The organism is Micromonospora sp. CPCC 206061, assembly GCF_036906915.1.
Taxonomy (GTDB): Bacteria; Actinomycetota; Actinomycetes; order Mycobacteriales; family Micromonosporaceae; genus Phytohabitans.
The window spans coordinates 1-55,079 of record NZ_JBAKHX010000022.1 but is presented as its reverse complement, the minus strand read 5'-3'; the positions used below and the strand labels follow the sequence as shown (position 1 = coordinate 55,079).

Below are 55,079 nucleotides of genomic sequence, written 5' to 3'. Positions count from 1 at the left end.
TCGTCGGGCTGATCATGAAGGGCAGGTCCGGCGAGGTCCAGCCCGTCGTGGTGACCGAGGCGCGGCGCGGCCAGGGTATCGGCCGGGCCCTGCTCGACCACGTCGCCACCGAGGGGCGCAAGCGGGGCCTGACGTCTCTGACGATCTCGCCGGAGTCGCGCAACGTCGACGCGATCCGCAGCCTGCACGCGGCCGGGTTCGACGTGCTCACCGCCCTGGAGCTCACGCTCGACCTCGGCCGGCGCGACCAGGAACGCAAGGACGGATTGGACATCCACCATCTGCGATTCCGCTCCTAGCAGGGCCAATACGCAGCGTGCTTGTGGATAACCCGCGTGTCGTCCACAGGGCCTACCGATCACCGACAGGTGGCGGCCAGGCTGCCTCGCATGACGCCCACGATGTCGCTCCGTTCCCCCGCCGACATGATCGCCGCCATTCCCTACCTGCTGGGCTTCCATCCGACCGAAAGCATGGTCGTGGTGGGCATGCGCGACAAGCGGATCGAGTTCGCCGCCCGCGGTGACCTCGACGCGCCTCCCGGTTCCGTCGACTACTACACCTCGGTCGTCCTCCGGCAGGGCGTCGAGGCGGTCGCCGTGCTCGGGTACGGGTCGGCCGACCTGGTGGACGGGCCGGTCAAGGAGACCAGCGCGGCCCTCGAACGGCACGGCTTGACCCTGGTCGAGGCGCTGCGCGTGTCCCCCGATCGGTACTGGTCGTACCTGTGCGGCAATCCCGAGTGCTGCCCGCCCGACGGCGTGCCATATGACGCGACGAGCAGCGGCATCGCGGTCGCCGCCACGCTGGCCGGCCAGGTGGCGCTCCCAGACCGGCAGGCGCTGGTGCGGCGCGTCGAGCCAGTTGGTTTCCTCGCCCGCGAGTCGATGCGGCAAGCCACCAAGCGCGCGGACGCCAAGCTCGCCGAGCTGCTCGCCGCGGCTCCGCCCGGTGACGTGCTCGGCAGCCGCGCGATGCGAGACGCGGGCACGGCGGCGGTCCGCGCGGCGGTGGCCAGGCACCGAGAGGGCGGCCAGCTCACCGACGACGAGGTGGCCTGGTTGACGGTGCTGCTGGTGCATCTGCCGGTTCGCGACTACGCGTGGGAGCACACCGGGCACGAAGACTGGTACGTGGACCTCTGGGCCGACGTGGTGCGGCGGGCCGAGGAGGAGGTAGTGGCCGGGCCCGCGAGCCTGCTCGCCTACGCCGCGTGGCGCTCCGGCCAGGGCGCGCTCGCGCACGCCGGAATCGACCGGGCGCTCGCCGCCGACCCGGCGTACTCGATGGCGCTGCTCATGCGCGACGTCCTGCAGCGCGCCATCCCACCATCAACCCTCGACGAGTATCCGGTGCCGGAGCGTGCGCGGGCCGGCGGGCGACGGCCCAAGCGACCCAGCGCCGCGTGAGCGGGCGACCCCAGCGAGCACACCCCGGGCTACGACTTGACGCGCTCGGCGCCCGTGTACACGTTCATGGTCGCGCCGCGCAGAAAGCCGACGAGGGTCATGCCCGCCTCGGCGGCGAGGTCGGCGGCGAGCGTGCTGGGCGCCGACACGGCGGCGAGCATTGGCAGGCCGGCCATCCAGGCCTTCTGGGTCAGCTCGAAACTGGCCCGTCCGGAGACCAGCAGCAGGTGGCCGGCCAGCGGCAGCCGCCGCTCCCGCACCGCCCAGCCGATCACCTTGTCGACGGCGTTGTGGCGGCCCACGTCTTCGCGGATCCCGACCAGGTCGCCGCTGGCGGTGAAAAGGCCGGCGGCGTGCAGCCCGCCGGTGCGGTCGAAGACCCGCTGCGCGGCGCGGAGCCTGTCGGGCAGATCGGCGAGCACGCCGGCGGCCACCGTGACCGGGTCGCCCGCCACGTCGAAGCGCGACCGGGTGCGCACCGCGTCGATGCTCGCCTTGCCGCACACTCCGCAGGAGCTCGTGGTGTAGAAGTTTCGGGTCGGGTCTGTCTCGGGTGGCGGCACGTCGGCGGCCAGCACGACGTCGACCACGTTGTAGGTGTTCGGCGTCTCGGCGCCGGCGCACAGCTGGGCGGTCACCACGTCGTCGGCGCTACCGATGATGCCCTCGGTGAGCAGGAAGCCCAGCGCGAGATCGAGGTCGTCGCCCGGCGTCCGCATGGTCACCGCGAGCGGCTTGCGCCGGCCCGGGCCCGCCGGACCGACCCGCATCTCCAGCGGCTCCTCGGCCGCGAGCGTGTCGGTGCGGCGGGTCGACGCCGCCCCCTTGGCGTCGATCCGCACCACCGTGCGCCGGTCCGTGGCCCGTCCCATGCCTCCATCCTCTCTCCCCAGTTCGTGCCGCAGCGAAGCCGGCCACCCATCGCCCGGCCACCGGCCTTCGAAGCCCTGTCAGAGCCGGCCAACGGGCCGGAGAATCTGAGGGAGGAGCGCCACGGGTTCGAAGAAGATCCGCTCGCAGCGGCCGATCACCGGTCTGGCCGCGGGGGAGAAGGTGGTCGGCATCGACGTCAACCCGGCGGTCGACCGGCTGCACCGGCCTGGCGGTCGCGCCGCGCGGCGTCTGACCCCACGAACTACCGCCCCGGCTCTTGCTGTGCTCAATGCCGAGAGCCGGGGCGGCCCCACGTCCGCAGGTAGCGTGAGGGCGTGGCTAGCGGATTCGGGGCGGTCGTGCTGGCCGGTGGGCGGGCGCGTCGCATGGGTGGCGTCGACAAGCCGCTGCTGCCGGTCGGCGAGCGCTCGATGCTCGACCGCGTGCTGGACGCCTGCCGGCACAACGCTCCCCGGGTGGTGGTCGGTGCGGTGCCGGGTACCCCGCCGGACGTTCGGGTCACCCGCGAGGAACCACCCGGCGGCGGCCCGGTCGCCGCCCTCGCCGCAGGCCTCGCGCTGCTCGACGACGACACCACGACGGTCGCCGTACTGGCGGCGGACCTGCCCTTTCTCGACCCGGAAGCGGTGGCGGCCCTGCACGCGGCGCTCACCGAGGGCGGGCGGGACGGCGTGGTCTTCGTGGACGAGAACGGGCGGCGGCAGCTCCTGTGCGGTGCCTGGCGGGTCGCGCCGCTGCGCGCGGCCGTAGCGGCGCGGGCCGCGAGCGGCCTGGCCGGCGCGTCGATGCGCGGGCTGGTCGCTGGCCTCTCGGTCGCCGAGGAACGGTGGAGCCGATCGGGCCCGCCGCCGTGGTTCGACTGCGACACTCAGGAAGATCTGGAGCGGGCCGAGGAGTGGGCGAGGCGACGATGACGCTGGACGAGTGGACGGCCAGGGCGTGCGCGGAGCTCGGGCTCGACCCGGCAGAGGCGCACACGGCGGCGGTGCTGGACCTGGCCCGCGAGGTGGCGCACAACGTGCTGCGCCCCGGCGCTCCTGTCACCGCGTACCTGCTGGGGCTGGCGGTGGGGCGCGGCGCCAACCCGGTCGACGCCGCCGCGCGCCTCACGGAGCTGGCGCGGTCGTCGGCTCCAGACGGACGATGATCTGCTTGGACGTCGGCGTGTTGGAGCCCTCGGCGGTCGAGTCGAGCGGCACCAGCACGTTCGCCTCGGGGAAGTAGGCGGCGGCGCAGCCGCGCGCGGACGGATACGACACCACCCGGAAGGCCGGTGCCCGGCGCTCGACCTGGTCGTCCCATTCCGAGATCAGATCGACGAGGGCGCCGTTGGCGATGCCGAGCTGAGCCAGGTCGTCCGGGTTGACGAAGACCACCCGGCGGCCGGCGTGCACCCCTCGGTAACGGTCGTCCATCCCGTAGATCGTGGTGTTGTACTGGTCGTGGCTACGGACGGTCTGTAGGAGCAGCCGTCCCTCCGGCACCTTGATCGGAGCCAGCGGGCCGGCCGTGAAGAGCGCCCTGCCGGACGGCGTCGGAAACTCGCGCTTGTCGCGCGGCGGGTGCGGCAGCGTGAATCCGCCGGACCGGCTCACCCGCGCCTCGAAGTCGGCGAAACCGGGCACCACGGCGCCGATCAGCTCGCGGACCGCGCGGTAGTCGGCCTCGTACGCCGCCCACGGGATCTGCGACTCCGGAAGCACCGCCTGGGCCAGCCGCGAGACGATCGACACCTCGGAGAGCAGGTCGGGCGAGGCGGGCGCCAGTCGGCCCCGCGAAGAGTGCACGGCCGACATCGAGTCCTCGACCGTGACGAACTGGTCGCCCGCGAGTTGCCGGTCGCGTTCGGTGCGGCCCAGGCACGGCAGGATCAGCGCGGTCTCGCCCGGCACCACGTGCGACCGGTTGAGCTTGGTGGACACGTGGACGGTGAGCGCGCAGGTGCGCAGCGCGGCGTGCGCGACCGCGGTGTCGGGGGTGGCCGCCGCGAAGTTGCCGCCCAGCCCCACGAAGACGCGCACCCGCCCGTCGCGCATCGCGCGCAGGGCCTCGACCGTGTCGTACCCGCGCTCGGTGGGCATCGGCACGCCGAGCCGCTCGGACAGCGTGGGCAACCAGCTCGGCGGCTCGTGCCAGATGCCCATCGTGCGGTCACCCTGCACATTGGAGTGTCCGCGTACCGGGCACAGGCCCGCGCCGGGGCGACCGATCATGCCGCGCAGCAGCTGCACGTTGACGATCTCGCGGATGGTGGCCACCGAGTCGCGCTGTTGGGTCAGGCCCATCGCCCAGCACACGATGGTCGCGCTGGAGGCGGCGAACATCCGGGCCGCGGCCTCGATCTCCCCCCGCGGCAGGCCCGTCGCCGCGGCCACCGCGGGCCAGTCCAGGCAGTCCAGCGCCGCCCGGTACTCGTCGTAGCCGCTGGTGTGACCGTCCACAAACGACTCGTCGACCGTGCCCCAGGCCACGAGCAGCGCGCCGATCGCGCGGAAGAGCGCCTGGTCGCCGCCCACCCTCACCTGGAGGTACCGGTCGGCGAGCGGCGTGCCCCGCCCCACGAGCCCGCGCGTCTTCTGCGGGTTGCGGAAGCGGATCAGCCCCGCCTCGGGCAGCGGGTTGACGGCGAGGATATTCGCGCCGCGGCGCTTGGCCTCTTCGAGCGCGGAGAGCATGCGCGGGTGGTTGGTGCCCGGGTTCTGGCCCACGACCACGATCAGCGCGGCCCGGTGGATGTCGTCGAGCGTGACCGAGCCCTTGCCGACCCCGATGGTGCCGGAAAGCGCGACGCCGGACGACTCGTGGCACATGTTCGAGCAGTCGGGCAGGTTGTTCGTGCCGTACGCCCGCGCGAAGAGCTGGTACAGGAAGGCGGCCTCGTTGGAGGTGCGGCCGGAGGTGTAGAAGACGGCCTCGTCCGGCGCCGCCGCCCGCAGGTGCTCGGCGGTGAGGGCGAACGCCTCGTCCCACGAGATCGGTGTGTAGTGGTCGGCCCCGGGGCGGCGCACCATCGGCTCGGTCAGCCGACCCTGCTGCCCGAGCCAGTGGTCGGTCCGCTCGGCGAGCTCGGCGATCGTGTGTTGGGCGAAGAACTCGTGGGTCACCCGCCTCAGCGTCGCCTCTTCCGCGACCGCCTTGGCACCGTTTTCACAGAACTCCGTGTGCGACCGCTGGCCCGGCGGCGGCTCCGGCCACGCGCACCCGGGGCAGTCGAAGCCCTCCGGCTGGTTTATCCGCAGGAGGGTCAGCGCGGTCCGGCGTACACCCATCTCGTCGAGCCCCGCACGCAGCGCGTGGGTGACTCCGGGCAGGCCTGCCGCGGAGCGCTCGGGTCGGGTGATCCGTACGCCGCGCTCATCGATGTCGTCACGCGGCGCTTGCTTCGCCATTCCGACACAATAACTCCGGCGACCGCTGGGTAGGGTGATGCTGACGGACGGAGGCGATCATGACCGGCGACCACCCAGAGGGCGGCCACGACCACCCCCAGGACACGATACTGCTCGACGAACCGAGCACGTCCGACCTGCGGGCAAAGGTCACCGACGCGTGGCGCGAGTTCGGCGGCGCGCTCGCCGGCGTGGTGGCCTCGCTGGCCGCCGGTGCACAGCTCGAGCTGACGCTCGATCCCACCGCGACTGGCACCGGCGACGCTGTCTACTCCGTGAGCGTCGAAATCGACGAGGACGGCAAGCTCGACGCGCTTGCCGTCGGCAACGCCGGCCTTCCCGCGGGCTACCGGATGGACCGGTCAGCGGTGGCCGACATGGTGGCGCTCGGCTGGTCGCCGCCCGGTGTCATGGAAGGCTCGGGCGCGCACTTCGGCCTGCGCGCCACCGTCGGCGACGCGAAACGGCTCGCCGGCACGATCACCCGTACGCTGCGCGACGTGTACGGGGCACCACATCCGGCGTTCCTGGTCTACGCGGCGCACGACCCTGATGGCGAGCCCATCCCGGTGGTGCCGCTCGGCACCGCGCGGCTGGACCCCGCGCTCGGCCCCAACGGCATCGAGATACTCACGCCCGGCCTGGGTGGCGGCCCTGACGTCGGCGACGTGCTGGAGCTCGACGAGCAGGTTCGCATGGTCGTGGCCGCGATGATGAAGAGCACGCCCGAGCAGCTCCAGGTCGACTCCGACGGCGACATCGGCATCCGGGCCGGCTCGGCGATGGTGTTCGTGCGGGTGCGCGACAACCCGCCCCTGGTCGACGTGCTCTCGCCGGTGCTCACCGAGGTCGAGCCGACCGAGCAGCTCTACGTGAAGCTGTCCGAGCTGACCAACCGCATGCCTATCGGCCGGCTGTACTGCACCAACGACACGGTGTGGGCGTCGATCCCCGTCTTCGGGCGCAACTTCCAGTCCACGCACCTGATGCTGGCCGTACAGGTGATGACCGGGCTGGCTGACGAGCTCGACGACCGGCTGCACGGTGAGTTCGGCGGCAAGCGGTTCTTCGGCGAGGGCGACAAGCCGACCCGCGACGCCGACGACCACCGCACCGGCATGTACCTCTAGCGGGCGGCCTCTAGGCGCGCGAAGGCGAGGGCATCAAACTGTGAGCGCGGCCTCTAGGGCGCGTGAGCCCCCGAGCGAAGGCGAGGGCATCTAACTCAGTTCTCGTCGGTCTCGTCGGTCTCCTCGTCGGGGTGGCCGCGCTCCTCCGGCTCGTGCGGCGGCAGGTGCGCGATCGCCCAGCCGAGGCGCAGGCCGCCGTCGTCGGCCGGTGCGAACGGTGCCGCGCCCATCAGGCGTCCCACTTCAGCCAGGCGCGGGTGTCCATCGTGGACGTTCCCGTGGCCATGAGGCCGGCGTCGGAGACCGTCCAGAGGGTGTCGCCGACGACCAGCGAGCGGCGGATCATCCCGGTGTCCGGCGCGCCCCGGTGGGTGAGCCGGCTCAGCTCGGTGAAGCCCGACGCGTCGACGCGCAGCACGAGCGCGCTCATCCGTGAGGTCCCCTTGTTCTTGTCGTAGCTCATCAGCGGCACCACCAGCAGGCGGTCCTTTGCCCAGTAGAGGAAGGCGTGCGGGTCGTACTCGGCCTCCGAGCTGCTGTCGGCCACGTGGTGCTGGGACAGCCGGGCTGGCTGGTCCAGGTTGGACACGTCGAAGAGAGAGACCTGCGTACCCTGCACGCGGCCCTCGGTCGACGCCTCCTGGCCGATCCCGATCACACGTCCCGGCTCGGTCGGGTGCAGGTACGCCGAGTACCCGGTGATCTTCAGCTCGCCGGCGACCCGTGGCTTCGCTGGGTCGGTCAGGTCCACCGTGTACAGCGGATCGGTCTGCCGGAACGTCACCACGTACCCGGTGGTGCCGGCGAACCGGACAGCGTAGATGCGTTCACCCTTGCCGAGGCCGGCCACCCGGCCGGTCTCCTTGAGCTCGCCACCGGTCGCCTTGAGCACGTACACCGTCGAGGTGGACTTCGGGTTCTCGCCCCACGTGCGACCGCTGGTGGTGGCCACCCGCAGGTGACCGTCCCATTCGGACAACGCGTACTGGTTGATCAGCCAGCCGCGCACGGACGCTGAGGTGACGTACCGCGGCTTGCCGGGCTTCGAGGCGTCGAACTGGTAGATCTCGGTGATCTCGTCTTCGGGCTTTGGCGCGGCGTTGCGGGACTCGAGCCACGGCATGACCCGCCACCGCTGGTCATTGGCGACGTACAGGTTGCTGCCGTTGCTGTAGACGGTGTCGCCGTCGGCCACCACACCGACCGGGTCGCCGTTGCCCAGCCCGTCCGAAGCGCCGAGGTCGAAGCTCAGCACCGTCACCATGGACGTGCCCGAGTACGTCTCCGGCCGGGACATCCGCCCGCACTCCACGCGTCCCCTGGTGGTCTTGCCACCGGAGGTGACCGAGTAGTCCGGCAGCCAGGCGGCCTCGTCGGCGCGGTCGATGATGCCGCGGTTCGTGGCGATGCGCTGTGCTTCGCTGGTGCCCTCCCTGTAGGGGAAGGACAGGCGCGGAGCCGACCGGACGACCACCCGGGCGGTCGAGCCGGTCTGGCGGGCGTCGACCAAGCCGCCCTCGATCGTGTACCGGCTCATCACTCGCGGCTCGCCACCCAGCTCGACGAGGAGCATCTCGGGCCCGGTGGTCTCGGCCGGGCCGACCGGCTTCGCGACGTCGGAGCGCGCGACGTCGGAGGCGGCGTAGCTCCAGCCCTCGTGCACCAGCACCAGCGCGCGATCACCGTGCAGCAGCAGGCTCATGGTGGCCCAGCGCTTGGGGTCGTCGGCGCCCGACGCCAGGTCGAGCTCGCCGGTGACCTTGCGGCTCGCCGCGTCGACCACGTGCAGCACGCCCCGGCTGACCGTGACGATCCGCTGGCCGTCGGTCTTGACGATGTCGGGCTCGTCGACACCCGCCTCGTGCGTGTTGGTGCCCGAGTAATCGGGCACCGCCCCCTTGTTCGCGGAGGTTGCCCCGGCCGCGCTCTCGGCTCCCGCGCGCGCGGCGTCGGCGGCGCCCTGGAGCGGTATCGCGCCGTCCCGGCCGCCCATGCCGCCAAAGCCCCACGGACCCACGTACTCCTTCGCCGCGGACTTCATGTCCTTGAGCGCCTCTGCGCAGGTGTCGAACGCGACGAGCTTGAACGCGCCGGCCGGCAGCACCTGGTCGCGGCGCGGCGGCTCGGGATCTGGGTCCGAGGAGGTACACCCGGCGAAGGCGGCCAGCAGCGCCAGTGGCGCCGCCGCGGAGAGCACGAGTCGGGGTCTCATGCCGGCTTGGACGCGGCGCGGCCGGCGCCAGTTCCCATTTCTTTGTGCGAGTGCTTTCAGGCGCGCGAACCTCCCGAGCGGAGCGAGGGCATCAGCTTGGTGAGTGGGCCGCCGCCCGCAGACTGCATAAAGCGGCGGGAGCGAAGCGACCGGAGCGACTGCGGTCTACAGGGCGGCTTTCAGGCGCGCGAGCGTCCCGAGCGGAGCGAGGGCATCAGCTCAGTGGATCGGGTGCGGCCACCACCGTGGGGGAGTCGACCAGCCGGGAGAGCACGATCGTGCTGCGGGTCGACGTGACGAAAGGCTGGGCACGCAGCCGCTCCAGCGCGTCTTCGAGGTGCCCGATGTCGGCCGCCCGCAGGTGCACCAGCGCGTCGGCCTGGCCGGAGACCGTGTACGCCCCGATCACCTCGGGGAGCCGGCGCACCGCGACGGCGATCTGGGCGGGCGTGGTGCGACCGGCGCAGAACAGCTCGACGAACGCCTCGGTGGTCCAACCGACGGCGGCCGGGTCGATGATCGCGGTGAATCCCCGGATGACGCCGGCGGAACGCAGCCGGTCGACGCGCCGCTTCACCGCCGGGGCGGACAGCGACACGCGTTGGCCGATCTCGGCGTACGACGCCCGAGCATCGGCGACCAGGGATGCAATGATTCGCTGGTCTACGTCGTCGATCTGCAACGTTTCGCCTCTCCGACGCAGGATTTGCGGCTGTCAAGGCCACTGTAAGGTACCTAATCTTTTGACCGTGACCCATCACCGCATGCCGCAAAAGCGGACATACCTCATGTGCCCGCCCGAGTTCTACGCGGTCGACTACGCCATCAACCCGTGGATGGACACGTCGACCCCGGTCGACACCGAACTCGCGCTCAAGCAGTGGGAGCGGCTGCGGGAAACCCTCACCGGCCTCGGGCACACCGTGCACGTACTACCCGCCGAACCGGGGCTGCCCGACATGGTGTACGCCGCCAACGGCGCCTTCACCGTCGACGGCGTGGCGTACGGCGCCCGCTTCAAGTACGCCCAGCGGACCGCCGAGGCCGCCTCACACCGGGCGTACCTGGCAGCGCGCGGCTGGACCTGCGTGCAGCCCGTCGAGACCAACGAGGGCGAGGGCGACTTCGCGTACCTGCCGGACGCGTACGGCGGGCTGATCCTCGCCGGCTACGGCTTCCGCACCGAGCCGGCGGCGCACGTGGAGGCGCAGGACGTGCTGGGCCGGCCGGTGGTGTCGCTGCACCTGGTCGACCCGCGCTTCTACCACCTGGACACCGCGCTGGCCGCGCTCGACGACCGCACGGTCGCCTACTACCCGCACGCGTTCTCGGCGGCTTCGCAGCGGGTGCTGCGGCAGCTCTTCCCGGACGCGGTCCGGGCCGACGACGCCGACGCGTACGCGTTCGGGCTGAACCTGGTCAGCGACGGCCGGCACGTGGTGCTGAACAGCGAGGCGACAGGTATGGCGTACAAGGTCGAGGCGGCCGGGTACACGCCGGTGCTGGTCGAGCTGTCGGAGCTGAAGAAGGGCGGCGGCAGCGTCAAGTGCTGCGTCGCCGAACTGCGTTGATTGGCACGCGCTGCGCTAATCGGCCCTCGCTGCGCTCGGGCGGCTCGCGGGGTTAGCCCAGGGTCGCCAGCTCGTTGATCAGCACGTTTGACAGGACCTGGCCGTCGCGGCGCACCTCGCGCAGGTACCACTTCTGCTGCGGGGTGCGCGGCTGGTTGAACTGCCAGCCACCGCGCGGGCTGTCGATCTGCCCCACCCGGCCGAGCATCAGGTTGACCTGCGGCGAGGTGAGCCGGTCGCGGCTGAGCCGGATCGCCTTGTCGAGCACCTGCGCGGCGTCGTACGAGGCCATCGCAGCCGCCGACGGGGTCGCGTCGTGCGCCCGGCGGTACGAGGTGGCGAAGAGCCGGTTGGCCGCGTTGTTGATGTCGGCTGAGTAGTTCATCGCGGTGAAGATGCCGCGCGCCTCGTCGCCGGTATCGGCCAGCATGGTGCCGTCGGTGAAGAAGCCGGGCGCGTAGATGCGAGCCCGGATGCCCTTGGCCCTGTACTGCTTGACGAACTCGGTGGCCGCCTGCCCCGAGTAGAACGCGTAGACCACATCGGGGTTGATGCCGCGGACCTGGTTGAGCGCGGTGTCGAAGAACGACCGGTTGGCGCTCACGGTCGGCTCGGTGAGCACGGTCGAGGTGAGTCGCGCGTCGCCGGTGCCGAACTCCTGCCGGAAGGCGTCGACCGCGTCCTGCCCGTTGTCGTCGTCGGGCGCTACCACGGTGACACGCTCCAACGAGGACATCTCGCGCTTGAGGTAGGCGGCGAGCGCGTCGCTCGGCTCGCTGGCCACGTACGACGTGCACCAGATGTAGAGGACGCTCTGGAGGCTGCGCGGGATGCCGTTGGAGGCGATCAGCGGAACCTTGGCGCTTTCCACCGTGTCGCGGATGCCCGCCATCGTGCCGACGTTGGCGATGCCGGTGAGGGCGAGTGCCCCCTGCTTGAGCAGCGACTCGACGGCGGCCTTGGCGGACCTGGCATCGGCGCCCTCGTCGGCGATCACCAGCTCGACCGGGTGGCCACCCAGCAGGTTCTGGTTCAGCTCCAGGTAGAGCTGGAACCCGTTGGTGATCTCGTCGCCGATGGCCTTCAGCGTGCCGGTCTGCGGTGCGATCAAGCCGATCTTGACGGGTTTGTCGCTGGTCTGCGGCTCATCGGCGGGCTCCTCCGTGGCGCAGGCGGCGGCCAGCCCAGCCGCTCCGACGGCGGCGAGAAGCTTGAGCGCCTGCCGGCGATCTATCTGCGACACGGTGTTCCCTTTCTGTATCTCACGGGGCCGGATCGCGGCTACCCACGTGGCTGTCTACCCGGTTGGCGACCCTGCGTCAATAAATCGTGATCATGTGTGCAGGGAATGTAGTCCGGCGGTCACGACGGGCCACGCAGCCGATTCGGGGTCGATAAGAGCGAAATGTTCCGCTTCTGGAAGCTCGTTGAGCGTCACCGGGGCACCCACCTGCCGCGCCAACGCGGCGTACCGCCGGCTCATCTCGATTGGCACGTTTCGGTCTCGGGCACCGTGGACGATCACAGTGGGTGCATGCCCTGGCAGCCGTCCGGAGGGGTCCGCCTCCGCGTATCGGTCCGGTACGTCAGTCGGGCCACCGCCCAGCAGCGCGGCCACGGCGCCGCCGTCCAGATCCAACCGGTGCGCTTCGGCAAGGTCAGCGACCGGAGCCAGCGCCACCACACCGCGCACCGTTGTGGGTGAGACGGCGGAGTACCACAGGGCGAGGTGCCCGCCGGCCGAGTGCCCCAGCAGGATAGGTGGCCCGTCGAGTGCCATCAGCCCCGGCAGTGCCCCGACGGCCGCAACGATGTCGGCGAACGTGCCCGGCCAGCCGCCACCCGGCTGGCCGGTCCGCCGGTACTCCAACTGCGCCACCGGGTACCCGAGGCGGGCGAGCGCGGCAGCGAGCGGCCCGATGTGCGCGCGGTCCCACTGGGCCCGCCAGAATCCGCCGTGCACGACCACGACCAGCGGAAACGTGCCCTTGGACCCGTTGGTCGGCAGGCGAACGTCGGCGATCTGATCGGGGTGCTGGCCGTACCTTACGGTCCTGTCGGGCGGCGGAACCGCACGCGTGAGCACGGCGCGAGGGTCGGCGGACATGCACCGACGCTATCCCGCGCCGCGCGCGCTACAGATACTGGCCCGTAGGCCCGCCGTCCGGGCCCTGTGCCTGCCCCTGCCGCGTGCCCGGCATGCCGGGCATCACAGCACCGCCGGGCCCCACGGGGAGCGCCGGCCGGCCGCCACGCATCTGCTCCAGCTGCATCCGCGCCGCCATCTGCTGGGCCACCAGTGCGGCCTGGATGCCGTGGAAGAGACCCTCCAGCCAGCCGACGAGCTGAGCCTGCGCCACCCGCAGCTCGCTGTCGCTGGGGGTCGCGCCGTCTTCGAACGGCAGCGAGAGGCGCTCCAGCTCCTCGCGGAGCTCGGGTGCGAGCCCGTCTTCCAGCTCGGTGATCGATCGCTGGTGGATCTCACGGAGCCGGTGCCGGCTCGCCTCGTCGAGCGGCGCGGCGCGGACCTCCTCCAGCAGCTGCTTGATCATGCTGCCGATCCGCATCACCTTGGCCGGCTGCTCGACCAGGCGCGACGGGTCTTCGCCTTCACCGTCCACGTCGGTGTCGACGGTGCCGACCGGCCGACCGTCCGGGCCGACCACCACCACGGTGCTCGGGCGGGCAGCGGCCTCTTCCGGGTTGCGGGGTGCTTCCGTCATACGACCATCTTCGCGCAGTGTCCCCCCGCGCCGCTCGCCGGTGTCAGGGCGACACGAACACCTTCTCCAGGTACGCCGCCACACCGTCGTCGTCATTCGAGAGCGTGACGTCGTCGGCGATCTCCCGCACCGCCGGGTGCGCGTTGGCGACCGCCACGGCCCGGCCCGCCCAGGTCAGCATCGGGACGTCGTTGGGCATGTCGCCAAAGGCCAGCACCTCGGTCGCGGCGACGCCGTGCCGCTCGCAGAACCATGCCAGCCCTGCCGCCTTGGTCACACCCGCGGCGGAGATCTCCGCCAGCCCCGAGTACGACGAGTGGGTGGCCTCCGCCAGGCCGCCGAGCGCCTCCGCCACCACCGCCACGAACGCGTCCGGGTCGCGCTCGCCCGCCCGCACCAGCAGCTTGACCGCCGGCACCTCAGCCAGGTCGTCAGGGGAGCCGAAGGCCCGGATCGTCGGGTCGCCGGCGTCCCACCGGATCGGCCAGGCCGCGTCGTGCCGCAGCCGACGCCCGTCTTCCACCTCGACCGCGAAAACCGCGTCCGGTACCGCCGCGCGCAGCCGGCGTGCCACCTCGATGAGCAGCTCCGGAGCCAGCGGATCGGCGCGCAGCACGCGATCGGTGTCCGGGTCGTACACCACCGCCCCGTTCGCGCAGACCGCCGGTAGCGGCGCGCGCAGCTGGCTGTACACCTGGGACAGCCACCGCACCGGGCGGCCTGTCACCAGCACGACCGGCGTGCCCTCGGCGGTGATCTGGGCCAGCACCTCGGCGGTGCGGGCGCTGACCGAGCGGTCCTGCCGCACCAGCGTCCCGTCGAGATCCGTGGCGACCAGGCGCGGCGGCGTGTCCATCAACGCGACAGTAGTCGATCGAGGTAGACCGCTACACCGTCGTCGTCGTTGCGCAAGGTGACCTCGTCGGCGAGGCGCCGCACCGACGGGTGGGCGTTCGAGACCGCGACCCGCCCCCAGCCCGCCCACTCGAACATCGGGATGTCGTTGGGCATGTCGCCGAAGACCAGTACCTCGGCCCGGTCGACGCCCAGCGCCTCGGCGACCACCGCCAGGCCCGTGGCCTTGTCGACACCCGGTGGGCAGATCTCCACGAACCCGAGCCCCGCCTGCGTGATCGACGCCCGGTCGGGCGAGACGATCTGGCGCGCCGCGGCCAGCAGCGCGTCGACGTCGTGGTCGGCGGTGCGCGCGAACGCCTTGATCACCTCACCCTGGAGACACTCGGCCCGCGCCCGCCGCTCGAACCGGTCCGGGTACCGCCACGTGGGGTCGTAATCGCCCCACAGCGGCGCGTCCGGGATGTCCAGTGCCTCCACCATGACGGTGAGCGGCCCGACCTGCGCCTCCAGGTCGGTGATGATGCCGGCGAGCACCTCGCCCGGCAGCCGCTCGTCGCGCAGCACGAGAGGGCCCGCCGGGTCGCTCTGGTCGACGACCCGCCCGCCGCCGGCCATCACGAGAAAGTCGGCGGCACGGATGTCGTTGCGGGTCAGCTCGGCAAGTCGCGGCCCACGCCCGGTCGCGCCCACGATCGGGATGCCCGCCGCCCGCACCCGATCCAGCACCTCATGGGTGAATTCCGACACCGTGTCGTCACTGCGTACGAGCGTGCCGTCGAGGTCGGTCGCGATGAGTTTCGGCAGTCCCGGGCGCGGCATGGTTCCTCCTCACCCGGCCGGCGCCGGGGACGGCGAATCCGCCCCGGTGACGGCGGGGGAGCAACCGTACCTCGCCGATTGCTACTCATCCATGACTTTTGTGCGACATCCGCGTCACACGGGCTCTAACACGTCCCGCCCGCCCAGGTACGGCTGGAGAGCCTTGGGGACCCGCACCGAACCGTCCGCCTGCTGGTGGTTTTCCAGGATCGGGATCAGCCAGCGGGTGGTCGCCAGCGTGCCGTTGAGCGTCGCGGCGGTCTGCGTGCGGCCCTCCGCGTCCCGGTACCGGATGTTCAGCCGGCGGGCCTGGAAGGTCGTGCAGTTCGATGTGGAGGTGACCTCGCGGTACCGCCCCTGCGACGGCACCCACGCCTCGCAGTCGAACTTGCGCGCCGCGCTCGAACCCAGGTCGCCCGCCGCCGTGTCGATCACCCGGTAGGGCACCTCGACCTTGGCGAGCATCTCCTCTTCCCACGCCAGCAGGCGCAGGTGTTCGGCGTGCGCCTGCTCCGGCCGGCAGAACGAGAACATCTCCACCTTGTTGAACTGGTGCACGCGCATGATGCCCCGCACGTCCTTGCCGTGCGAGCCGGCCTCCCGCCGGAAGCACGACGACGACCCGGCGTACCGGATCGGCTGGCCGAGATCGAGGATCTCGCCCGAGTGGTAGGCCGCCAGCGCCACCTCGCTGGTGCCGACCAGGAAGAGGTCGTCGGCCTCCAGCCGATATACCTCGGTGGCGTGCGCGCCCAGGTAGCCGGTGCCTTCCATCGCCTCCGGCTTGACCAGCACGGGCGGGATGATCGGCGTGAGGTCGTATTCGACCGCCTGCGCGATCGCGAGCTGCAGCAGGGCGTTTTCCAGCAGCGCGCCGGCGCCGCGCAGGAAGTAGAACCGGCTGCCCGACACCTTCGCGCCGCGCTCCATGTCGACCGCGCGCAGCGCCTCGCAGATCTCCAGGTGGTCGCGAGGGCTGGGCAGGTCGGGCTTGTGGCCGACCTCGCGCAGCACCACGTAGTCGTCTTCGCCGCCGGGCGGAGCGCCCTCTTCGACGAGGTTGGACACGGCCATGTGCGCCCGGCGCAGCGCCTGCTCGGCCTCGCTGGCGGCTGCCTCGGCCGCCTTCACATCCGCGGCGAGATCCTTGGTACGCGCCAGCAACGCGGCGCGCTCGTCGCCCTTGGCCTGAGAGACCTGCTTGCCGAGCGACTTCTGCTCGGCACGCGCCGCCTCGAAGCGCTGCACGGCCGCCCGCCGCTCTTCGTCGGCGCGGAGCAGGTCATCGACCCGCGACTCGGACTCGCCTCGGGCTCGCTGGCTCGCACGAACGGAATCCGGATCATCGCGAAGCAGTCGCAGGTCAATCACGACAAACCAGCCTACCGGTCCTGCCCTTCCGCCCGCCGCCCGGGCGCTATGGGGCTAGTCCCGGTCGGGTTGTTCGGAGAGGGGGACGAAGGGCGCGGCGGGGGAGACCGTCAGGTCGATCGGCTGCGGTACCTCCACCGGCGTCTCCTTCGCCGCCGGGCGGCGCCATGGCCAGTCCGACTCGGCCGCCGGCTGACCGGCGGCGTCGGTTGGGCCGGCCGCTCCGCTCGTGGCGGTCGCGGCGACCGGGGCCTGCGCGGGCGTCAGCCGGCCCGCGAGGTAGAGGGCCAACGCCAGCCCGCCGACCCCGAGGAACGCCATCGTCAGCCCGCGGCCGTATGTGAGCTCGTACTGCGGCGCGTCCGGCCCGTTGTAGATGCCCAGCGACGAGATCGCGAGGCTCCGGTCGTTCAGGTCGAAGGCGATCGCCACGACGACGGCGCCCAGCGTGCCCGCCACCGCGAGGCCGATCACCCGGGCCAGGTCACGCGCCGCCGGCTGGGCGAAGAGCACCAGCGCGACGCAACCGACCAACGCGAACACGCCGACCAGGTACGCCGCCGACCAGCCGCCCAGCTCGCCCAGCCCGGCCGAGACAGGCGCCGGCGCCAGCCCCTGCCCGAAGAAGTCCGGCTCGTTGATCGTCGTGACCTGCCACTCGCCGGCCAGCGACGCGAAGATCGCGAGGCCCGCGAGCCCGGCGACCACAGGCACCACCCGTGGGTCGCGGCGCAGCTTGCTCAGCGCGTCGGTGAGCGCCGCGCGGCGGCTGCGCGGCTCCTGCGCTCCGAATTCCACAACCGCCGCGTCATCGTCATTCATGCTCAGACACTTTCCGCTTCGAGCGCGCCCAGCAACACAACCCTGCTCTCGGCATATTGCGGAGCGGCTCCCACCTCGCGGATCAGTCGGTGCTGGTGAACGACTGCGTCACCCTCATCGGTCTCCTCCACCCGCCAGTACTCGGGAATACCACCTCCGGCGTACTTGGGCGGCTTGATTTCGCGATCCTCGAGCCTGGAATCGGGTGAAACCACCTCTACGACCAAAGGGAACTCGCGTGCCGGGTGATAGGCCACGGATCGCGCCGGAGGATCGCGAAACACACCCACGTCGCACGTCAGTAGTTGGCCCGGGCCGATCACCACACCTTGTTCCAAGTAGGCGTGCCGCCCTTGCGTGCGGAGAAGGTGCCAGATGCGACCCTGAGCGTCCGCGTGCCACGGGCGCATCGCTGCTGCTGCCACGATAAGTCTTCCCTCGCTTACCTCGTAGCGGTAGTCGGGAGGAAGCCCTTCCAGCAGTTCCGGTGTCCATTCCTGGGTCACCGGCAGCTCGATCGTCCGCATGGCGTGCACCTCCTGGGCTGCTCCCTACCCAGGATAGGAGTCATTCCCGCTGGGTGCGGACTGACAACAGGGCGCCGCCGAGCGCCAGTACCAGTGGAGCCGCGACCCCGTACCCGATGCCGGACGCACGCGCGGCCCGGACGTCGATCATCGCGATCCCGCTGACCACCGTGTCCACCGACGTGCTGGCGAGGCGTCCGGCGAGTGCGCTCGCGACGGCCATCGCCGCGACGCCGAAGGCGAGTCCGGCGAGTGCCGCCCACCGCGCGACCGCGCCCTTGGCCACGGCCGTCCACCCGACCAAGCCGAGCAGCACGAAGAGCATGACCACGTACCACCAGCCGAGGTCGAGCTGAAACACGGCGAGCCGTCCCTGGTGGTCGAGGTCGGCGCCGCCGGTGGGCACGTCGACCGCGAGCCGGTATGTCGCCCACGGCAACGCCAGAGCGAGCAACGCCAGCACGAATCCCACTCCCGCGACCAGCCCGCCGCCTATCGTGGCCACCTTCCGGCTCATGCGCCGCATCGTCGCATCACGGTGTCCTTTGGGCTAGCGTCGGGTGCATGGCTATCCGCACCGCATCCGCCCTTTGGCAGGGCAATCTCACCGAGGGTTCCGGCACGGTCCGCACTGGTAAGGGCGGATACGAGGGGAACTACTCGTTCAAGTCCCGTTTCGAAGAGGGCGAGGGCACCAACCCGGAGGAGCTGATCGGTGCCGCGCACGCCGGCTGCTTCTCGATGTTCCTATCCAAGGTTCTCGCCGACGCGGGCTACACGCCCGACTCGGTGAGCACGAAGGCCAACGTGCACCTGGAGAAGACCGACGCCGGCCAGTCGGTGACCCGGATCGACCTGGAGACGGTCGCCGAAGTGCCGGGCATCGACGAGGCGGAGTTCCAGAAGAGCGCCGAGAACGCCAAGGCGAACTGCCCGATCTCCCGGCTGCTGGCCCCCGGTACGGAGATCACGCTGACCGCACGCCTCGCCTGATCCCGACACGCTCCTGTGCCCGGCGGCGCTCCTGCCGTCGGGCACAATTGGCGCGTGCCCGTCGAGATGGACCGTGAGCGGTTCGAAGAGCTGGTCAGCGAGGCCCTCGACGAGGTGCCTGAGGAGCTGCTCGGGCTCATGAGCAACGTCGTGATACTGGTCGAGGACGACCCGCCCGCCGGCGACCCCCACCTGCTGGGCCTGTACGAGGGGTACGCGCTGACCAACCGTGGCTGGGACTATGCCGGCGTGCTGCCCGACCGGATCACCATTTACCGCAACCCGACGCTGCGCATCTGCGAGAGCGAGGATGACGTGGTGGATGAGGTGGCGGTGACCGTCGTGCACGAGATCGCCCACCACTTCGGCATCGACGATGCCCGCCTGCATGAGTTGGGCTGGGATTAGAGCCGCTGGTTGCCGGGCGGTCCTACGCTCCAGGCATGCGTAGCGCGCTCTTTTCGGCAGAGAACCTCGAAAAGGAGTCGGCCCAGCCGGGCCTGAAGCTCCAGAACTCCAAGATGTTGAAGATAGAGCTCAACGGCGAGTGCATGGCCCGCACCGGAGCCATGGTCGCGTACCAGGGGCAGGTGCAGTTCCAGGCGTTGGGCTCGGGCGGTATCGGCAAGTTCCTCAAGCAGAAGCTGACCGGCGAGGGCGTGCCGTTGATGAAGATGACGGGGCGGGGCGATGTCTTCCTCGCCGACCTGGCTTCCGACGTGCACCTGATCGACCTGGAGCAGGGCGACGCCCTGTCGATCAACGGGTCGAGCGTGCTGGCGTTCGACTCGACGCTCCAGTACGACATCCAGATGGTGCAGGGCATGGGGATGCTGTCGGCGGCCGGCATGTTCAACTGCGTCTTCAGCGGATACGGGCGGATCGCGGTGACGACCAAGGGCACCCCGGTCGTCCTCAACGTCGACCAGCCCACCTACGTCGACCCGCAGGCGGCGGTCTGCTGGTCGGCCAACCTCCAGACCGGATACCACCGGGCGGAGCAGCTCGGCCTCGGCACGCTGCTCGGCCGGAGCACGGGTGAGGCGTTCACGATGAGCTTCGCCGGTCAGGGCTTCGTGGTCGTGCAGCCGTCGGAGGAGCCGCCGGTGCAGGGCATGGGCCAGCAACAGCAGGGCGGACTGGGCGGGCTGTTCGGCGGCTGACCCGCCGCCCGGCGGCCTGTTACGGGAGGTCGCCGGTGCGGATGCGCGCGAGCCAGTCCGCGGCGTCCGCGTAGTCCACATCGGAGAGACCGGCCGGCGCAGGGACAGGGCGGTCGCTCTCCGACGCCCAGCGGTGCCTCGGGTACGAGCCGAGGAAGCGGACGTCGGCGCAGATCCGCCGGAGCCCTTGCAGCGCCTCGCCGACGCGGCCGTCGGCGACGTGCCCGGTGCAGTCGAGGAAGAAGACGTACCGGCCGAGGCGCTCGCCGGTCGGGCGGGACTCGATGCGGGTGAGGTTGACCCCGCGTACGGCGAGCTCCATCAGCACCGAGAGCAGTGCACCGACCCGGTCGTGCGCGATGTAGACGGCGAACGAGGTCAGGTCGTCGCCGGTCGGTGCAGGCGGTGGCGCGGGCCGGGTCACCAGGACGAACCTGGTCACCGCGTCGGCGTGGTCGGCGATCTTGTCAGCGAGCACCGTCAGCCCGTACCGGCCGGCGGCGATCGGCGCGCAGATGGCCGCGTCGTACTCGCCTTGAGCGGCGGAGATCGCGGCCGCCGAGTTCGACAGCACGTCGACGACCGTCGCGGCCGGCAGGTGCGACTGGAGCCAGCCCCGGCACTGGGCGGATGCCTGTGGGTGGGCGGCAAGGCTGTGGATCTGGCCGAGCGGAACTGCCGTGCGCGCGGTCAGCACGAACTCGACCGGAATCACCACTTCCTGGGTGATCATCAGCGGCGAACCGTCGACCATCTCGTCGAGAGTGATCGCCACCGAACCGCCGATCGAGTTCTCCAGCGGCACCAGCGCCGCGTCGGCCTCGCCCGCCCGGACCGCGTCCAGGGCCTCCGGGACGCTGCGCATGGGGGTGCGGGTGCCGTGCTCGGCCTCGGGCAGCGTGCGCAGCGCCTGCTCGGCGAACGTGGCCTCCGGCCCGAGATAGACGAAGCGCATGCCTTGAAGCCTAGACACAGGGTCGCCTTCGGGTCCCACTAGGAGCCGCGAATGACCCCGACGGCACTCAAGCAGCGTTCAGGTTCGGCTCTCCGTCACATGCGAGGGTGCGGATACCCGCTGGCGCCTCCGTGCGTACCGGGATGCTGCACACGTCGGTGCCGGCGGTGACGACGGTGAGCGAGCCGGGCTTGCCGCGGGTCACCACGATCAGCGGGTCGCTGTTGGGCACGAGCACAACCGCGTACTGCCAGGCACCGGCGCAAAGCGGGTCACCGGTGCGGACCGTCGCGTTGGTGCCCGAGGGCAGCAGGCCAGAGGAGCGCCGCACTGCCGCGATCACCTGCGCGCCGGTGGGCCGGCCACCGCAGCTCACCGCCGTTTCCTCGGAAAATCCCGACCTGCTGGGAGACGGTGTCGGCACAGCCTGGCTGGAACTGGGTGTCGGGGTGGGCGGCGCTTCCGTCTTCGGTGACGGCACCGTGTCGCCCGGCGGGTCCCGCAGTTCTGGCGGCACCCCGCACGCACTGGCCAGGGCAGCGCAGGCGACGATAGCCGCCAATGTGCGCAGGGGGGAAAGCACGCGCCACATCGTAGGCGCATGGCGCGCGAGATCGGGACTCAGACCTCGCAGAAGAACGTCAGGGAGCCAGCCACCGTGCCGCCGTCGAGCAGCGGGGTGGCGATCGCGTCGACGGTGACGACCTCGTCGGTGCCGCCCTCGGCGACGATCCGCAGCAACCCGCGCGCGAGCCGCCCCGACTTCAGTGCCAGCCGCGGCGGGATCTTTTCGATCTCGGCCTCGGTGAGCTCGCTGCGGGCCTGCGTGAAGTCGACGAGGCGCAGCACGCCGTCGATCAGGGAGCGACCGGTGGCGTCGTCGGGAGTGCCGAGGTGGAGCAGTCGGCAGCATTCCTCGGAGACCGCGACGATCGCCATCTCGGCGTCGATGAGGAGGCAGGGCTCGGCGGCGGCGGCGACGGTCGGCGTCCACAAGGCCACGCTGCCGCCGTACTCCGGCTCGATGGTCGCGCGGGCGTGCGGCACGAACGCTTCCGAGAGCGAGAGTTCGACGTGCGCCACCCGCGCCTCCAATACACTCCGCCGGCTCACCGCTACGCTAGCGGGTTTTGGCGCCGATCGCCGACCCCGGCGGTGTCCGGCGGGTCACGCTACCGGCGCGCCCCCTTCTTGTCAGCGGCCGTTCGGCCGTCCTCGTACCACCGGTAGTCGGCCGCCGACCGGTACGGAGCGTTGAGCCAAGTAGCCGGGTGGCGTGCAACCTGAGAGAGCTTTTCCGCCGTGGCGGGAGAGATGCGCTGACCGCCGGCCACGAGCAGGCGGTCAAGCTCGCGGTGGGTCGCGACGAGGCAGTCGCGTGGCAGGCCGTACACGCTGATCACGCCGGACCCGACGAACGTGAGCACGGGGGTGACCGGCACGGTGATGCCCACCGCCGCCGAGAGCGCCTTGCTGGCACGCTTGGCGTCGCGCCGGGCCTCGGAGAAATACTCGGGGCGCTTGCCGTTGATCTGTACGACATCGCCGGCGATCATCACGCGGGCCCGGCCGTGGTCGGCGACCGTCACCGCGAAGAGGCCGCTGGGCCCGATGGCGAGGAACCCGGCGCGCTCGTCGCGCCCGCGCCCGTCGAGCGCGGGCAGTGCTGGCACGTCGGTGCGGGGCCAGTCGACCACGTGCCACGCGGGGCCGAGGTGGTCCAGACGGGTGAGCGCGCGATTGCCCGCGGCCTCGACCCGCCGGGTCTCGCGCTCAGCGAGGCGGCGGCGGGCCCAGTCGAGCGGCGTCGGGCGAACCGCTTCGAGAACCGCCGGCGTGTTGCCCTGGGACGGTGGCTTGTCACTGGCGGGGGGAAGCGCCCGCTGAGAGGGCACGGCACGACGCGCAGGGAAGACAGTCATCGCGGACCTCCGGCAAAAGGTCTCTCGAAGTTATGGTTTCACTACCGTACGTGGTGGGGCGCCAACGCAAGAAGGCGTTGGGGACGAGTGACTGGGGATGAATGCCGCATTCACGACCCGCCTCTTTTGTCAGATGGTGCTACCCGACTGACTTACGCTGCCCATTGTGGCCCATTACGTGGACAGCGAAGTCGGCCGGCTCGGCACCGTCTTGCTGCACAGACCGGGTCCGGAGCTGGCCCGGCTGACCCCTCGCAACAACGATTCGCTGCTCTTCGACGCGATCCCGTGGGTGGGGCGCGCGCAGGAGGAGCACGACGCGTTCGCCGGTGCTCTGCGCGCCCGCGGGGTCGAGGTGCTGTACCTCGACCACCTCCTCGCCGAGACACTGGCGATCGACGAGGCGCGTGCCGAACTGACCGCCCAGGTGCTCGCCGACCCCCGGCTGGGTGACACGCTTCGCCGGCGGGTGACCGACCATCTGGCGTATCTCGACCCCACCGGGCTCGCGGCTGTGCTCACGGCCGGCCTGGCGCACGAGGAGCTGCGGACCGGCGGGGGACTGGTCTACTCGCTGATGGACCGGTACGACTTCGTCATCGACCCGCTGCCCAACCTGCTCTTCACCCGCGACTCGTCGGTGTGGATCCGGGACCGGGCGGCGGTCACCAGCCTCGCGATGCCCGCGCGGCAGCGGGAGACCACCCTCACTCACGCGATCTACAAGCACCATCCCCGGTTCGCCGGCACGGAGCTGGCCTACGAGCCGGCACTGGAGCATGTGGAGGGTGGCGACGTACTGCTGCTGGCGCCGGGCGTGATCGCTGTTGGCGTCGGCGAGCGCACCACGCCGGCCGGGGCGGAGCGGCTGGCCCGGCGGGTCTTCGGCGCCGGGCTCGCACACACCATCCTGGTCGTGCCGATCGCGCAGAAGCGGGCCACCATGCACCTCGACACCATCGTCACGATGGTCGACGTCGACGCGGTGCTGATGTACCCCAACATCGCCGACGCGCTCGTCGCATACACGGTGATCGCGGGTGACGGCGGTGACCCGCGGGTGGACGGGCCGGCGCCGTTCCTGCGCGCGGCCGCCGACGCCATGGACATCGACGCGCTACGAGTGATCGACACCGGTCTCGACCCGGTCACCGCCGAGCGTGAGCAGTGGGACGACGGCAACAACACGCTCGCGATCGAGCCACGGCTGTGCGTCGCGTACGAGCGGAACGTCGAAACCAACGCCCAGCTCGAACGCGCGGGGATCGAGGTGATCCGGATCCCCGGGTCCGAGCTGGGCTCCGGCCGCGGTGGCCCGCGCTGCATGTCTTGCCCGCTGGTCCGTGCCCCGCTCTCGCAGGGCGTCTAGCGCAGGGTGAGCTGGCGTCCCAGCAGCCCCTGCTTGGCGCGGCGGGACGCCGCGTCCAGGGCAGTGGTGTCGCCGAGGGCGTCGCCGTACCGCTTCGCGAAGTCGGCCAGCGGCGCCTCCCACTCGGCGGCCTCGGGACCACCCGGGATGTCCCACACGGGAACCAGCCGGCCATGCGCCCGGAACATGCCGGCGAACTTCGTGCCCTCGCCGAGCAGCAGCTCACCCGCGCCGGCCAGTCGCGATAGCGCGTTGAGCGCGGCGTCCTCGTCGTCTGGCAGCACCCAGCGCACGTGTCCCTTCTCGGGGACCCGGCACCAGTACGCGGCATGGGCGGCGGCCAGCTTGACTGTCGGGTAGATCGAGGCGTTCGCCCGCTCCAGCGACGACTTCACGTTCGGGTCGTCGGCCGCGTCGTCGTCCAGCCAGAATTCGAACGTGTCGTGCATCGTGATCTCGAGCGGCTCGTCGATCAGGATGTCCTGAAGCCGCTGCCCCTCGCCGGGCAGGGCGGGCACCGCGACCGTGCCACCCGGGCTGGTCTGGAGCGCGCAGAGGATCGCCACGGCGAGGTCGCGCGAGACGTCACCGGATTGCACGTGCCGCTGGAGCCCGACGAAGATCCGGCCGTCCGGCTTGGTCATCGCGGGCCACGCCATCGGCAGCACCGTGGCGAGGGTGACCGGACGGTCGCCGTACTGCTCGACCAGCTCCGGCCGCAGGCGCAGCGGCGCGGACGCCGCCGGCACCAACTCGCGCAGCGCGATCCACTCAGGCTCGTCGACCAGGCCTTCGAACGGCCGGGGCACGAAGATGTCGCGCACCTTCTGGCGCTTGGGTGCCGCCTCGGCGGCGGACCGGGTGTTCTTTCGACGCTTGCTCACTCATTCTCCTGGTGCGCTCGCTCCGCGACGCCCGAAGGCGATGCCTTTCCCACGGCGGCAATCTTGGCGGGAGGTACCGGTTCGCGGCGCCGCGGGAAAGGCATCGCCGCCGCCGCGCTCGCTCACGGTGAACCAGCCTAGGCTCTGTGCGGCGGGTCTGTGGTCAATGGCGCGGCTATCCCTGCAAAGGGGCCGAGACTTCCGCCCATACGCTTTGGCCGAGACCGTCGCGTTCGACGCCCCAGCGGTCGGAGAGGGCAGCCACGATGCCCAGCCCGCGCCCGTCGACGGCGTCGACCGGCTCCGTGCGGATGCGAGGCGGCTCGACAGCGCCGCCGTCGGTGACCCGCACCTGCAGCACCGGTGTCTCGTCGCCGCCACCCGGCCGCAGTCGCCAAGCCACCCGGATCACGCCGCCCGGCAGGGGATCGGCGTGCAGCACCGCGTTGCCGACCAGCTCCGCCAGGACGGCGACCGCGTCGGCGAGGAGCGTGGCGGGCAGTGAATCGCGCAGCTCAGTGACCAGGCGCTGCCGGGCCATGCGGGCGCCGCGAGGGTGGTGTGGCACGACTACGCACCAGGCTCGCTCGGCCAGCGCCATCGACACGTGTGCCTCCTGCCGTCACCTATCCGCGGGGGAGTCGCACCTCTGCGACCGTACCGCCTCCGTCGCGCGGACGAAGGGACACCCATCCGTTTTGTCGTTCAACGATCCTTCTAACGAGAAAGAGGCCGAGACCGGTGCCTGGATACCTTCGACGGTCGCCTTGTTCTCCTTGCCAGAACCGGTCGAAGGCGCGTTCCACATGATCCGGCCGTACCCCTATACCCCGATCGGAAACCCGAAACACCACGGTGCGTTCGTCGGCTTCGGCGGTCACCTCGACCGGAGTACCCGGATTTGAATATTTCTCCGCGTTGGTGGCCAGCTCGGTGAGGACGGTCGCCATGCTCGTGCGGTCGCCGAGCGCCTTGGGTAGGTCGTCGGGCAGGTCGACGGCCAGCCGGCGCCGCAGGTCGGCCGGGAGCGTGCTGGCGGCGGAGCGCAGCGCGTCGACGAGGTCGAACGGCACCGGGGCGGCGCCGCCCACCTGTACCCCGTCGTTGGCGGCGGACAGCAGACGATCGACCAGTCGCGCCAACTCCCCGGCGCGCAGGCCGATCACCCGGGCGGCTTCGCGGCGGTCCGCCTCGGGCAGTGATTCCCAGTGGTTGCAGAGCGTGTCCGCGTATCCCTTGATGACCGTGACCGGCGTGCGGAGCTCGTGGCTGGTGACCGCGACGAACAGGTCGCGGTCGTGGTCATGACGGTACTGGTCGGTGGTGTCGCGGAAGGTGACCACCCGGGACTCGAACGTGCCGGGTAGCTCGCCGGATGTGATCTTGAGCCAGCGACCGTCGGGCATCCGCTGGTCGAGCACCTGGCCGGATGGCGGTATCGAGAACGGCAGCTTCTGGTTGATCACCTTCGTCGCGGGCAGGCCAGTGACCTGCTCGGCGGCCGGGTTCCACAGCCGGACCAGGCCGTCCCGGTCGATGATCGCCAAGCCGTCGGCCAGCGCGGCCACTGCCGGCCCGTCGCCGTGCACCGGCAGGCCGGCCAGGTCGCCGTACATGTGCGCTACGCAGGTGGCGAGGTATGACATGAGGGTGTGGTGCTCGGTGCCGGCCTCGCCGTCGGCGTCAGAAAAGTACGCGTGCAGGCCGCCGATCACCATGCCGCGCAACTCGGCGCGCGCGTAGAGCATCCGGCGGAGGCCGCGGCCGGCCATCTGGTCGGCGAGGGCGCGGTCGAGGGCGCGCACCGGCAGGCTGGCCGTACGCGGGCCTGCGACCAGCCGTGCGGTGGCCGGGTCGGACGTGTCGACCGGTCGGCCCAGCGTCCACTCCGCGGCGCCTGTGGCCGCGACGATCCGGCCGCCGGTCGGCCCGTACTCGGCGAACGACATGCCGGCGGCGCCCAGAGCCCGCTCGAAGAGCTTGAGCTGGTGACCCAGGACCGGAAGACCGGAATCTCCCGAGTTGGTCATCTCGATGACGATGGCCTGCCCGGCGATGAGAGCGGCATAGTCGGGACGCTCCGGCATGACCTGAGTCTGCCCTGTCTCGTCGATTTTGTGCAGGGTCCTACCTCCCCATCTGGTCCAGCACGAACCGCGGCCGGTCCGTGATGATCCCGTCCACCCCGTGATGCAGGACGAGGTCCAGATCTTCTTTCGTGTTGACGGTCCAGGCGTAGACCGGGTGTCCGCCTTCCTGTAGCAGTGGTACGAGTTGCGGGCGGGCGCGGATCAGCCCGATCCCCGGCCCGGCGATCCGGGCCCCGAACGGGAGCTTGCGTAGCGGCAGCCCGGGCGGCAGCACCTGCAGCAACAGGGCGGTCGGCAGGTCGGGTATCAGCTCGCGGACGCGCCGGACGGACAGCGGGGAGAACGACATCACCGTGATGCCTACCCGGCCGTCCGGCAGGTCGTGCTCGCGCAGCAGCGCGGCCAGCCGGCGCTCGACGTCCCCGCCGTACCGCGACGGGTGCTTTGTCTCGATCAGCACTTGGATGTCGCGCCCGGCGTCCCGTACCGCCGAGAGCAGCCGGTCGAGCGTCAGCAGCCGAGTGCGGTCGGGGTCGACCGGGTCGTCGGTCTCGGCGCCGTGCCAGGACCCGAAGTCGAGCTGCTCCAGCTCGGCCAGCGTGTGCGCGCTGACCCGGCCGCGCCCGTTGCTGGTGCGGTCGAGGCGCCGGTCGTGCACGCATACCAGGTGGCCGTCGCGGGTCAGCCGGACGTCGCACTCCAGGCCGTCCGCACCCTCGTCCAGCGCGCGCAGGTACGCGGCGAGGGTGTGCTCGGGCAGCGCGGCTGAGGAGCCGCGATGGGCGAATACGAGGGGTGCAGCCACTTAAAGCACTCTTGCCGGCTGCCCGTCTTCGCTCACCAGCTCGCGGCCGGTCGCGGCCCAGTCCTGCATGCCGCCGTCGAGGTTGCTGACGTTGTCCCACCCGTTACCGAGCAGGTATGCGACCACCTGGCCGGAGCGGCCGCCGGAGCGGCACACCACGACCACGTCGCCCTCCGTGGGCACCTCGGCGATGCGCACAGGGATCTCCATCATGGGCATGTGCACAGCGCCGGGCGCGTGGCCTGCCGCCCACTCGTCGGGCTCGCGCACGTCGAGCAGGAAGGCCTGGGCGGGAATCTCGGCCGCGGTCACCGTGGGAATGTGAGGTCCGAACACGGGTCCTAAGCGTAGCTACAGTTTGTTCACCCAGCGGGGGTTAGCGCGGGTACCCCATGCCGCCAGGTCCGCGCGCGAGCGCCGCGAAGAGAGCCTCCGCGGGCGGGTCCAGCAGCGCGTACGACCTGAACCCCCACCAGGTCGTCAGCGCGGATTGCGCGCAGTGACAGGCCCAGATCGGCACCCGCAGGTCACGGGGCACCGAGATCAGGTACGCGAGCCTCCGCCTACGTTAGGGCTTTTTTCCTTTTTGCTGAACTGGCAGAGTGAGGGTTATTTCTCTTTCGCGAGAACTGTCGGATTCTCCAGGATGAACTGGCCGAGCTTGTCGTTCTTGACCGCCTTGAACATGTCCTGGCTGAGCGGGTTGAGCACTTCGCGGCCTTCGGTGTTGCCGCTGAACGTGCCGTTGTTGGTGCGCAGCAGCACCAGGTCGTTGGCGGCCACCCCCCGCATCGTGAAGAGGAAGTCGGCGGTGCTGGCGCTGCCGGTGTCGAGCACGAACGCCTTGCCCGCGGCCTTCATCAGCCCGTTGAGCTTGAGCGGGTTGGTCATGCCGGTGTCGACGGCCTTCTTCGCCATCGCCTTGATGAGCTGCTGCTGGTGGCGCTGGCGGTCGTAGTCGCCGTTCTTGAGGCCGTACCGCTGGCGGGAGTAGTCGAGCGCCTCCCAGCCCTTCATGTCCCGGCAGCCGACCTTGTGGACGACCGGCTCCTTCTTGCCGCTCATCTTCTTGGCGTCGGCGTTCCACGTGGGCTTGCCGTTGACCAGCGTCATGTGGTGTGACCTGACCTCCTGGTCGACGCACATCCGCACGCTGCCCAGGGCATCGATCACGCCCTTGAAGCCGTTGAAGTCGATGATCGCGGCACCGTCGAAGCTGATGCCGGTCAGGTTCTTGATCGTCTGGGCCATCAGCTGAGCGCCACCGGCCCAGCCGCCGCCGTTCTGGGCGCCGTGGAAGAACGCCTCGGTGGCCTTGGCGGACCCGCCCGCGTACCCGTTCTTCTTGAACGCTGGCACCTGCACCTGCGTGTCGCGCGGGATCGAGATCAGGTATGCCTGGTCGTGGGTGGCCGGGATGTGCAGGATGATGATCGTATCGGCCCGGGTGTCGTTGACATCCCAGCGGGCCCGCGCGTCGACGCCGAGCAGGAGCAGGTCGATCGGGCCGTCGAGGCTCTTGCCGCCCTCCGCGTCGGTCTTGCTCGCGGTGCCGAGCAGGTTGGTCGTCTCAATGTCGCCCGTCGCTTGGTTGAGGAGCGCCTTGCTGCCCACGATCGCACCGCCGCTGACCATCATCAGCACCGCACCGAAGATGACTGTCATCCGGGCCCACAGGGGGTCTTTCCGGCGCTTGGTCTTCGTGGCTTTGGTGTTGGTGCGGACGGGAGGCTTGACGGGGGAGGAAGCGGCGGGTCGCTCCAGCGACGCGGGGCGTCGGGGCGTCTGAACCGGCATCCTGCTCTCCAGGTCGGGGACAAGGGGGCTAGCCCACTTTACGGACACCTTCCCGACTCCGCGAGTTCCCCTGCGTTTCAGGTACGTGTCGTCGACTGGATGCACTACCGCAAATAGGGGCGTAGCGGCTCACGTCTTTGCGATGAACTGCGGATTGCCGACAAGGAAATCGGCGAGCTTGCCATCCCGTACCGACGCGAGCATCGCCATCGAACGATCGCTCAGCTGCTCGAAGCTCTGCCCATCGATCGTCAATGGCTGCACCTTGCCGCCGTTGGTCTTGATCAATACGAGGTCGTTCGCGGCGACCCGGCGGAGCGTGAAGACGAAGTCGGCCACCGGGATGCCCTGGGTGTCGAGCACGAACGCCTTTCCGGCCGCCTTGATCACGTTGTTCAGCTTGACGGGGTTCGTGATCACGCCCTTGCCCGTCGCCTCCTTGGCGATCGCCTTGATGAGCTGCTGCTGGTGGCGCTGTCGGTCGTAGTCGCCGTTCGGCAGGCTCTTGCGGATGCGGGCGTAGTCGAGGGCGAGCTGGGCGGTCATCCGGCGGCAGCCCTTCTCGTGCACGAACGCATGACCGCCCGCGGGCAGGTCCTGGATGCCCTCGCCCTCCTTGTACCAGAGCTTGAGGATTTTTCCGTTCTTGTCGACGCCCAGGTGGATCGACTCGGCTCGCTGGTCGACGCACATATGGACGCCGCCGAGCTCCTTGACCACCGCCTCGAAGCCCGAAAAATCGATGATCGCGGCGCCGTTGAACTTGATGCCCGTCGCCTGGTTGATCGTCCGGGCCAGCGAGTCCACCCCGCGGGCGCGCTTCTCCAATTCGCTGCCCGACCCCTGGTACCCCTTGCTGAAAGCACCGTTGATCTTGCCGACGCTCGCGCCGGCGCCGGTCTTCGCATAGGCGGGGATGTCCACCCGCCAGTCCCGCGGGATCGACACCAGGTACGCCTGGTCGTGGCTGGCCGGGATGTGGAGCACCACGATCGTGTCAGCGAGGACGCTGGTCTCCGAACTGCCCGGCGGGCGGGCGTCGATGCCTACCAGCAGCATGTTGACCGGGCCATCGATGTCGTTGCCGCCGGGCTGCTCGGCGGCCGCCGCGTCACCGCCGAGCAGGTTGGTCGTCTCGATGTTCGAGGTGGCGTTGCCGATGATCGCGTGGGCGCCGACGATCGCGGTGCCGCTCAGCATCATCAGCACCGCACCGCCGATGACGGTCAGCCTGGCCCAGAGCGGGTCCCGCCGGCGCTTCGCGCGGCTGGCGCCTCTCTCGACTGGGCGCTGGCCGCGCTCCACCTGCATCCCGAGTCCGATCGCCGACGACAGAGTCCAGCGCGGAGGCTACGGCCGTACGGGATACGGGTCATGAAGCCGAGGTGACGCCCCGGCGAACCGGTGTCAGCTCCCTGGCGTAGGGCTGGGTTTGGCGTTCGCCGCCACCCAGTCCTTCATCGTGTCGTTCGACATCGCCTTGTACATCTCCAGCGCCTTCTCCTTGTTCGACACGACCACCGACTCACCGTTGATCGTCTGGCTGCCGTTGTGCGGGCTGGTGATGAACTTCAGGTTCTCGCCGCGCAGGTTGCGGAACTGGACCGCCATGTCGACCAGTGAGAAACCGTCGTCCACGGTCACCGCGTCGGTCACCGCCTGGAGGAACGAGTTCAGCTTCTTCGGATTGGTCAGCGTGCCCGTGCTCGCCGCCTTGTCCATCAGCGCCTTGAGGAACTCCTGCTGGTGGCGCATCCGGGCGAAGTCGCCGTCCGGGAACTGCTTGCGCTGGCGGATCCAGTCCAGCGCCTCGGCGCCGTCCATGTGGTTGACGCCCTTCTGGAACGTCCGGTACGGCTTGTGGATCGACTTGGTGGTGCGCTCGACGTTGAGGTCGACGCCACCGAGCGCGTCGGTGACCTCCTTGAACCCGGCGAAGTCGATCGCCATGACATGGTCGATGCGCACGTCCGTGAAGCACTCCACGGTGCGTACCGCCAGCGGCAGACCACCAAACGCGAACGCCGCATTGATCTTGCCGCGCTGGCCGCTGCCGCACTCCGCGTTCGCACCATCCGGGATCGGCACGTACAGGTCCCGGGGGATCGACACCAGATACGCCTGATCGTGGCTCGCCGGAATGTGCATCACGATGATCGTGTCGGCGCGCCACTGGCTGCCCGAGTCGACCGGGGCGTCCGGGTCACGCGAGTCGCTGCCGACCATGAGAATGTTGAGCGAACCGTCGACCGTCTTCGCCGGCCGGCCACCGGTGATCTCGGAAAACGGGTCAGTGCGGGCGATGTCGTCGTCGAGGCCGTTGACGTACGCCCACAGCCCACCCGCGCCGAGCAGGCCCACCACCAGCACGATCACGCCCGCCAGCAGGGCGATCCTGCGCCACTTCGGCCGCAGTCGCCCGCGCCCACCGCCAGGACCGACAGGTCCCCGCAGTCCGCCAGGCCCGTACGGCCCCACCGGCCCGCGCCCGCCACCGGACACCGACCGTGCAGGCGGTCCCAGCCGACTGTAGTCGTCGGCGTCAGCACCCGGGATGCGGGCGCGGCCGGAGATACGTCCCGAATTAGGGGCGTTCGCACCCGGCACGGAGGCTCGTCCGGCGCTGCTGCCGTAGGGAGACCTGGTCGGTGACATGTAACTCAGGGTATGCCGGAAATCTAAGATCGCCTTTCAGCGCCGCCGCAACGGCACAAACATGGGACTCATCCGAGCGACCCCCGCGCCCGTGCCGCCCCGCCCTCCCTCCGCCACCCGTCGCCCGGCGGCGGGCGCCGCCCGTTTCCGTCGATCAAGGCCGAAGGCACGTGCTTTGATCTCAGATCCGCGTGCCCTCGCCCTTGATCCACGCGATTGCCCTTGATCGACGGCCAAGCGGCGCGGGCCTGACGGCCCACGGCGCCCGGTGCGCCGCGAGGCCGCGACGCGGACAGGCCGGTGCGAGGCTAGTGGGGCAGGCGCTGGGTGAAGTGGGCGATCGTGCGGCTCAGGCCGTCTTCGACGCCGACCTCCGGCTCGAAGCCCAACCGCGTGCGCGCCAGAGTGAGGTCGGGACGCCGCATCTCCGGATCGTCGGCCGTGCGCGGCAGGTAGGTGATCTCCGACGAGCTGCCGGTCAGCCGAACGATCAGCTCGGCCAGCTCGCGCATGGAGAACTCGTGCTCGGTGCCGCAGTTGATCGGCCCGGTCTCCTCGGAGTCGAGCAGCAGCAGGATGCCGCGCACCAGGTCGTCGACGTAGCAGACCGAGCGGGTCTGGGTGCCCGTGCCGTGCAGCGTGATGGGCTCGCCGCGCAGCGCCTGGGTGATGAACGTCGGCACCGCCCGCCCGTCGTCGGGCCGCATCCGTGGCCCGTACGTGTTGAAGATCCGCACGATGGCGACGTCCAGGCCGTGGTGGCGGTGGTACGCCATCGTGGCCGCCTCGGCGAACCGCTTGGACTCGTCGTACACGCTGCGGATGCCGATGGGGTTGACGTTGCCCCAGTACGTCTCGGGCTGGGGGTGCACCTGCGGGTCGCCGTACGCCTCTGAGGTGGACGCGAGCAGGAACCGGGCCCCGTCGGCGACCGCCCGGTCGAGCAGGTGCATCGTGGCGACCGAACCGACCCGGAGGATCTCGATCGGCAGCGTGGCGAAGTCTTTGGGGCTCGCTGGCGACGCCATGTGCATGATCGCGTCGAAGCGCTCGGTGATCGCCGGGTTGTGGTCGGGCAGCCCGTCGGAGACGTCGGCCTCGACCAGCGCGAACCGCGGGTGCTCAGCGAGGTGGCCCAGGTTGTCCTTGGAGCCGGTGACGAAGTTGTCGACGGCCACGACCGTGCAACCGCGCGCGAGCAGGACGTCGACCAGGTGCGACGGCACGAATCCCGCGCCTCCGGTGACGAGGACGCGGTGACCTGCTCCGAATCGCGGCGCTATGACCATGACGCAAGCCTACCGATCTCCCGTCCAGCCAGATTCGTGCCCTAGCGAGTTACCCGGTCCAGAACGGGACGAACCCGTGCGGCCAGCCACAACCGCACGGGTCCGTCGTTCGTGCCGGCTGTTAGTGCGCGCCCGCACCGGTAAGGGAGCGAACCTCCAGCTCGGCGTATTTCTGCTCGTCGCTTTCCTTGGAGAGCAACGTGCCAATCCAACCGCAGAGGAAGCCGAACGGGATGGAGATGATGCCCGGGTTGGACAGCGGGAACCACTGCCAGTCCGAGTTCTTGAACATCGACGTCGGCGCCCCCGACACGACCGGCGAGAAGAAGACCAGCACCACGGCCGCCAGCAGACCGCCGTAGATGGCCCAGACCGCGCCGGAGGTGTTGAACCGCTTCCAGAAGAGGCTGTACAGGATGGCCGGCAGGTTGCCGGACGCCGCGACCGCGAACGCGAGCGCGACCAGGAACGCCACGTTGAGGCTCTGCGCGAAGAGCGCCAGCACGATCGAGATCGCGCCGATCACGAACGCCGCGATCCGGGCGACCCTCACCTCCTGGCCCTCGGACGTCTGGCCCTTCTTGATCACGTTGGCGTAGAAGTCATGCGCGATGCTCGACGACGACGCCAGCGTGAGCCCGGCGACCACGGCGAGGATCGTCGCGAAGGCGACCGCCGCGATGACCGCCAGCATCACCGCCCCACCGGTGTCGCCACCGAAGAAGTCGATGCCAAGGGCCTCCGCGAGCTGCGGTGCGGCGGTGTTGCCGGCCGCGTCCTGCGCCCGGATCGCCTCGCCACCGACCAGCGCCGCCGCGCCGAAGCCGAGCGCCAGGGTGAAGAGATAGAAGGTACCGATGATGCCGATCGCCCAGAGCACGCTCTTGCGGGCCGCGCGGGCGGTCGGGACGGTGTAGAAGCGGATCAGGATGTGCGGCAGGCCGGCCGTGCCGAGCACCAGGGCGATGCCGAGCGAGAGCAGGTCCATCTTGTTGTAGAAGGTTTGCTTCGCGTTGTCGGCGACATCCACGCCGTAGCGCAGTCCCGGTTCGAGGAACGCGTCGCCCTTGCCGGACGCGTCCGCCGCCGCGCCAAGCAGCGACGAGAGGTTGAAGTTGAACTTGGCCAGCACCAGAACCGTCATGATCGCCGCGCCGCTCATCAGCAGGAACGCCTTGACGATCTGGACGTACGTGGTGCCCTTCATGCCGCCGACCGTCACGTACACGATCATCAGGGCGCCGACCAGGATGATCGTGGCGATCTTCGCGGCGTCGGCGTCCATGCCCAGGAACGTGGTGCCCGGCCGGATGCCGAGCAGCAGCGCGACCAGCGCGCCCGCGCCGACCATCTGGGCGATCAGGTAGAAGATCGACACCGTCACCGTGGAGACGGAGGCGGCGGTACGCACCGGGCGCTGCCGCATCCGGAAGGCGAGCACGTCGGCCATCGTGTACTTGCCCGAGTTACGGAGCAGCTCGGCGACCAGGAGCAGGGCCACCAGCCAGGCCACCAGGAAGCCGATTGAGTACAGGAAGCCGTCGTAGCCGTACAGCGCGATCAGGCCGGCGATGCCGAGGAACGACGCGGCGGACATGTAGTCGCCGCCGATCGCCATGCCGTTCTGGAAGCCGGAGAAGGCGCGACCACCGGCGTAGAAGTCGGTGGCGGTCTTCGTCTGGCGGCTGGCCCACACCGTGATGGCGAGGGTGACCGCCACGAAGACGAGGAACAGGACGATGGTCAGGTTCCGTGCGGTGGTGTTGCCGGCCTCCGCGGCGAGAAAGGCACTCATTTCTTGTCCCCGTTCTCGAGCTCACCGCGGATCTTGTCGGCGGTCGGGTCGATCTTGCTGCCGGCGTACCGGGAGTAGAGCCACGCGATCAGGAACGTGGACAAGAACTGCAGCAGGCCAAAGACCAGTGCCACGTTGATGTGGCCAACCACCTTGGTGTCCATGAAGCCGCGCGCGTAGGCGGACAGGATCACGTAAAGCGCGTACCAGATGAAGAACGCAACGGTCATCGGGAAGACGAAGCCGCGCAAGGCCTTGCGCAGCCCGGCAAACTCGTCCGACCGCTGGACCTCGACATACCGCTCCGGGGTTGTGGGGGCCGGGGCGGGTGCATCGGTCGTCATGCGGGGTTCACCACCTTCACGGGGCGTGGATGTTCATGCTCAGAGGGTTTCGGCCCGCACCGTAAGAAGCCCATCAGGTGGGCTGGGCGTCGGTGGTCGTCGATTGCGCCGAACGGTTATCTAGCTGCGCCGAGTGACGTTGATCACGCCGCTTACCGGTTGGATGATTCGAAAGGAGTCAATGGCCTAGCTGGCGGTACCGGCCCCGGAAATGCACCAGCGGATCGTCGTCCGCGCCCAGCTCAACGGTCTCGACGGTGGCCTCGACCAGCAGGCCCCATCCCAGCTCACGGGCATCGTCGAGCCGGCAGCCGACCCAGGTCGCGACGTCCGCCGGCACCGGGCCGTAGGGCGTGTCGCGGAAGGCGTACCCCTTGAAGAGGCCGCCGGGCGCGGGCATCAGGCCCGCGAAGCGGTCGGCGAGCTGGCGGTGCGCGCTCGTCAGCGGCGCGACCGCGAAGCGGCCCGCGCTCCGCGCGGCCGGCCACAGGTCGGACTCGTCATCGAGCACGCCGACCAGCCGCGCCGGCTCGCCGTCGACGACCAGCGTCGTGGACACGGTGAGACCGGCGGGCCCGGGCGCCGTCCACAGGGTCACGGCCGACGCGATCCGCCCGCGCAGCCTCCGCGCGGGCGAGCGCGCTTCATCCGGCACCGCGAAAGGGTCGGTGCCGTGGATCTGGGCGCCCGGCTCAGGCGGATGATTCACGTGGAACATTGTGCGTCACCGGCGGGGCGTGACCGCGGCCAACAGCTCCGGCATCCGGCGATCGAGCAGGTCGCCGGCCAGGTAGACGCCGAGTGTGGCGGCGCCGAGCCCGTACCCGACGCCGGCGGGCCCGGCCAGCCACAGCCAGGCTGGCGCGTCGCCGAGCAGAGCGGCGGCCACCACCATCGGCACCGCCACGGCCGCCGAACCGAGCATGGACACGAGGCTGAGCAGGCTCTTCGCGACGCCCGCACCGGTGTTGATCGTGAACGGGTTGGACGTCTCGGGCAGGGCGTACGCGGCGAGGATCGACACGAAGAGGTTGGCGGCCAGCCCGGCACCGTACGCCGCGGCCAGCGTGCCGAGTAGCAGCCCCACCCAGGTCGGCTCGCCCAGCAGCAGGCTCATCGCCACTGCGGCGATCACCAGCAGCGGCCCGGCGTAGACGGTGAACGCCGCCACGCGGGCCCGCAGTTCGAGCCGCCCCGGAACCCCGGCGACCACGTTCGCGCCGTACGCCGTGCCGTCGTACCCGAACTGGTTGGCCAGCGTGACCGCCGCCAACGCGCCCACGAAGATCATCGAGATGCTCACCGTGTCCGGCGAGCGAGCGTTGCCGACGATGTTGATCATCACCGGCAGGAACAGGCCGACCACCAGGAACGTGATCAGCCCAGCCCGCCGTCGCACGTCACGCCACCAGTACCGGATCTCCCGCGCCACCAGCGCCGCGTACCGGTTTTTGGCCATCCACCGCATCCCAAGCGGGACGAGCTGGTCGACGGCGCCGCCGCGCGCCGCCTTGGCCGGCCCCGCCGTGGTCACCGATCCCACCATCGCGGCCTCCAGCGACCAAGACCACCACCACAGCAGCGCCGCGGTAGCGGCCAGGGTGAGGGCGAGCTTCAGCGGTACCGCCCAACCGCGCCCAGCCGCGACGTCGAAGCCGAGCGTGTACGCGGCCGCGAGCGGCGTCCAGCCGACCACCCGCGCCGGCCCGACCAGCCGGTCCCAGTCAGCGGTCTCGGCAGCCGTGATAAGCCCGATCTGGAGCGGACCAAGCAGGGCGGCCAGGCCCGCGAGCGCGATCGCCGCCAGGTCGCGCATCCGCCGGGACCGCAGCATGGTCGCGAACGCACTGGTCAACGCCCGGCTCGCCGCGACACACAGAAACAGACCCGCCGCGACGCCCACGGCCTGGGCGACCGCCGCCGTCCACCCGCCGAGCGCGCCGGCCGACAGCACCAGCCCGGCTGTGGACGCGAGCGTCGCCAGCGCGGGTATCCCTAACAGCGCGGCCGCGAGCGTGCCGGTGACGAGAGTGCGGCGGCGCAGCGGAAGCAGCGCGAACCGCGCCGGATCCAGCGTCTCGTCCACACCGAAGAAGACCAGCGGCAGCAGTACCCAGCCGAGCGTGAGCGCCCCGCCACCGAACCCGGCGACCAGCAGCGCTGCTTGCTCGCTCCCCGCCAGGCCGGGCACGGCGAACAGCAGGAAGCCGCTCGCCGCCCACCAGAGCCCGAAGAAGACGCCCACCAGGAAGAGCGCGATGCGCCAGGGCTGGCCGCGGAAGTTGTTGGCAGTCATCCGGAGCTTCAGCCGGACGAACATCACAACCACGCGAGCTCCTCGCCCGTCGCCGTGCGCCCGCCGACCACTTCGACGAACACGTCCTCCAGTGACCGGCCGCCGCGTACCTCGTCAAGCGTGCCCACCCGCTTGATCGCCCCATCCGCCAGGATCGCGACGTGGCTGCACAGCCGCTCGACCACCTCCATCACGTGGCTAGAGAAGATCACCGTCCCGCCGCCGGCCACGTATCGCTGGAGGATGTCGCGGATCAGCGCCGCCGACACCGGGTCGACCGCCTCGAACGGCTCGTCCAACACCAGCAGCCGCGGCGCGTGCAGCAGCGCGCACGCCAATCCGATCTTCTTCTTCATGCCGGCCGAGTAGTCGACCACGAGCGTGCGGCCGGCGCCGGCCAGCGCGAGTACGTCGAGCAGCTCGCGGGCACGCTGGTCGATCACCGCCGGGTCCATGCCCCGAAGCAGCCCGTGGTACGCGAGCAACTCGGCACCGGTCAGCCGGTCCAAGAGGCGAACCCCGTCTGGCAGCACCCCGAGCAGAGCCTTGGCGTGGGTGGGATCGGACCATACGTCATGGCCCCGGACCCACACCCGTCCCTCGTCCGGCCGCAACAGCCCCACAGCCATGGAAAGCGTGGTCGTCTTGCCCGCCCCATTCGGGCCGAGCAGCCCGTAGAACGACCCCGCCGGCACATCCAGGTCGATGCCAGCCACCGCTACGACGGTCTCGAACCGCTTGACCAACCCCCGAACCGCGAGCGCACTCTCCACCCCTCGACCGTAGAGCCTCACGCCGATTCAGAGACGAAGGCTTTCGGGGGCGTGGAGGCGGAGCATGGTGGTGCTGACGTCGGCCGGGGTGCGGCGGCGGGTCGCCATCGACACCACCACCATCACGGCGAACGCGAGCGGCACCGTCCACGCTGCCGGCTGGGCGACGAGCGTCGCGGGCCAGCCCGACATGGGCGGCCCGACCACCGTCATCAGGACCGCGCCGACGGCCGCGCCTCCGCCTGCGAGCACGCCGGCCGCGGCGCCGGCATCGGTGAGGCCGCGCCACCAGATGCCCAGCACCAGCAGCGGGCAGAAGCTCGACGCAGCCACCGCGAACGCCAGCCCGACGACCTGCGACACGTCCAGGCTGGCGACGTTGAGCGCGAGGGCGACCGGCACGATCCCGGCGACCAGGGCGGCGACCCGGAAGTCACGCACCGAGCCGCGCTGGCCCGGCCCGCGGTCGCTGGCGTGCGCGAGCACGTCGGTAGAGATGACCCCGGCAACGCTGGTGAGCAGGCCGGAGCTGGACGACAGGAACGCCGCGAACGCACCGGCGGCCACCAGCGCGGCGAGCAACTGGCCGAGTACGCCGTTGCCGACCGCCTCGCCGGGCAACAGCAGCACCACGGCGTCGGTCTGCCCGGTGAGCAGCAACTGTGGTGTGTAGACCCGGCCGAGCACCCCGTACAGCGTGGGTAACAGGTAGAAAAGCCCCACCAGCGCCAGCACGATCAGTGTGGTGCGGCGCGCCGCGCTGCCGTCCGGGTTGGTGTAGAAGCGCACGAGCACGTGCGGCAGTCCCATCGTGCCGAGGAACGTGGCCAGGATCAGGCTGTATGTGGCGAACAGGCCGCGGTCGCCGCTCTCGTCGCCGGGCAATAGCCAGTCGAGTCCGTTCGACGCGTCCACACCGGACACGCTGGGCACCGGGTCGCCCGAGCGAAACGACAGCTCCTCGCCCGGCGCCACCTCGCGGCTGGACCCGTCGGGCAGCGTGAGTACCGCGCGATCCTCGACGACGACCACGGTGTCGCGGGGAAATGTGAGGCCGTCGGCCGCGGCTACGGCCGGCCGGCCGTCGGCCTGCCAGTGCAACAGCAAGAACATCGCGGGCACGGCGAGGGCGGTGAGCTTCAGCCAGTACTGGAAAGCCTGCACGAAGGTGATCGCCCGCATGCCGCCGAGGGCGACATTGGCGGTGACCACGGCGCCGACCAGCAGCGCACCGAGGAAGTACGGCGCGCCGGTGACCGTGGTCAGCGTCAGGCCAGCACCCTGGAGCTGCGGCACGAGGTACAGCCAGCCGATGAACACCACGAACGCGGTGGCCAGCTTGCGCAGCCGGCGGGAGTGCAGCCGCACCTCACAGAAGTCGGGCAGCGTGAACGCGCCGGACCGGCGCAGCGGCGCGGCCACGAACAACAGCAGGGCCAGGTAGCCGGCTGCGAAGCCCACCGGGTACCAGAGCACGTCGACGCCGTACTTGAGGATGAGCCCGGCAATGCCGAGGAAGGACGCGGCGGACAGGTACTCGCCGCCGATCGCGGCCGCGTTCCAGGTCGGGCTGACGGTGCGCGAGGCGACCAGGAAGTCGGAGGTCGTGCGAGCCAGCCGGAGCCCGTAGAAGCCGATCGCGACGGTGGCCAGCGTGACCACCACGATGGCCGGCACCATGTACGGGTTGTCCATCAGCGCTCCGGCCTCCGGACCACCGCGATGAAGTCCTGCTCGTTCCGCTCGGCCAGGTAGACGTAGGCGATGCCCACCGCCACCAGGAACGGGAACGATGCCACGCCGAGCAGCAACCACGGCAGGTTGACGCCGAGAAACTTGACCGTGCCGGTCGTGGGCGCGACGGCGAAGAGCAGCGGCAGCGCGCCCAGCCCGATGCCGACGACCACGGCGAGCCGCAGCGCGAGTGCCAGCTGCGCCCGCATGAGCCCGCGCAGCAGCGCGTCGCCGACCCGGGTCTGCTCGGCCAGGTCGGCGCGGGCCCGGTCGTGGTCGCCATTTCGGCGCGCCACCTCGGCGAGCACGATGCGGGTGCGCTCGGGCGGCGTGGTCGGCGCCGCGGATTGCTCCATGCGGGGCAGTCTCGCCGAGGACCGCGCGATGTCAAGCACCTGTGGATAACCAAAAGGGCCTGTGGATAACTCGAGTCAGCGGTTCCAGTCTTGCTTGGCGGCTCGGACGAGCTTGTCTTTCAGCTCGCGGGTGTGCCGGCGCGAGACGGGCAGCTCGGTGCTGTCGACCACGACGACGTACCCGGAGTTGGCCAGCCGCAGCTCGGCGATCAGGCGCAACTGCACCAGGTACGACCGGTGGATGCGGACGAATCCGGCATCCGCCCAGCGCTCGGCCAGCGTCGCCAGCGGCACCCGCACCAGGTGTGAGCCTTCAGCGGTGTGCAGCCGGGCATAGTCGCCCTGGGCCTCCACCCACCGCACCGCCGAGCGGGGCAGCATCCGGGTGGTGCCGGCCAGCTCGACCGGGATCGTCGGATCTGACTCGGCCCGAGCAACGGCGGCCGGGTGTGTCGCGACCACGCGGGAGCTGACCACGCGGCGCAGCGACTCGCCGATCCGCTCGGCCTGCACGGGCTTGCGCACATAGTCGGTGACGCCGAGGTCGAAGGCGTCGACGGCCGCGTCGTCGTACGCGGTGACGAAGACGATCGCTGGGGGGCGCGCGAAGCGCCGCAGCACCCGCGCCAGCTCCATCCCGTCGAGGCCGGGCATGCGGATGTCGAGGAAGACGACATCGACGTCGGTGTCGCGGAGCACTCGCAGGGCGTCGGTGGCGTCGGACGCCGTGTGCAGCTTGCCCACGCGCGGGTCGGCACGCAGCAGGTAGGCCAGCTCGTCGAGCGCGGGTGGCTCGTCATCGACGGCGAGCACACGGAGAAACGCACTCATAGCCGAGCCCTGACCGCTGGGTGGAACTTCGGCACCCGCATGCTCACCCTCGTACCCGCCCCCAGACCGGTCTCAACCACCAGGCCGAACTGGTCGCCGAACACCGACCGTAACCGTTCATCGACGTTGGATAACCCCACGTGCTGGCCGGAGTCGTCCCCGTTGTCGGAGGCCGCGTCGGCGACACCGGCCACGAGCACCGCCGGATCCATCCCGACACCGTCGTCTTCGACCGTGATGTGGCATTCCGCCCCGGCGTCCCGGGCCTCGATGCTCACCATACCGACGCCCGGCTTCCGTGACAGTCCGTGCCGGACCGCGTTCTCCACGAGCGGCTGCAGGCACAGGAAGGGCAGCCCGACGGGCAGCACCTCGGGGGCGATCTGGAGCCGCACCTGGAGCCGGTCGCCGAAGCGTGCCCGCTCGATCGTCAGGTACCGGTCGATGGACCGCAGTTCCTCGGCCAGCGTGGTGAACTCGCCGTGTGCCCGAAACGAGTACCGGGTGAACTCGGCGAACTCCAGGATCAGCTCGCGGGCGCGCTCCGGGTCGGTGCGGACAAAAGACGCGATGGCGGACAACGCGTTGTACACGAAGTGCGGGCTGATCTGGGCCCGCAGCGCGCGGACCTCGGCGCGGGCGAGCTGCTCCCGCGACGAGTCCAGCTCGGCCAGGGCGAGCTGCGCACCCGCCCACCGGGCGGTCTCCAGCGTGGCCTGCACGAGCCCGGGCGCCGGATGGTCGTGCGCGATGGCGACGAGCGCGCCCGGCACCGTGCCGTCCGGGCCGGTCAGCGGCGCCACCACGGCACCCCGGATCGGGCAGTCGACGCGGTCGCACGGCAGCTCAGCGTGGCCGAGGACGGTAGAGCGGTTCTGCGCGATGGCGCGGCGGGCCGCGGCCAGCAACTGTGCCGAGTGGTGAGCGCCGCGGCCGTCGAGTGCCAGTATCTCGTCTGGGTCGGTGAGCGCGAGGCCTTGCGCGCCGACCAGAGCCCGCAGGTGGCGGATGGCCTTGGCGGCGTTGGCGCGGGTCAGCCCGGTGCGCAGCGGGTCGGCGGCGAGCCCGGCGGTGTGCAGGACGCCGTAGGTGGCGCGCTGGGTGGCGGTGGCGATGCCCCGGCGGGCGCGCAGCCGGTACACCGCCCAGACCGCGGCAACGAGCGCGGTGATGAGCGCGAGCACCGCGAGCGCCGTCCCCACGCCCAGATCATCGCACGCACGCGAGGCGCGGCCGATCTACTCAGTAGGCGCCCTTGCGCGCCAGCACCACGCCCACCGTGCGCCACAGGATGCTCAGGTCGTACGCCAGCGACCAGTTGTCCACGTAGTACAGGTCGAGCCGGACGGCCTCGTCCCAGGACAGGTCCGAGCGGCCGGAGACCTGCCAGAGTCCCGTGATGCCGGGGCGGACCAGCAGCCGGCGCCGGACATCACCGAGGAAGTCACCGTCGTCGGCGGGCAGCGGACGCGGTCCGACCAGCGACATCTCGCCCTTGAGCACGTTGATCAGCTGGGGCAGCTCGTCGAGCGAGGTGGCTCGCAGGAACCGGCCCACCGGGAAGACGCGCGGGTCTTCCTTGATCTTGAACAGCATCCCGTCGGACTCGTTCTGGTCGACGAGCGAGGCGAGCCGGTCCTCGGCGTCCACGTACATCGTCCGGAACTTCCACACCCGGAACGTCCGGCCCTCGTGGCCGACGCGCGGCTGCCGGAAGAAGACCGGCCCTTGGTCGGAGAGCTTGATGGCCAGCGCGATCGCCGCAAACAACGGCGTCAGCAGCATCAGGCCGAGGAATGCGAAGACCCGGTCCATGAGGTTCTTCGCCAGCCAGCCGAGGCCGGAGAGCGTCGGCTCTTCGACGTGCAGCAGCGGCAGGCCCTCGATGGGCCGGATGTGCACCCGCGGGCCGGCGATGTCGGTGAGCTGGGGCGCCACGACCAGGTCGATGCCGGTGCCTTCGAGCTGCCAGGCGAGCCGGCGCAGCTCGCCGGGCTCCGCGCTGGCCGAGCCGCACACGGCGATCGTGTCGGCGCCCACCTCGCGCACCAGGGACAGCACGTCACGGCCCGCGTACACCGGCACCGGCGTCTCGATGCCGCGCGCCGCCGCGTATCCGTCGGTGATGTGGATGGCGACAGGGATCAGCCCGGCGGCCGGGCTGCGGGTGACCGCGGTGTGCACCTCGAGCGCCTCCGGCAGCGTGCCGATCAGCACCATCCGGTGCGCCGCCTGGCCGGCCCGCTTGCGCATGACGTGCAGCACGAACCGGGCGAGGTACCGCGCGAAAAGGATCAGGAGCGTCGCACCGACCAGCTCGGTGGCCACGGTGAGCCGGGAAAGGTCGGTCTTGGTGGCGAACGCCAGGAACGACACGCTCGCGGCGACCGTCACCGATGCCCGCATCACGCGTTTGAACTCATCGGTGCCGAGACCGAGGTAACGGCGGTCGTACGCGCCGGTGGCCCAGAGAATGGCGATCCAGCCGACCGGAAGGAGGATGTACGCGACCGTCTTGAACCATGCCTCGTCAGCGTCCTGGAAGCCGGCGGCCGCCTGGTCGTAGGCGATGATGGAGATCAGGCTGGCGAGCGCGGCGGCGCCGTAGTCGAGCAGTAGCAGCGCGACCGTGTACGGCCGGTGCCAGCGCGAAGCCCGGCGGCTGGCGCGTGTCCACGCGGACCGCGGCACGCCATTGTGCGACGGCGGCGTCGGCGCCTGAATCTCGAAGCTGTCGACGTGGCGCACGGTACTGCTCCGGCTGGTGTTGGTTACCGGGCGCTGGAGGCTTGTCGTCACCTCACCTACGTCCTCCCGCTTTCCACGCGCCGCCCATCTGCCGTCAGGCTCTGGACTGACCACCGCATCAGTCTCCCACGGCCACCTCGCCAGATCGGCGACGCGAGGGACAATACGCCCCGCCCGGATCGACCGGGATCGGCGACCGGGCCACTATACCGACGAATGGTGTGCGAGGAAGGTCCGTGACGCGTCGGGTTCACGAGCCTGAAGGCGAGAGTTCACCCAAGCTCACTCAGCGCACAAGGCGCGACAGCCGGCGGTCAGCGAGCGGCTTGCCTCCGGTCTGGCACGTGGGGCAGTACTGGAGGCTGGAGTCGGCGAAGGACACCTCGCGGACGGTATCGCCGCACACCGGGCACGGTAGTCCCGTGCGGGCGTGTACCCGCAGGCCCGACCGCTTCTCTCCCTTCAACTCGGCGGCTCGCTGCCCGACCGAGCGGGTCACCGCGTCGGTCAGCACCTCCCGGGTGGCCGCGTAGAGCCGCTCCATCTGCTCTTCGGTGAGCCGGCTGGTGATCGCGAACGGTGACAGCTTGGCCACGTGGAGGATTTCGTCCGAGTACGCGTTGCCGACCCCGGCCAGCACCTCCTGGCTGGTCAGCACGCCCTTGACCTGGCCCCGCCGGCCACGGATGCGCTCGTCGAAGCCGGCCAGGTCGACCGCCAGCGCGTCCGGCCCGAGCCTTCCCACGCCGGGCACCTGGACCGGATCCGTCACCAGGTACGCGGCCAGGCTCTTCTGCGTGCCCGCCTCGGTCAGGTCGAAGCCGGAGCCGTCGTCGAGCCGGACGCGGAGCGCGATCGGGCCCTTACCGGGCTTGAGCGGCGCCGTTCCGGGAAACGCGTCGCGGTAGTGCAGCCAGCCCGCCCGGGCCAGGTGGACGACGAGGTGCAGGCCGCCGTCAATGATCACGTCGAGGAACTTGCCGTGGCGCGCAGCCCCGGTGATATCCCGCCCGGACACGGCGGACGGGGGTGGATCGTACGTCTTCAGTGCGCTGATCGCGGAGATCTCCATGCGGTCGACGCGCCGGCCAGCGGCCCGCTCGCGCAGATACGCGGCGAGCGCCTCCACCTCGGGCAACTCGGGCACGCCGTTAACGGTAGCGTCGTACACCGTGAAAGTGGTGGTCGCGCACAACCGCTACCGCGAGGCGCAGCCCTCGGGGGAAAACATCATCGTCGATCAGGAGATCGGCCAGCTGGCCGCGGCGGGCGTGACGGTGGTGCCGTTCCTGCGCAGCTCCGACGCGATCGCCAGCCTGCCGGTGACCGGCAAGGCCCTGCTGCCGATCTCGCCGATCTACGCGCCGGCCGCCCAGCGCGACCTCGCCGAGCTGCTCCGGCTGGAGCAGCCAGACGTGCTGCACCTGCACAATCCCTATCCCCTGCTGTCGCCCTGGGTGGTGCGCACCGCCCACCGGTTCGGCGTGCCGGTCGTGCAGACCGTCCACAACTACCGCCAGGTGTGCTCCTCCGGGCTGTACTTCCGGGACGGCGGCATCTGCCAGGACTGCCGGGGCCGCTTCGTCGGCATCCCGGCCGTGGTGCACAAGTGCTATCGCGGGTCGCGGGTGCAGAGCGCTCTGATGGCGACCACGCTCGCCGTGCACCGGCCCACCTGGCGCTCGGTCGACCGGTACATCGCGCTCACCGAGGCCATCGCCGAGCACCTGCGCGACTATGGCATCCCGGCCGACCGGATCGTCGTGAAGCCCAACGGGATACCCGATCCGGGCGCGCCGGCGGCGCTGGGCGACGGGTTCCTCTTCCTCGGCCGGCTCTCCCCGGAAAAAGGCGTCGGCCTCCTGCTCGACGCGTGGCAGCGGCACCCGGACGGGGCGCTCGGTCCGCTGCGGATCGCCGGTGACGGCGAGCTGCGCCCCCTGGTCGAGGCGGCTGCCGCCGCGCGCACCGACGTGGAGTTCCTCGGCTCCCTCGATCGCGACGGCGTTCGCGCGGCCATGCGCTCCACGGCCGTGGTGCTGGCCACCTCGACCTGGCACGACGTGCTCCCGACGGTGGTGCTCGAGGCGCTGTCGTCCGGCCGGCCGGTGCTCGGCACCGCGCTCGGCGGCATCCCCTACCTGGTCGGCGACGCCGGCTGGGTGGTGCCCGCCGAGGCGAGCGCGCTGGCCGCCGCGCTGCCGGCGGCGCGTGCGGGCGCCGGCACGCTAGCGCCGGCGGCCCGCTCACGCTACGAGCGCATCTTCCACCCCGACGTGCTCATCCGCCGTCTGATCGACGTGTACGCGGACATGCGCCCCGCCCAGGCGCAGATCCGTTAGCGCAGGGCCTTCCGAGCGGAGAACCCGATGCTCGCCAGCAGGAACCCCCCGTTGACCAGGGGGAACGCGGCGATCAGCCACACCGACCAGGCCGGCGCCACGAGCAGCACGACGGCCGCCACGAAGATCACAGCACCGTAGTCCCGGATCAGCTTCACCACCCGCACGGGCAGCGAGCGGGACGGCACCATGCTCTCGGCGTTCGGGCCGGCCTGCATGACCGAGGTGACCAGGTTGACCATCCAGGTGCCGGCGAACGCGGACACCAGCCACGCCGGCGTCGACGGCCGCTGCGCCACGGCGGTGGCGGACACCGCGGTGACCAGGGCGATCTGGGCCGCCACGTCACACAGGACGTCGACCCTGGCGCCCGCCGGGCTGGTGCGCCCGGTGACCCGGGCCAGTTGGCCGTCGGCGCAGTCCAGCGCGTACGCCACCTGCCAGCCCACCAGAGCGATCAGGCCGACGAGCCATCCCGGTACCCGATCATCAGCGACCGGCTCGGCGAGGACGACCACGGCGATCGAGGTCGCGAGACCGAGCACCAGGTTGGCGAGGGTGAGCGCCGTAGGCGCGATCCCGAGGCGTTCTGCCGCCACCGCGAACCGCGCGCCGAGCCGCTGGCTGATGGCCTCGCTGAAGAGGCCGCCGCCGCGGTTGACCCGGTAGAAATCGCCCGCGCCGGGCCTAGTGACGGTCGCCGACTGCATCGACGTAGTCTGCCAGCCGGGCGCGGATCTCGTCCTTCTCCATCGCCAGGTGTTCCAAGATCGTGTACCGGTCGGGCCGGGTGGCGGGGGCGTGCGCGACGACGTTGACGAAGTCGTCGTCGGAGATGCCCAGGTCGGCCGGCACGATGGCCAGCCCGTGCCGGATCAGGGCGGCGCGCAGATAGGTGAACCCGGCCGTGTCGCCGCGCAGGAAGGTGCAGAAGAGCGCACCGAGCCCGACCTGCTCGCCGTGCGAGGCGGTGCAGGGCAGCAGCAGGTCGATGGCGTGCGAGATCTCGTGGCAGCTGCCGCTCGCGGGGCGGCTGGACCCGCAGATCGACATTGCCAGACCGCCCATGATCAGCGCCTCGGCGAGCGTGGTCAGGAAGCCGTCGTCGGCGATCGAGCCCGGGTGGTTGAGCAGGGCCACCGCGCTGGTGCGGGCGAGCGCCACGGAAAGCCCGTCGATCGGCTCGCCACGCACCTGGTGGGCCAGCTCCCAGTCGGCGACGGCGTTGATGTTGCTGAGCGCGTCACCGATGCCGGCCTGGGTCTGCCGGTCGGGACCGTTTTCGACGAAGTCCAGGTCGACGACCACCGCGATCGGGATGTGTACCCCGTACGAGCCGCGCCCGCCATCGTGGTCGAGGGAGGCGACCGGCGACGCGATCCCGTCGTTGGCGAGGCTGGTCGCCACGGTCACCATCGGGATGGCGTACCGGGAGGCGGCGTACTTGGCGGTGTCGATGGTCTTGCCGCCGCCGATGCCGACGACCGCGTCGTACGAGCGCTGGCGAAGCTTGTTGCCCAGGTCCAGGGCGGAGTCGAGGGTGCCGCCGCTGACCGTGAAGAGGTCGGCGCGGCCGAGCCCAGGGCGTACCAGCTCGGCGATCTTCTCGCCCTGGCCGGGGCCGATCACCACCGCCACGTCGCCGCCACCGGAGATCCGCCGGTCGGCGAGCAGCGCGCCAAGCTCGGCGACGGCGCCCCGGCGTACCTCGATGGCGAGCGGCGTGTTGACGGTGCGGGCTAGTAGCGGCATGCGATCTCCCTGGCCCGGGTGAGGTCGTCGTGGTTGTCCACCTCGACCCACTCGACCGAGCCGATGGTGGCGGCGCGAACCTCGCCGCCGCGGTTGGCGTACTCCTGGTACCCGTCCTCGTAGTAGAGGTTGGGGTCGCGCCGCCAGGTGGCTTCGAGGGCATCGGCGAGCCCGGCGGCGGCGTGGGACTCGATCAGCGTGGCGCCGATGTACTCGCCGAATGCCTCGGCGGGGTCCATCAGCTTGGTGATCTTCGTGAGCTGGCCACTGTCGTCGAAGACGGTCTTCATCTCCTCGTCGGCGAGCTTCTTGACGTTGTCGACGGCCAGCAGGATGCCAGGGCCGCGCTGGGCGAGCAGCGTCTTCTCCACGCTCGACGGGTGCACGGTGTCGCCGTTGACGAGCAGAGCGCCCTGGGCGAACTGCTCACGGGCCAGCCACAGCGAGTACGCGTTGTTCCACTCCTCGGCCTTGTCGTTGTGCACGAGGGTCAGCCGTACGCCGTACTTGTCCTGCAGGGCCGCCTGGCGCGACTCGACCGCCTCGGCGCGGTACCCGACCACCACGGTGACGTCCTTGAGACCCACCTCGGCCAGGTTGCGCAGCGCGATGTCGAAGATCGTGGTCTCGCCGTCGACCGGCACCAGCGCCTTCGGGAGCGTGTCCGTGTATGGGCGCAGTCTCCGCCCCGCGCCGGCGGCCAGTACCAAGCCGATCATGTGCCCGATCCTTTCGAGGGGTCAACTCTGCCACTACTTGGAGAAAATATTTTGGGCAGAGCCGTGAGGATAGCCTCGCGTCACAGACCGATGGCATGGAGCGCCGCGAAGCCGTCTTCCGCGATGGTCCTGATCAGGCCGTCGTTGACGTCCCGGTGCTCGTCGAGCACCTCGATCTCACTCTCGGTGAGCCAGCGGAACTCGGTGTGCTTGCCGGCCTCCAGTTGGGGCCGGGCGAGGTCGCCGTCGACGCGCACCAGGTAGTCGGTCTCCACCCGCGCGATGCCGTCGTTCCCGGTGTACGCGTACTCGCCGACGACGCCGATGACGACGGACACCTGCCAGCCGGTTTCCTCCCGAACCTCCCGGTATAAGGCTTCTTCGAGCGTCTCGCCTGGTTCGACGTGACCACCCACAATGTCCCAAGTATTGGGAAACAGGCGCCGATCGGGTGACCGGCGCTGGATGAAAATTCGACCGTCGTCATCGACGATCAAGGCTCCTGCGCAGCGCAGGGGTTCTGTGGCCACCAGTTGAATCTAGTCACCTGCCTGGTCAAGGGACAGAACGCAAGTCTTGATGTTGTGACGATCCGAGGGCGACCATGTCCGTACGGCGCCTTCAGGGGTGATGTGCGATGCGTGTACGCGATGCCATGTCCAGCCAGGTTCTCATCGTCGGTCCCGAGCACACGCTCAGGCAGGCCGCCCAGATGATGGCGGCCCGAGGGATCGGTTCCGCCGTCGTGATCGACCCCGACTCCGAGGGGGTCGGCATCATGACCGAACGTGACGTTCTCAAGGCCATCGGGGCCGGGCTCGACCCCGATGTCGAGCGCACCTGGCGCCACATCACGTGGGACGTGGTGTACGCCGGTCCCCAATGGACGCTCGAAGAGGCCGCCGTGGCGATGGCCAGGGGCGGCTTCCGCCACCTCGTGGTCATCGAAGACAGCGATGTGCTCGGCGTCATCTCGGTGCGCGACATCATGCGGGTGTGGGCGCAGCGAACTGTGGCCGCGTCGGTCTGATACGTATACCGGTCGTCGTGATCAACAGTGGTCCGTACCCTGGACAACCATGACCACCGAGCAGTTGATCTCTTTCGCCCGTGGCGCGCCCTCGCTGGACATCGTGGATGTCGAGGGCCTCAAGGCCGCGGCCGTCCGCGCTTTCGACGCCGACCCCGCCGGCATCACCGCCTACGGGACGTCCGTCGGTTACCCACCCTTGCGAAAGTGGATCGCTGACAAGCACGGTGTATCGGCCGACCAGGTGCTCGTCACCAACGGCTCGCTCCAGGCCGACGCGTTCCTGTTCGACTACCTGGTGCAGAGCGGTGACGCGGTCGTGGTCGAGCGGCCCACGTACGACCGGACGCTGCTCAACCTGCGCAACAAGGGCGGTCAGATCCATCAGGTGACCATCCAGCCGGACGGCGTCGACACCGACGAGCTGCGCAAGCTGCTTGAGTCGGGCGTCCGCCCCAAGCTGGCGCACATCATCCCGAACTACCAGAACCCGGCCGGCGTCACCCTCTCGCTGGCGAAGCGGCGGGCACTGCTCGACCTCGCCGCTGAGTACGGCTTCACGATCTTCGAAGACGACCCGTACGCGGACATCCGATTCCGCGGCGAGGCGCTGCCGTCGATGCTCTCCATGGACGACAAGGGCGTCGTGGTGCACGCGTCGAGCTTCACCAAGACCGTCTGCCCGGGCGTCCGGGTCGGGTACCTGGTCGGCCCCGCCCCGCTGATCGCCGACATCGCGAAGCGGGCCACGAACCTCTACATCTCGCCCGGCATGGTCGCCCAGGCGATCGTGCACCAGTTCTGCGTCTCAGGCGACATCGACCGCTCGATCCAGACCGTGAGCACGGCGCTCGGTGAGCGGGCCAGCCTGTTGGCGACGGCGCTGCGCGAGCACATCCCCGGCGTCCGCTTCACCGAGCCCGACGGTGGCTACTTCCTGTGGATCGAGCTGCCCGAGGGCATCTCGGCCGACAAGGTTTTCGTGGCGGCGGCCGAGCGCGGCGTGGCCGTGGTCAAGGGCAGCGACTTCCTGCTCGAAGGCGGCGAGGGCGCGCTGCGTTTGGCCTTCTCCGCGGTCACCGTCGATCAGATCGAAGAGGGCGTACGCCGGCTCGCCGCCGCCGTCGAGGCGGTGCGCGGCTAAGGTCATGTGTCGGATTTCCGACAATGCGCCAGCCTCAGGGGTCCAGGGTTCCCGTGTGTGCGCCGCACGGATCACAATGCTGCGAACACCAATCGGCATGCGGTTGACCCCATAAGCAATCCCCCCGCCCCCATCGGCGCCGGGTGGGCCGCTCGCACCCCACCCCCCGACTGCGGCCGGTCCACCCGGCGCCAACCAGCCCAGCCCGTACGGCCCGTTGCTCTTGGCAGCGCCAGAATGGGCCGACGGGCACGCGAGTCGGCAGGGAGGCGGGGAAGCCATGGCGGACCAGAGCAGTGGGGGTACGACCGGAGCGAACACCGGCGGCCGCCCGCTGGCCCGCACGTGGACCGAGCCCATGCGGCGCGCCATGACCCGGATGCTCAGCCCGACCGACAACGGCCGGCGCCCGGTGCACCCGGAATCGCCCGAGCGAAGCGCGATCGTCGACTGCGCCCTGTACGTCGACGGCGAACGGCAGTCCGGCGAGTGGCACTACGCCGACGCTCTGGCCGAGGCCCGCCAGCAGCGGCAGCGCAACGCGTTCGTCTGGCTGGGGCTGCACGAGCCCAGCCAGACCGAGATGGTCGGCATAGCGGAGACATTCGGCCTGCACGAACTGGCTGTCGAAGACGCGGTCAAGGCCGAGCAGCGGCCCAAACTGGAGCGGTTCGGCGACGTCAGCTCACTGGTGCTGCGCACCGCCCGGTACGTCGGGAAGGGCGAGGTCACCGAGACCTCCGAGGTGGTCGAGACCGGCCAGGTGATGCTGTTCATCGGTCCCGGTTTCGTGATCACCGTGCGGCACGGTGACGCCTGCCGGCTCTCCCCGGTGCGGGCCGACCTGGAAAAGAAGCAGGACTTGCTGGCTCAGGGGCCGTGGTCGGTTGCCTACGCGGTCACCGACCGGGTGGTCGACCTGTTCGTAGAGGTGGCCGACCAGGTCGAGGTCGACCTCGACATCCTGGAAGCCGAGGTCTTCTCTCGCACCTCGCACGGCAACATCCAGCGGATCTACCAGATGAAGCGGGAGCTGGTGGAGTTCAAGCGAGCGGTCGTGCCGCTCCAGCGGCCGTTGCTCACGCTCACCGCCCAGATCAACCGGGAGGTGCCCAAGGAGATCCGGCGGTACTTCCGGGACGTCCAGGACCACCTCACCCGCACCGTCGAGCAGATCAACTCGTATGACGATCTGCTCAACTCGGTGCTCCAGGCGCGGCTCGCCCAGGTGACCGTCGACCAGAACAACGACATGCGGAAAATCGCGGCGTGGGCCGGTATCGCCGCGGTCTGGACCGCCATCGCCGGCATCTACGGCATGAACTTCACGCACATGCCCGAGCTGAACTGGACGTACGGGTACCCGATCGTCCTGGCAGTGATGCTCGGCATCTCGCTCGTGATGTACCGCTTCTTTCGCCGCCGCGGCTGGCTCTGAGCCAGCCGCGGGGCGTCCGCCCTACGGGCGGCTGTTGGGCGACGTCTCCACCGCGGTGTCGGCGGGTGCCGTCGTGGCGTCGGTCGCCGCGTACAGCACGTCGTCCGGCGCCTCAGCCGGCGTCTCGAGCGCCTGGGTGGGGTCGTACTCCTCCCACTCGTGCTGCCGGCGGCGGCGCATCACCAGTGCGCCTACCGCGCCGACAGCGGCACCGGCGGCGAGCAGGCCGGCGAGCATCGGCCAACGCTTACGCGACATGCGCGACTCCTTCTTCCTGGTCATAACTGTGAGATTCTTCGCCTTCGCGCGGCGGGCCGCGTCACCGGCTTGCCGAGCGCTCGTCGCGGCAGCGGTCGCCAGCGGCCCGAGGGTCTCGCCCATCCCGGTGGCGGCGTGCGTGGCCGCCTGCCGGAAGTGATCGAAGCTCTCACCCAGCTCGGCCCGAGCGATCTGTCCGTGCGTCTTGCGCCGTAGTCCCAAGCTGAACACCGGGTCCCCTCCTTCGGTGTGGCTCCTCCGCCATCCTGCACCTTCGGATGCCTCCGAAGTGTCGGAACTGGGCACATGGGAGGATCGCCAGATACTGACCAACGACTGAGGAGTACCCGTGGCTGACGCTCTATACGCCACTCTGCACACCAATCACGGTGACATCCGGCTGGAACTCTTCCCGCACCATGCGCCGAAGACCGTCCGCAACTTCGTTGAGCTGGCCGAGGGCACCAAGCCGTACACCGACCCGCGCACCGGTCAGCCGGGCAGCGGGCCGTACTACGACGGCACGCTCTCGCACCGTGTGATCAGTGGCTTCATGGTCCAGATGGGCGACCCGACCGCGACCGGTCGCGGCGGACCTGGGTTCACGTTCGAAGACGAGTTCCACCCGGAGCTCAGCTTCGACCGGCCCTACCTGCTGGCGATGGCGAACGCGGGGCCCGGCACCAACGGCTCGCAGTTCTTCATCACGGTGGGCCCGACCCCGCACCTGAACCGGCGCCACACGATCTTCGGCCAGGTCGCCGACGAGGCGTCCGCCAAGGTCGTCGACTCCATCGCCAACACGCCCACCGCGCCCGGTGACCGGCCCCGCCAGGACGTCGTGATCGAGCGTGTGGAGATCCACCGCACGGGCGCCTGACAGGTACCTTTGCTCCATGAGTGATACTCCCGTGACCGTGCCGGTCTGCTACCGTCACCCGTCGCGGGAGACATATGTCCGGTGCGCACGATGTGACAGACCCATCTGCCCGGACTGCATGCGCGCAGCCTCCGTAGGCCACCAGTGCCCGGAGTGCGTCGCTGAAGGACGCCGCACCCAGCGGCCGGCGCGCACCGCCTTCGGTGGCGGTGTCGCCGGCCGTGAGGGGTACGTCACCAAGGTGCTCATGGGCATCAACGTGCTCGTGATGCTGGTCTCCGCCGCCGCCGGTGGCGCCAACGCGCTGGCCGGGGGCACCGGCTTCGGCGGCCTGATGGGCGGCAGCAACACGCTGACCCGGTGGGGCTCCGTCCTCGGGTACGCCGCGTACAGCCGCCTCGACCCGACCGTGCACGGCATCGCAGCCGGCGAGGTGTACCGCCTGTTCACGGCGATGTTCATCCAGTACGGCATCCTGCACCTGTTGATGAACATGTGGGCGCTGTGGATCCTCGGGCGCTCGCTGGAGGCGGTGCTAGGACCGCTGCGCTTCGCCGCGCTCTACCTGATCGCCGGGCTCGGCGGCAACGTCGCGGTCTACGTCTTCTCCGCGCCCAACCAGGAGACAGCGGGCGCCTCGGGCGCGATCTTCGGGCTGTTCGCGGCGCTGTTCGTGATCATGCGAAAGTTGGGACGCGATACGTCGGCCGTGATCCCCATCCTGGTGATCAACCTGGTCTTCACGTTCGCCGTACCCGGCATCTCCATCGCCGGCCACCTCGGCGGCATGGCGACCGGTGGCATCGTGGCCGTGATCCTCGCCTACGCTCCCCGCGGCGCCCGCAACGCCGTCCAGGTAGCCGGCTGCGCCGCCCTAGTGATCCTCCTAGCAGCGGCAACGATCATCCGCACGACGGCCCTCCTCTAACCCCGCCCCGCGCCGCCTCGCGCCGCCCGCGCCGCCCGCGCCGCCTCGCGCCGCCCGCGCCGCC

The 55,079-nt window shown here is 70.3% G+C and carries 60 protein-coding genes (1 of these 60 running past the window's edge); 16 read left to right on the top strand and 44 right to left on the bottom strand.

The window, feature by feature from the left end; all coding sequences use genetic code 11:
* Together V6V89_RS17455 and V6V89_RS17450 are read left to right on the top strand one after the other, a co-directional pair.
* Positions 1-299: the 3' portion of a GNAT family N-acetyltransferase gene (locus V6V89_RS17455; protein ID WP_334620188.1), read on the top strand. 208 nt of this gene lie to the left of the window's left edge; the window shows 299 of its 507 coding nt (coding positions 209-507); its start codon lies beyond the left edge, outside the window; the stop codon is at positions 297-299.
* Positions 300-389: 90 nt separating this feature from the next.
* Positions 390-1,409 (top strand): DUF4192 domain-containing protein, encoded by a 1,020-nt coding sequence (locus V6V89_RS17450; RefSeq protein ID WP_334620187.1) that lies wholly within the window; start codon positions 390-392, stop codon positions 1,407-1,409.
* 29 nt (positions 1,410-1,438) lie between these two features.
* Here the strand turns inward: V6V89_RS17450 and fdhD are convergent, their stop codons facing one another.
* A complete protein-coding gene (fdhD, locus tag V6V89_RS17445; protein WP_334620186.1) occupies positions 1,439-2,281 on the bottom strand; it encodes a formate dehydrogenase accessory sulfurtransferase FdhD in 843 nt (280 codons plus the stop codon).
* Between the two features lie 387 nt (positions 2,282-2,668).
* Between fdhD and mobA the strand changes: the two genes are divergently transcribed.
* Positions 2,669-3,217, top strand: coding sequence for a molybdenum cofactor guanylyltransferase (gene mobA / locus V6V89_RS17440; protein ID WP_442935162.1), 549 nt, complete (start codon positions 2,669-2,671; stop codon positions 3,215-3,217).
* The gene (locus V6V89_RS17435; RefSeq protein ID WP_334620184.1) at positions 3,214-3,450 is read left to right on the top strand and encodes a DUF6457 domain-containing protein; all 237 of its coding nucleotides are present in this window, start codon (positions 3,214-3,216) and stop codon (positions 3,448-3,450) included. The genes mobA and V6V89_RS17435 overlap by 4 nt, the downstream gene beginning before the upstream one ends.
* Here the strand turns inward: V6V89_RS17435 and V6V89_RS17430 are convergent.
* On the bottom strand, positions 3,410-5,692 hold the full coding sequence (locus V6V89_RS17430; protein ID WP_334620183.1) for an FdhF/YdeP family oxidoreductase: 2,283 nt from the start codon (positions 5,690-5,692) through the stop codon (positions 3,410-3,412). The two genes, V6V89_RS17435 and V6V89_RS17430, sit on opposite strands and share 41 nt — an antisense overlap.
* A gap of 59 nt (positions 5,693-5,751) precedes the next feature.
* On the opposite strand from V6V89_RS17430, the gene V6V89_RS17425 reads away from it, so the two are divergent.
* Positions 5,752-6,822 (top strand): T3SS (YopN, CesT) and YbjN peptide-binding chaperone 1, encoded by a 1,071-nt coding sequence (locus V6V89_RS17425; RefSeq protein WP_334620182.1) that lies wholly within the window; start codon positions 5,752-5,754, stop codon positions 6,820-6,822.
* Positions 6,823-6,917: 95 nt separating this feature from the next.
* Here the strand turns inward: V6V89_RS17425 and V6V89_RS17420 are convergent, their stop codons facing one another.
* The 3 genes from V6V89_RS17420 to V6V89_RS17410 form a co-directional block, all read right to left on the bottom strand.
* Positions 6,918-7,052 (bottom strand): hypothetical protein, encoded by a 135-nt coding sequence (locus V6V89_RS17420; protein ID WP_334620181.1) that lies wholly within the window; start codon positions 7,050-7,052, stop codon positions 6,918-6,920.
* On the bottom strand, positions 7,052-9,034 hold the full coding sequence (locus tag V6V89_RS17415) for a beta-propeller domain-containing protein (RefSeq protein ID WP_334620180.1): 1,983 nt from the start codon (positions 9,032-9,034) through the stop codon (positions 7,052-7,054). Before V6V89_RS17415 ends, V6V89_RS17420 begins: the two co-directional genes overlap by 1 nt.
* Before the next feature lie 214 nt (positions 9,035-9,248).
* Positions 9,249-9,716 (bottom strand): Lrp/AsnC family transcriptional regulator, encoded by a 468-nt coding sequence (locus V6V89_RS17410; RefSeq protein WP_334620179.1) that lies wholly within the window; start codon positions 9,714-9,716, stop codon positions 9,249-9,251.
* A gap of 82 nt (positions 9,717-9,798) precedes the next feature.
* Between V6V89_RS17410 and ddaH the strand changes: the two genes are divergently transcribed.
* Entirely contained in the window at positions 9,799-10,605 is an 807-nt protein-coding gene (gene ddaH, locus V6V89_RS17405) for a dimethylargininase (protein ID WP_442935160.1), read from the top strand.
* A gap of 52 nt (positions 10,606-10,657) precedes the next feature.
* Here the strand turns inward: ddaH and V6V89_RS17400 are convergent, their stop codons facing one another.
* The 9 genes from V6V89_RS17400 to V6V89_RS17360 all read right to left on the bottom strand — a co-directional run bounded on the left by V6V89_RS17400 (position 10,658) and on the right by V6V89_RS17360 (position 18,242).
* The gene (locus V6V89_RS17400; protein WP_334620177.1) at positions 10,658-11,848 is read right to left on the bottom strand and encodes an ABC transporter substrate-binding protein; all 1,191 of its coding nucleotides are present in this window, start codon (positions 11,846-11,848) and stop codon (positions 10,658-10,660) included.
* A 90-nt stretch (positions 11,849-11,938) separates the two neighbouring features.
* Positions 11,939-12,712, bottom strand: coding sequence for an alpha/beta hydrolase family protein (locus tag V6V89_RS17395; protein WP_334620176.1), 774 nt, complete (start codon positions 12,710-12,712; stop codon positions 11,939-11,941).
* 28 nt (positions 12,713-12,740) lie between these two features.
* Positions 12,741-13,328: a bacterial proteasome activator family protein gene (locus V6V89_RS17390; protein WP_334620175.1), complete on the bottom strand. Its 588-nt coding sequence runs from the start codon at positions 13,326-13,328 to the stop codon at positions 12,741-12,743.
* Between the two features lie 43 nt (positions 13,329-13,371).
* Positions 13,372-14,184: an HAD family hydrolase gene (locus V6V89_RS17385; RefSeq protein ID WP_334620174.1), complete on the bottom strand. Its 813-nt coding sequence runs from the start codon at positions 14,182-14,184 to the stop codon at positions 13,372-13,374.
* The gene (locus V6V89_RS17380) at positions 14,184-15,005 is read right to left on the bottom strand and encodes an HAD family hydrolase (RefSeq protein ID WP_334620173.1); all 822 of its coding nucleotides are present in this window, start codon (positions 15,003-15,005) and stop codon (positions 14,184-14,186) included. Before V6V89_RS17380 ends, V6V89_RS17385 begins: the two co-directional genes overlap by 1 nt.
* A gap of 114 nt (positions 15,006-15,119) precedes the next feature.
* Positions 15,120-16,376, bottom strand: a complete 1,257-nt coding sequence (gene serS, locus V6V89_RS17375; protein WP_334620172.1) for a serine--tRNA ligase — start codon at positions 16,374-16,376, stop codon at positions 15,120-15,122.
* Between the two features lie 54 nt (positions 16,377-16,430).
* On the bottom strand, positions 16,431-17,198 hold the full coding sequence (locus tag V6V89_RS17370; RefSeq protein WP_334620171.1) for a hypothetical protein: 768 nt from the start codon (positions 17,196-17,198) through the stop codon (positions 16,431-16,433).
* Between the two features lie 2 nt (positions 17,199-17,200).
* Positions 17,201-17,725, bottom strand: a complete 525-nt coding sequence (locus V6V89_RS17365; protein ID WP_334620170.1) for a Uma2 family endonuclease — start codon at positions 17,723-17,725, stop codon at positions 17,201-17,203.
* 40 nt (positions 17,726-17,765) lie between these two features.
* Complete coding sequence (locus V6V89_RS17360; RefSeq protein WP_334620169.1) at positions 17,766-18,242, bottom strand: hypothetical protein; 477 nt, start codon at positions 18,240-18,242, stop codon at positions 17,766-17,768.
* 47 nt (positions 18,243-18,289) lie between these two features.
* On the opposite strand from V6V89_RS17360, the gene V6V89_RS17355 reads away from it, so the two are divergent.
* The 3 genes from V6V89_RS17355 (at position 18,290) to V6V89_RS17345 (ending at position 19,881) form a co-directional block, all read left to right on the top strand.
* Positions 18,290-18,718, top strand: a complete 429-nt coding sequence (locus tag V6V89_RS17355) for an OsmC family protein (protein WP_334620168.1) — start codon at positions 18,290-18,292, stop codon at positions 18,716-18,718.
* Positions 18,719-18,784: 66 nt separating this feature from the next.
* The gene (locus tag V6V89_RS17350; RefSeq protein WP_334620230.1) at positions 18,785-19,126 is read left to right on the top strand and encodes a metallopeptidase family protein; all 342 of its coding nucleotides are present in this window, start codon (positions 18,785-18,787) and stop codon (positions 19,124-19,126) included.
* A 35-nt stretch (positions 19,127-19,161) separates the two neighbouring features.
* Positions 19,162-19,881, top strand: a complete 720-nt coding sequence (locus V6V89_RS17345) for an AIM24 family protein (protein ID WP_334620167.1) — start codon at positions 19,162-19,164, stop codon at positions 19,879-19,881.
* 19 nt (positions 19,882-19,900) lie between these two features.
* Here V6V89_RS17345 and pheA read toward each other — a convergent pair whose 3' ends face one another.
* The 4 genes from pheA to V6V89_RS17325 form a co-directional block, all read right to left on the bottom strand.
* Entirely contained in the window at positions 19,901-20,836 is a 936-nt protein-coding gene (pheA, locus tag V6V89_RS17340) for a prephenate dehydratase (protein ID WP_334620166.1), read from the bottom strand.
* 67 nt (positions 20,837-20,903) lie between these two features.
* Positions 20,904-21,419 carry a hypothetical protein gene (locus V6V89_RS17335; protein ID WP_334620165.1) on the bottom strand — a complete coding sequence of 172 codons (516 nt, stop codon included), beginning with the start codon at positions 21,417-21,419 and terminating at the stop codon, positions 20,904-20,906.
* A 38-nt stretch (positions 21,420-21,457) separates the two neighbouring features.
* Positions 21,458-21,919, bottom strand: a complete 462-nt coding sequence (locus tag V6V89_RS17330; RefSeq protein ID WP_334620164.1) for a hypothetical protein — start codon at positions 21,917-21,919, stop codon at positions 21,458-21,460.
* An 89-nt stretch (positions 21,920-22,008) separates the two neighbouring features.
* Positions 22,009-22,758, bottom strand: a complete 750-nt coding sequence (locus tag V6V89_RS17325; protein WP_334620163.1) for a hypothetical protein — start codon at positions 22,756-22,758, stop codon at positions 22,009-22,011.
* 163 nt (positions 22,759-22,921) lie between these two features.
* Here V6V89_RS17325 and V6V89_RS17320 point away from each other — a divergent pair, with 163 nt between their 5' ends.
* Positions 22,922-24,127, top strand: coding sequence for an arginine deiminase (locus tag V6V89_RS17320; RefSeq protein ID WP_442935161.1), 1,206 nt, complete (start codon positions 22,922-22,924; stop codon positions 24,125-24,127).
* On the opposite strand, the gene V6V89_RS17315 is transcribed toward V6V89_RS17320, so the two are convergent.
* The 21 genes from V6V89_RS17315 to V6V89_RS17215 form a co-directional block, all read right to left on the bottom strand.
* Positions 24,124-25,011: a DUF5926 family protein gene (locus tag V6V89_RS17315; protein ID WP_334620161.1), complete on the bottom strand. Its 888-nt coding sequence runs from the start codon at positions 25,009-25,011 to the stop codon at positions 24,124-24,126. The genes V6V89_RS17320 and V6V89_RS17315 overlap by 4 nt on opposite strands.
* A gap of 175 nt (positions 25,012-25,186) precedes the next feature.
* Positions 25,187-25,612: an ATP-binding protein gene (locus V6V89_RS17310; protein WP_334620229.1), complete on the bottom strand. Its 426-nt coding sequence runs from the start codon at positions 25,610-25,612 to the stop codon at positions 25,187-25,189.
* Between the two features lie 25 nt (positions 25,613-25,637).
* A complete protein-coding gene (locus tag V6V89_RS17305) occupies positions 25,638-27,098 on the bottom strand; it encodes a sensor histidine kinase (protein WP_334620160.1) in 1,461 nt (486 codons plus the stop codon).
* Between the two features lie 40 nt (positions 27,099-27,138).
* Positions 27,139-27,906: a glycerophosphodiester phosphodiesterase gene (locus tag V6V89_RS17300; protein ID WP_334620159.1), complete on the bottom strand. Its 768-nt coding sequence runs from the start codon at positions 27,904-27,906 to the stop codon at positions 27,139-27,141.
* Complete coding sequence (locus V6V89_RS17295; RefSeq protein WP_334620158.1) at positions 27,907-28,242, bottom strand: rhodanese-like domain-containing protein; 336 nt, start codon at positions 28,240-28,242, stop codon at positions 27,907-27,909. It lies immediately after the preceding gene.
* Between the two features lie 40 nt (positions 28,243-28,282).
* Positions 28,283-28,444 (bottom strand): hypothetical protein, encoded by a 162-nt coding sequence (locus tag V6V89_RS17290; RefSeq protein ID WP_334620157.1) that lies wholly within the window; start codon positions 28,442-28,444, stop codon positions 28,283-28,285.
* Between the two features lie 71 nt (positions 28,445-28,515).
* Positions 28,516-29,703: an LCP family protein gene (locus tag V6V89_RS17285; protein ID WP_334620156.1), complete on the bottom strand. Its 1,188-nt coding sequence runs from the start codon at positions 29,701-29,703 to the stop codon at positions 28,516-28,518.
* 129 nt (positions 29,704-29,832) lie between these two features.
* Positions 29,833-31,014, bottom strand: coding sequence for an LCP family protein (locus V6V89_RS17280; RefSeq protein WP_334620155.1), 1,182 nt, complete (start codon positions 31,012-31,014; stop codon positions 29,833-29,835).
* Between the two features lie 96 nt (positions 31,015-31,110).
* The gene (locus V6V89_RS17275) at positions 31,111-32,358 is read right to left on the bottom strand and encodes an LCP family protein (protein ID WP_334620154.1); all 1,248 of its coding nucleotides are present in this window, start codon (positions 32,356-32,358) and stop codon (positions 31,111-31,113) included.
* 308 nt (positions 32,359-32,666) lie between these two features.
* Positions 32,667-33,647 (bottom strand): UDP-glucuronic acid decarboxylase family protein, encoded by a 981-nt coding sequence (locus tag V6V89_RS17270; protein WP_334620153.1) that lies wholly within the window; start codon positions 33,645-33,647, stop codon positions 32,667-32,669.
* Between the two features lie 121 nt (positions 33,648-33,768).
* Complete coding sequence (locus tag V6V89_RS17265) at positions 33,769-35,442, bottom strand: solute symporter family protein (protein WP_334620152.1); 1,674 nt, start codon at positions 35,440-35,442, stop codon at positions 33,769-33,771.
* Positions 35,439-35,786 carry a DUF485 domain-containing protein gene (locus tag V6V89_RS17260; RefSeq protein WP_334620151.1) on the bottom strand — a complete coding sequence of 116 codons (348 nt, stop codon included), beginning with the start codon at positions 35,784-35,786 and terminating at the stop codon, positions 35,439-35,441. The genes V6V89_RS17265 and V6V89_RS17260 overlap by 4 nt, the downstream gene beginning before the upstream one ends.
* A 178-nt stretch (positions 35,787-35,964) precedes the next feature.
* The gene (locus tag V6V89_RS17255) at positions 35,965-36,504 is read right to left on the bottom strand and encodes a flavin reductase family protein (protein ID WP_334620150.1); all 540 of its coding nucleotides are present in this window, start codon (positions 36,502-36,504) and stop codon (positions 35,965-35,967) included.
* Between the two features lie 6 nt (positions 36,505-36,510).
* Complete coding sequence (locus V6V89_RS17250; protein ID WP_334620228.1) at positions 36,511-38,106, bottom strand: ABC transporter permease; 1,596 nt, start codon at positions 38,104-38,106, stop codon at positions 36,511-36,513.
* A complete protein-coding gene (locus tag V6V89_RS17245) occupies positions 38,106-38,855 on the bottom strand; it encodes an ABC transporter ATP-binding protein (protein WP_334620149.1) in 750 nt (249 codons plus the stop codon). The genes V6V89_RS17250 and V6V89_RS17245 overlap by 1 nt, the downstream gene beginning before the upstream one ends.
* Before the next feature lie 27 nt (positions 38,856-38,882).
* Positions 38,883-40,550: a sodium/solute symporter gene (locus V6V89_RS17240; RefSeq protein ID WP_334620148.1), complete on the bottom strand. Its 1,668-nt coding sequence runs from the start codon at positions 40,548-40,550 to the stop codon at positions 38,883-38,885.
* Positions 40,550-40,945: a hypothetical protein gene (locus tag V6V89_RS17235; protein WP_334620147.1), complete on the bottom strand. Its 396-nt coding sequence runs from the start codon at positions 40,943-40,945 to the stop codon at positions 40,550-40,552. Before V6V89_RS17235 ends, V6V89_RS17240 begins: the two co-directional genes overlap by 1 nt.
* Before the next feature lie 75 nt (positions 40,946-41,020).
* Entirely contained in the window at positions 41,021-41,776 is a 756-nt protein-coding gene (locus tag V6V89_RS17230; protein ID WP_334620146.1) for a LytR/AlgR family response regulator transcription factor, read from the bottom strand.
* Positions 41,773-42,978 carry a sensor histidine kinase gene (locus tag V6V89_RS17225; RefSeq protein ID WP_442935159.1) on the bottom strand — a complete coding sequence of 402 codons (1,206 nt, stop codon included), beginning with the start codon at positions 42,976-42,978 and terminating at the stop codon, positions 41,773-41,775. The genes V6V89_RS17230 and V6V89_RS17225 overlap by 4 nt, the downstream gene beginning before the upstream one ends.
* A gap of 40 nt (positions 42,979-43,018) precedes the next feature.
* Positions 43,019-44,524, bottom strand: coding sequence for a sugar transferase (locus V6V89_RS17220; RefSeq protein ID WP_334620226.1), 1,506 nt, complete (start codon positions 44,522-44,524; stop codon positions 43,019-43,021).
* Positions 44,525-44,810: 286 nt separating this feature from the next.
* Positions 44,811-45,671: an Fpg/Nei family DNA glycosylase gene (locus V6V89_RS17215; protein ID WP_334620145.1), complete on the bottom strand. Its 861-nt coding sequence runs from the start codon at positions 45,669-45,671 to the stop codon at positions 44,811-44,813.
* A gap of 25 nt (positions 45,672-45,696) precedes the next feature.
* On the opposite strand from V6V89_RS17215, the gene V6V89_RS17210 reads away from it, so the two are divergent.
* A complete protein-coding gene (locus tag V6V89_RS17210; RefSeq protein WP_334620144.1) occupies positions 45,697-46,866 on the top strand; it encodes a glycosyltransferase in 1,170 nt (389 codons plus the stop codon).
* Here the strand turns inward: V6V89_RS17210 and V6V89_RS17205 are convergent.
* The 4 genes from V6V89_RS17205 to V6V89_RS17190 all read right to left on the bottom strand — a co-directional run bounded on the left by V6V89_RS17205 (position 46,863) and on the right by V6V89_RS17190 (position 49,867).
* Positions 46,863-47,576 (bottom strand): CDP-alcohol phosphatidyltransferase family protein, encoded by a 714-nt coding sequence (locus tag V6V89_RS17205; protein ID WP_334620143.1) that lies wholly within the window; start codon positions 47,574-47,576, stop codon positions 46,863-46,865. The two genes, V6V89_RS17210 and V6V89_RS17205, sit on opposite strands and share 4 nt — an antisense overlap.
* Complete coding sequence (locus V6V89_RS17200) at positions 47,554-48,618, bottom strand: iron-containing alcohol dehydrogenase family protein (RefSeq protein WP_334620142.1); 1,065 nt, start codon at positions 48,616-48,618, stop codon at positions 47,554-47,556. The genes V6V89_RS17205 and V6V89_RS17200 overlap by 23 nt, the downstream gene beginning before the upstream one ends.
* Positions 48,606-49,337 (bottom strand): phosphocholine cytidylyltransferase family protein, encoded by a 732-nt coding sequence (locus tag V6V89_RS17195; protein ID WP_334620141.1) that lies wholly within the window; start codon positions 49,335-49,337, stop codon positions 48,606-48,608. The genes V6V89_RS17200 and V6V89_RS17195 overlap by 13 nt, the downstream gene beginning before the upstream one ends.
* Before the next feature lie 80 nt (positions 49,338-49,417).
* Positions 49,418-49,867, bottom strand: a complete 450-nt coding sequence (locus tag V6V89_RS17190) for an NUDIX hydrolase (protein ID WP_334620140.1) — start codon at positions 49,865-49,867, stop codon at positions 49,418-49,420.
* A gap of 107 nt (positions 49,868-49,974) precedes the next feature.
* On the opposite strand from V6V89_RS17190, the gene V6V89_RS17185 reads away from it, so the two are divergent.
* The 3 genes from V6V89_RS17185 to corA all read left to right on the top strand — a co-directional run bounded on the left by V6V89_RS17185 (position 49,975) and on the right by corA (position 52,949).
* A complete protein-coding gene (locus V6V89_RS17185; protein ID WP_334620139.1) occupies positions 49,975-50,367 on the top strand; it encodes a CBS domain-containing protein in 393 nt (130 codons plus the stop codon).
* A gap of 49 nt (positions 50,368-50,416) precedes the next feature.
* On the top strand, positions 50,417-51,511 hold the full coding sequence (locus tag V6V89_RS17180) for an aminotransferase-like domain-containing protein (RefSeq protein WP_334620138.1): 1,095 nt from the start codon (positions 50,417-50,419) through the stop codon (positions 51,509-51,511).
* A gap of 280 nt (positions 51,512-51,791) precedes the next feature.
* Complete coding sequence (gene corA / locus V6V89_RS17175; RefSeq protein WP_334620137.1) at positions 51,792-52,949, top strand: magnesium/cobalt transporter CorA; 1,158 nt, start codon at positions 51,792-51,794, stop codon at positions 52,947-52,949.
* Positions 52,950-52,970: 21 nt separating this feature from the next.
* On the opposite strand, the gene V6V89_RS17170 is transcribed toward corA, so the two are convergent.
* Positions 52,971-53,438, bottom strand: coding sequence for a hypothetical protein (locus tag V6V89_RS17170; protein WP_334620136.1), 468 nt, complete (start codon positions 53,436-53,438; stop codon positions 52,971-52,973).
* Between the two features lie 118 nt (positions 53,439-53,556).
* Here V6V89_RS17170 and V6V89_RS17165 point away from each other — a divergent pair, with 118 nt between their 5' ends.
* Complete coding sequence (locus V6V89_RS17165; protein ID WP_334620135.1) at positions 53,557-54,087, top strand: peptidylprolyl isomerase; 531 nt, start codon at positions 53,557-53,559, stop codon at positions 54,085-54,087.
* Between the two features lie 16 nt (positions 54,088-54,103).
* A complete protein-coding gene (locus tag V6V89_RS17160) occupies positions 54,104-55,015 on the top strand; it encodes a rhomboid family intramembrane serine protease (protein WP_334620134.1) in 912 nt (303 codons plus the stop codon).
* Positions 55,016-55,079 lie beyond the last annotated feature (64 nt).

Excerpts from the sequence above, each read along its gene's own strand:
- V6V89_RS17390 (WP_334620175.1), bottom strand. The coding sequence starts at position 13,328 with ATGACGGAAGCACCCCGCAACCCGGAAGAGGCCGCTGCCCGCCCGAGC.
- mobA (WP_442935162.1), top strand. The coding sequence starts at position 2,669 with ATGGGTGGCGTCGACAAGCCGCTGCTGCCGGTCGGCGAGCGCTCGATG.
- fdhD (WP_334620186.1), bottom strand. The coding sequence starts at position 2,281 with ATGGGACGGGCCACGGACCGGCGCACGGTGGTGCGGATCGACGCCAAG.
- V6V89_RS17450 (WP_334620187.1), top strand. The coding sequence starts at position 390 with ATGACGCCCACGATGTCGCTCCGTTCCCCCGCCGACATGATCGCCGCC.
- V6V89_RS17180 (WP_334620138.1), top strand. The coding sequence starts at position 50,417 with ATGACCACCGAGCAGTTGATCTCTTTCGCCCGTGGCGCGCCCTCGCTG.
- V6V89_RS17285 (WP_334620156.1), bottom strand. The coding sequence starts at position 29,703 with ATGCCGGTTCAGACGCCCCGACGCCCCGCGTCGCTGGAGCGACCCGCC.
- V6V89_RS17260 (WP_334620151.1), bottom strand. The coding sequence starts at position 35,786 with ATGACGACCGATGCACCCGCCCCGGCCCCCACAACCCCGGAGCGGTAT.
- V6V89_RS17345 (WP_334620167.1), top strand. The coding sequence starts at position 19,162 with ATGCGTAGCGCGCTCTTTTCGGCAGAGAACCTCGAAAAGGAGTCGGCC.
- V6V89_RS17305 (WP_334620160.1), bottom strand. The coding sequence starts at position 27,098 with ATGCCGGAGCGTCCCGACTATGCCGCTCTCATCGCCGGGCAGGCCATC.
- V6V89_RS17205 (WP_334620143.1), bottom strand. The coding sequence starts at position 47,576 with ATGCAGTCGGCGACCGTCACTAGGCCCGGCGCGGGCGATTTCTACCGG.
- V6V89_RS17200 (WP_334620142.1), bottom strand. The coding sequence starts at position 48,618 with ATGCCGCTACTAGCCCGCACCGTCAACACGCCGCTCGCCATCGAGGTA.
- V6V89_RS17240 (WP_334620148.1), bottom strand. The coding sequence starts at position 40,550 with ATGGACAACCCGTACATGGTGCCGGCCATCGTGGTGGTCACGCTGGCC.
- V6V89_RS17265 (WP_334620152.1), bottom strand. The coding sequence starts at position 35,442 with ATGAGTGCCTTTCTCGCCGCGGAGGCCGGCAACACCACCGCACGGAAC.
- ddaH (WP_442935160.1), top strand. The coding sequence starts at position 9,799 with ATGCCGCAAAAGCGGACATACCTCATGTGCCCGCCCGAGTTCTACGCG.
- V6V89_RS17235 (WP_334620147.1), bottom strand. The coding sequence starts at position 40,945 with ATGGAGCAATCCGCGGCGCCGACCACGCCGCCCGAGCGCACCCGCATC.
- V6V89_RS17275 (WP_334620154.1), bottom strand. The coding sequence starts at position 32,358 with ATGTCACCGACCAGGTCTCCCTACGGCAGCAGCGCCGGACGAGCCTCC.
- V6V89_RS17255 (WP_334620150.1), bottom strand. The coding sequence starts at position 36,504 with ATGTTCCACGTGAATCATCCGCCTGAGCCGGGCGCCCAGATCCACGGC.
- V6V89_RS17270 (WP_334620153.1), bottom strand. The coding sequence starts at position 33,647 with ATGGTCATAGCGCCGCGATTCGGAGCAGGTCACCGCGTCCTCGTCACC.
- V6V89_RS17435 (WP_334620184.1), top strand. The coding sequence starts at position 3,214 with ATGACGCTGGACGAGTGGACGGCCAGGGCGTGCGCGGAGCTCGGGCTC.
- V6V89_RS17160 (WP_334620134.1), top strand. The coding sequence starts at position 54,104 with ATGAGTGATACTCCCGTGACCGTGCCGGTCTGCTACCGTCACCCGTCG.
- V6V89_RS17365 (WP_334620170.1), bottom strand. The coding sequence starts at position 17,725 with ATGCGGACGATCGAGCTGCCGGTGACCCAGGAATGGACACCGGAACTG.
- V6V89_RS17385 (WP_334620174.1), bottom strand. The coding sequence starts at position 14,184 with ATGGACACGCCGCCGCGCCTGGTCGCCACGGATCTCGACGGGACGCTG.
- V6V89_RS17230 (WP_334620146.1), bottom strand. The coding sequence starts at position 41,776 with ATGAGTGCGTTTCTCCGTGTGCTCGCCGTCGATGACGAGCCACCCGCG.
- corA (WP_334620137.1), top strand. The coding sequence starts at position 51,792 with ATGGCGGACCAGAGCAGTGGGGGTACGACCGGAGCGAACACCGGCGGC.
- V6V89_RS17355 (WP_334620168.1), top strand. The coding sequence starts at position 18,290 with ATGGCTATCCGCACCGCATCCGCCCTTTGGCAGGGCAATCTCACCGAG.
- V6V89_RS17380 (WP_334620173.1), bottom strand. The coding sequence starts at position 15,005 with ATGCCGCGCCCGGGACTGCCGAAACTCATCGCGACCGACCTCGACGGC.
- V6V89_RS17350 (WP_334620230.1), top strand. The coding sequence starts at position 18,785 with ATGGACCGTGAGCGGTTCGAAGAGCTGGTCAGCGAGGCCCTCGACGAG.
- V6V89_RS17360 (WP_334620169.1), bottom strand. The coding sequence starts at position 18,242 with ATGAGCCGGAAGGTGGCCACGATAGGCGGCGGGCTGGTCGCGGGAGTG.
- V6V89_RS17420 (WP_334620181.1), bottom strand. The coding sequence starts at position 7,052 with ATGGGCGCGGCACCGTTCGCACCGGCCGACGACGGCGGCCTGCGCCTC.
- V6V89_RS17185 (WP_334620139.1), top strand. The coding sequence starts at position 49,975 with ATGCGTGTACGCGATGCCATGTCCAGCCAGGTTCTCATCGTCGGTCCC.
- V6V89_RS17430 (WP_334620183.1), bottom strand. The coding sequence starts at position 5,692 with ATGGCGAAGCAAGCGCCGCGTGACGACATCGATGAGCGCGGCGTACGG.
- V6V89_RS17250 (WP_334620228.1), bottom strand. The coding sequence starts at position 38,106 with ATGTTCGTCCGGCTGAAGCTCCGGATGACTGCCAACAACTTCCGCGGC.
- V6V89_RS17415 (WP_334620180.1), bottom strand. The coding sequence starts at position 9,034 with ATGAGACCCCGACTCGTGCTCTCCGCGGCGGCGCCACTGGCGCTGCTG.
- V6V89_RS17195 (WP_334620141.1), bottom strand. The coding sequence starts at position 49,337 with ATGATCGGCTTGGTACTGGCCGCCGGCGCGGGGCGGAGACTGCGCCCA.
- V6V89_RS17325 (WP_334620163.1), bottom strand. The coding sequence starts at position 22,758 with ATGACTGTCTTCCCTGCGCGTCGTGCCGTGCCCTCTCAGCGGGCGCTT.
- V6V89_RS17370 (WP_334620171.1), bottom strand. The coding sequence starts at position 17,198 with ATGAATGACGATGACGCGGCGGTTGTGGAATTCGGAGCGCAGGAGCCG.
- V6V89_RS17310 (WP_334620229.1), bottom strand. The coding sequence starts at position 25,612 with ATGGCGCTGGCCGAGCGAGCCTGGTGCGTAGTCGTGCCACACCACCCT.
- pheA (WP_334620166.1), bottom strand. The coding sequence starts at position 20,836 with ATGCGCTTCGTCTATCTCGGGCCGGAGGCCACGTTCGCCGAGCAGGCG.
- V6V89_RS17280 (WP_334620155.1), bottom strand. The coding sequence starts at position 31,014 with ATGCAGGTGGAGCGCGGCCAGCGCCCAGTCGAGAGAGGCGCCAGCCGC.
- V6V89_RS17395 (WP_334620176.1), bottom strand. The coding sequence starts at position 12,712 with ATGTCCGCCGACCCTCGCGCCGTGCTCACGCGTGCGGTTCCGCCGCCC.
- V6V89_RS17425 (WP_334620182.1), top strand. The coding sequence starts at position 5,752 with ATGACCGGCGACCACCCAGAGGGCGGCCACGACCACCCCCAGGACACG.